The sequence below is a fragment of the Streptosporangium roseum DSM 43021 genome (assembly GCF_000024865.1).
Classification (GTDB): Bacteria; Actinomycetota; Actinomycetes; order Streptosporangiales; family Streptosporangiaceae; genus Streptosporangium; species Streptosporangium roseum.
Genome location: NC_013595.1, coordinates 1,878,731 through 1,936,401, shown reverse-complemented (window position 1 = coordinate 1,936,401; position 57,671 = coordinate 1,878,731). Strand labels below are relative to the sequence as shown.

Sequence of the window (57,671 nt, the reverse complement as noted above, 5' to 3'; positions counted from 1 at the left end):
GCCCGCTGATCCAGCTCGGCCGGTCCATCCCCCCGCCCACGCTGCTGCCGATCTTCCTGCTGCTGTTCGGCGTGGGGTCCCCGATGCAGGTGGCCGCCATCGTGTTCGGCGTCACGTGGCCGGTGCTGATCAACTCGGCGGACGGCGCCCGCTACGTGGACCGCGGATATCTGGAGACCGCCCAGGTCTTCGGGGTGAACCGGGGCCGGCGGCTGCTGCTGGTCGTTCTCCCGGCGGCGGCCCCGAAGATATTCGCGGGCCTGCGGCTCAGCGTCTCGCTCGCCCTGATCATGATGATCGTCTCGGAGCTGGTCGGCAGCACCGAGGGCATCGGCTACCGGATGCTGGTCGCCCAGAGCGAGCTGGACATCCCGTCGATGTGGGCGGCGATCACCCTGATCGGGCTGCTCGGCTACGGCCTGAACACGGCGTTCCTCCGGGTGGAGCGGCGCGTGCTCGCCTGGCACCCGGCCGCCGCCTGATCCGGCCGCCCCCTGCGGAGCCGTTCCGGGGCCGCGTGCCGGCGGCAGGGGCGGTGGCCATGGCGTGGGGCTCACCTGTTGGGGATGAGACCCACGCCACGGCCTCAGACCCGGAGGGTGAGGACGTGCTCGACCAACGTGATCAGGGTCGACTTCACGGCGTCGCGGGACCGGGCGTCGGTCCGGACGACGGGGATGTGCGGGGAGATCGTCAGAGCCTCCCGCACCTCCTCCTCACCGTGGATGTGCGAGCCGCCGAAGCCGTTGAGGGCCACGACGAAAGGCAGTCCGGCCTCCTCGAAGTAGTCGATCGCCGGGAAGCTGTCGGCCAGCCGCCGGGTGTCGACCAGCACGATCGCGCCGATCGCGCCCTTCACGAGGTCGTCCCACATGAACCAGAACCGGTGCTGACCCGGCGTACCGAACAGGTACAGGATCAGGTCCCGGTCCAGCGAAACCCGGCCGAAGTCCATGGCCACCGTGGTGGTCCGCTTGGTCGGGATGTGCGAGAGGTCGTCGACCTCCGCACTGGCCTCTGTCATCACCGCTTCCGTGGTCAGCGGCATGATCTCGGAGACCGCGCCGACGAAGGTCGTCTTGCCGACACCGAATCCTCCGGCGACAACGATCTTCGTCGACGTCATTCCGGCGTCAGAGCCTGCGAAGCCCACTGAGCACCCTTTCAAGCAAGTTGAGATCCGGCTTTCCGGCATCCAGTGACGGCTGGTGGATCTGCACCAGGCCCTCGGCCGCCATGTCCGCGATCAGGACCCGGGTCACGCCCAGCGGCATGCGCAGCAGGGCTGAGAGCTCCGCCACCGAACGCACTTGCTGGGACAACGAGATGATCGCCTGATACTCCGTAGAGAGCGTGCCCGTATCCACGCTCACGAATGTCGCCGAGGAGACCAGCGCCTCGAGTGCGAGCTGCATCCGAGGGGCGGTCCTTCCCCCGGTCACAGCGTACGGGCGAATCAGACGATCTCGCCCGCTCTTGGCCTGAGACGTGTTCGGGGTTTCCTCCCCCGGTCCACGCCAACCTGGTGCGTCCATATCACCCCCCTATCGCTGAGCCGACTGCAGCTCGGCCCGGAGCGCAGGCGTGAGCGCCTGTCCGGCACGCTCAGCCAGCAGTGTCATCTGGTAGGCCACCAGACCCATGTCGCAGTCCGGCGAGGCCAGTACGGCGAGCGCGGAACCGTCGCTGATCGACATCGTCAGCAGAAGGCCCCGCTGCATCTCGATCACGGTCTGGGCGACGGGACCACCCTCGAAGACCCGGGAGGCCCCCTGGGTCAGGCTGATCAGGCCGGCCGTGATCGCGGCGAGCTGGTCGGCGCGGTCCTTCGGGAAGCCCTGCGAGTAGGCCAGTGGAAGACCGTCCGCGGAGACGATCACCGCGTGGGCGACTCCGGGCATCTCCTTGACGAACTCGGTGATCAGCCAATTGAAGCCGCGGGCGGCCTGACTGAGTTGGTGGTTCACTGCTTCTCTCCCTCGACGGCGTTGGACCGCTCGTTCATCTCAGCGCGGCCCTGCCGTACGCCTTGCTGGAAACTGGACAGACGACTGCGCACCCGCTCCGCCGAGATCGGGGGCATCGGGGGCGGCGGCGTCGCCGGCGCCGCGGAGGCGGATCCGGGGACGAGGTTCGCCTTGGGCACCCGCTTGGGCAGACCGGCTCCGGTCGTGCCCCCCTCCACGGGCTTCTTGGCCACCTCGGCGGCGGCCCAGCCCTGGTCGGCGGGAGTGCTCCACGGCTGCCTCTCGACGGGCGGCTGGCTCTGCCTGGGCTGCCGCACCGGCAACGGCTGGGCCTCCTGGACCGGCTGGAGCGGCTGCTCCAGCGGCCGGGGCCTGGCCGTGGGCTCGGGCTCGGACGGGGCCTCGGGCTCGGACTCGGGCGCGAGCTCGGTGGAGGCGCTGCTGCGGAACCAGTCGGACCCCACCGCCGCGAAGATCGGCAGGAACTCCTCCGGCTCCGGCTCCGTCGCCGACACCTCGACCGCGGGCAGGTTCTGGGTGCTCTCCACCATCTCCTGCCGCGTGTCCTGCCGCTGCGGCGTCCACGGGTCGACCGGCGGGACCTCCGGCCAGGACGGCGGGAACGACGGCTGCGCGGCCGGGGCGGGCGGCGCGGCGGGGGGCGGCGACGAGACCGACGTGAACGGCGACGACCACAGGTCCTCCACCGCGGAGGCGGACACCACCGGCGCCGACCAGAGGTCGGCCGTCGCCGGGGGCGGCGGGGCGGAGAAGTCCGGGGCCGCGGGCGGCCGGTTGGCGGCTCCCCGCCCGGGGGCGAGGCCGAACGGGTTCGGGTTCGGCCCGGCCCCGAACGGGTCCGGGTTCGACATGCTGCCGAACGACGGCTGGGACATGCCCTGCCCGGCCATGGCCATCTCCGGCAGCGCGGACTGGGCCACCACCTGCACGGGGAGCAGGACGACGGCGCTCAGGCCGCCGGCCTCCGGACGGCGGAGCTGGACCCGGATGCCGTGGCGCATGGCCAGGCGGCCGACCACGAACAGGCCCATCCGGCGGGAGACCGACAGGTCCACCGCGGGAGGCTCGGCCAGCCGGCGGTTGGCCTCGGCCAGTTCCTCCTCGCTCATGCCGATGCCGGCGTCGGTGACCGCCAGGATGATGGCGCCCGTCTCGTTGCCGTTGCTGCTCACCGTGATCTTGGTGTCCTGCGGCGAGAAGAAGATGGCGTTCTCGACCAGCTCGGCGATCAGGTGGACGATGTCGTTGACGGCCGAACCGATGATCGAGGTGCCGGACTCCACCCGGAGGGACACCCGCTCGTAGTTCTCGACCTCCGACAGCGAGGCGCGCACGACGTCGCTCAGCGGGACCGGCTCACTCCACCGGCGGCTCTGCTCCTGGCCGGCGAGGACCAGGAGGTTCTCGGAGTTACGGCGCATGCGGGTGGCCAGGTGGTCCAGCTTGAAGAGGCTGGCCAGCCGGCTGTCGTCCTGCTCGCCCTGCTCCAGGTCGTCGATGAGGTCGATCTGGCGCTCCACGAGCGACTGGGTGCGCCGGGAGAGGTTGACGAACATCGCGTTGACGTTGTTCCGCAGCCGGGCCTCGTCGCCCGCCAGCCGGATGGCCTCGCGGTGGACCTCGTCGAAGGCCCGGGCCACTTCCCCGATCTCGTCCCGGGAGACCACTCCGATGGAGGGCACCTCGACGTTGGGGGCCAGGTCCCCGGACTCCCGCAGCACGCGGACGGTCTCGGGCAGCCGGGTGTCGGCCACTTCAAGCGCCTCGCTGCGCAGCCTGCGCAGCGGGCGGACCAGCGTTCCGGCCACCCAGGCGGTGATCAGCAGGATCAGGATCAGCAGGACGAGGATCGCGGCACCGGAGATGATGGCGCTGCGCTGCTCGTTGCTCTCCATCTCCTGGCTGCGGGCGACGACCGCGGCGGACAGGCCGCGCTCGACGGCCCGCATGCCGTCCACCGTCGCCGTGGAGGAGCTGAACCAGTTGTTGAGCCCCCTGACGGGCAGCGGCTTGAACTCGCGCATGCGGGATCGGACCAGAGCCGTGATGGAGTCGGCCCGGTCGATCTTCTCCCCGCTGACCGCCTCGTCGAAGCGCTTGATGTCGCCGGAGGCCGCGGTCGCGCGGAAAGCCGCCACCTCGCTGAGCTGGCTCTGGTGGGCACCCAGGAACTGAGCGGGGTCGTCGAAGTCGAACTTGCGCTCCTGCAGGCCGACGAGCAGGATGCCTCGCTGGACGGCGACCTGCTCCTTGGCCCGCGTCAGCGCGCCCAGCGCGAGCGCGTCACCGATCAGGCGCTCGTCGCCGCCGCTGCGGCCGAGGTCGTCGTGGAGGGTGATGAAGTCGGTGATCATCCGCGAGTAGATGCTGAGGGCCGCGCGGGGAAGCACGCTTCCCTCCATCGGCCTGCGCAGACCGGGCAGACCCTTGAGCCAGCGGTTCACCTGGGCGGTCTCGGTGAGGACCCGGGACGCCTGCCCGCGGTCGAGGCTCTCGATCGACTTCTGCACCTGCGCGCTGGCCTGGTTGACCACTTCGCGCTGCTGCTTGACCCTGGTGAGGCGTGCCGGGCGGCGCCTGTCGGCGATGTACCAGGCGGTGAGGTCGCGTTCCTCGGCCATCTCGTGGGAGAGGGTGCCGAGCTGCTCGACGAGCGAGGCGACCTCGGTCATCTTGCGGTACTCCCCGGCGCTGGCCAGCGAGCTGGTGAGCTGGAGCCCGGACAGCACCACTGCCGCCGCGGTGGGGAGCAGGATCAGCGCGACCAGACGGGGACGCACGCGCCAGTTCGATGGCAGGAGTCGGCTGCCCGCCCCTGAGGCACGGTGGCTCCGGCGGTCTTGTGTCATCACTGGCCTACGTAACCCCTCGCCGGGTGCGGATGCGGCGAAAGCAATTTGAGCACATCCTTTATGTCACTTCGAATGGAGTAAGTGTCGACAAATCCCCACAAAAGGGATATTCGCCCCAGAATTTCAGGCGGGCCGGAAGGAATCTCTGGCCTCGGGGGCCTGGTGTTTGATCATCAGATGGCGCGTCACGGAGTACTCCTGGACGGCCTCCTGGCTCATGTCCTTGCCGAAACCACTGCCCTTGACCCCGCCGTGCGGCGCCTCGGAGGCGATCGGCAGGTGGTCGTTTACCCAGGTCACGCCCACGTCGAGGCGGTGCGAGACACGCAGCGCCCTGGCCACGTCGCTGGACCAGACCGAGGAGGCCAGGCCGTAGGGAGTGTCGTTGGCCAGCCGTACCGCCTCGTCCTCACCGTCGAACGGCAGAGCCACCAGCACCGGCCCGAAAAGCTCACCCTGAACGATCTCACTGTCCTGGCGGGCGCCGGCGATCAGCGTGGGCGGGTAGTAGAACCCGGGGCCGTCGAGCGGGACACCGCCGCAGAGCACCGAGGCGCCCGAGGCGGCGGCGCGTTCGACGAAACCGTGCACGCGGGTCCGGTGCGCGGCGGAGATCAGCGGGCCGATGTCGGTCGTCTCGTCCCAGGGGTCGCCCGCCTTGATCTTCTCCAGCGTCGCATGAAGGGCGTCGACGGCCTCGCCGTACACCTCGCGGGAGATGTAGACGCGGGTGGCGGCCGTGCAGTCCTGACCGGTGTTGTAGGTCGCGCCCATGGCCACCCCCCTGGCCATCTCGGCCAGGTCCGCGTCGCCGAAGACCAGCGCCGGGGCCTTGCCGCCGAGCTCCAGGTGGACCCGCTTCAGCGAGCCGGCGGCCCCGCGCATGACGGCGCGGCCGGTCTCGGTGGAGCCGGTGACGCTCACCATGTCCACACCCGGGTCGGTGACCAGGGCCTCGCCCACCTCGGCGTCGCCCAGGACGACCTGGAGCAGCCCCTCGGGCGCCCCCGCCCCGGCGAACAGCTCGGCCAGCCGGAGCGTGGTGCCCGGCGTCTGCGGGGCGGGCTTGACGACCACCGCGTTGCCCGCCGCGAGGGCGGGGCCGATCTTCCAGATGGCCATCACGAGCGGGAAGTTCCACGGCGCGATCGACCCGACGACACCGACCGGGCGGCGGACCAGCACCGAGGTGTAGCCGGAGCTGAGCACCCCGGCCCCGGTGCCGTCCAGCGAGCGGGCCGCCCCGGCGAAGAACCGGAGGTTGTCGGCCGCGAACGGCAGCTCGCCGTCACGGAACACCGCGGCGGGCTTGCCCGTCTCGGCGACCTCCAGCCGGGTGAGCTCCTCGGCGTCGGCCTCGACGAGGTCGGCGAAGCGGAGCATCACCTTGGCCCGCTCGGCCGGGGTTGCCCTGCTCCACTCCTCGTAGGCCGCCCGTGCCCGCCGTACGGCGGCCGCCACCTCGGCGACCGGGGTGTCCGGCACGTCCCTGAGGAGTTCGCCGTCTGCCGGGTTGATCAACTTGCCCATGGAACTTCCCTTGTGATGGTGGTGCTGAGAGCCTTCAGGCGCCGGCCTGCTCGATCAGGTCGGCGGCCTTGCGCAGGCCGTCACGCCGGCGGATCTCCTCGCCGGCCGCGGCCAGGCGCTCACGGAGCCCCGCGTCGCCGAGCAGCCTGTCCAGCGCGCCGGTCAGCTCTTCGTCGGTGAAGGTGTAGGTGGCCAGGCGGACGCCGTAGCCGAGCTCGTGGATCCGCTGCGCGTTGTCGTACTGGTCCCAGAACAGGGGCAGCAGGATCATCGGCTTGCCGAAGTGCAGCGCCTCGGTGGTGGTGTTGTTGCCACCGTGCGTGATCACCAGGTCCGCCATGGGGATGATCTTCGTCTGCGGGACGAACTCGGCTCCCCACATGTTGTCGGCGAGCTTGATCTCCTCGTGCAGCGGGCCCTTGGAGACGATGAACCGGTGCGGGGTGGTGCCGAGCACGTCGATGACCCGCTGCATCAGCGAGACGTCCGCCGAGCCGAGCGAGCCGAGCGAGAAGTAGACCAGCGCGCCGTCCCGGTCGGCCAGCGACGCGGGCAGCTCGAAGCCGCCGTCGGTCTCGCGGACCGAGGAGTCCAGGCGGTGCCAGGAGCCGTCCAGCGGCCGGGCGTCGGTGTAGTCGGCGATCTCCGGGAAGACGTAGAGGTTCAGGTCGCCCTCGTGGATGAAGTCCAGCTCGGGCAGCGGCCGGGCGCCCTGGGCGACGACCCACTCGTTGAAGGCGGTCCAGAGCTCGCGGTGGGTCCGGTCGTACTCGGCGCGGAAGGCGTCCCACTCGGACCGGTCGTCGGCGGGCAGGCCGGAGAAGACCGGGGCGACGCCCTCGCCGCGCACCTCCAGCGGGTTGCAGGAGACGATGCGGACGAACGGCTTACCGGCCGTGAGCAGCGCCGGGAAGGTGATGACATTGTCCTCGACGATCACGTCCGGCTGAACGCGCTCGATAATCGCCTTCAGCTGAGGCTCGCAGTACTTCGCGCCGTCGACGAGCGCCTCCCAGATCGGCTTGGTCACCGTCTCCAGCTGAGCCGAGGTCGACTTGCGATATTCCGGCGCGGTGTCCCGGATGAAGTCCTTCCAGAACTGTCCGGGGTCCTGCTCCTCTTCGGACGGCGGCGCGAGATCCACCAGATCCTCTTCGAATCCAAGAGCCTCCAATTTCCCCTTCCAGGAGGCTTCAGCTGCGAAGACGACGCGGTGGCCGCGCTTGCGGAGAATGTCACCGATGCCGATGCAGTTGTTCGTCGGCCCGTAGGCGCTCTCCGGCATGAACAGGATCGTGAGAGACATCATGCCTCCAAGTGAGAGGGAATTCTGGCTTTGAAGAATGGTTCAATTCTTAGATCTAGCTAAAGCGCCGGAAAGCGGTCACTATGGACCCCGGCACAGAGCGTGGTTTTCGACGAGCGGGGAATTATGACGCGCAAGAGGCGGGCGGATCGTCGCCTGGATCTCATCGCAGCCGCACACCGGGCGATCATCCGGCACGGCACCGAGGGAGTTCACCTCAATCACGTCGCCGAGGAGGCCGGCCTGACCTCCGGAGCCGTCCTCTACCACTACCCCAACCTGGGCGAGCTGCTGGTGGACGCTCACCACGCCGGGATGGAACGTTTCTACGAGCAGCGTCTCAAGCGGATCAGCGGCATGCGCGACCCCGTCGAGAAGCTCGTCGTGACCATCCGCTCGGGCCTGCCGCACGGGCCGGACGACCCGGACGTGCGGCTGCTCAACGAGCTCGGCGGCGCCGCCGCCCGCAACAGGATGTACGCCCTCCTGCTCACCACGCTCTACGACCGCCAGGTCTCCATGTACCAGAGCGTCCTGGAGACCGGCTCCGCGCTGGGGACCTTCACGCTGTCCGGCGACTCCCTGCTCATCGCGCGCAACCTGGTCGCGCTCGAGGATGCGTACGGTTATCGCATAACGGCCCGCCACCCGGTGATCGGCCCGCAGGAGGCGGCGGAGCTGATCCTGACCTACGCCAGGACCGTCACGAACAACCCGCTCAAGACGTCTCATTGAGGGATCAGCACCCCGTCCTCGGGCGCCCAGGTGAGGGCGACCGAGGATCCCGCCTGGACCTGGGTGGCACCTTGCGTGGCCACCAGGACCGGCACCGGGCGTCCGGCCACGAGGACGGAGATGTGCGAGATGCCTCCGTAGAAGCTGACGTCGGCGACCTCTCCCCGCAGCACGCCCTCCCCGGCCACCGGATCCACGGCTTCCACGGCGCCGCCGTCCACCACGCTCCCGGTGTCCCCGGCGTCCTCGGCGCCCGCCACATCCTCGGCGTCCTCGCCGGCCGCAGCGCCGCTCTCGACGTCCTCGCCGGCCCCGGCGCCCTCGGCACTCTCGTCGGCCGTCACTGCCTCAGCGTCCACCGCGTCCTCCGCGGCTGACACGCTATCGGCGTCCTCGGTGTCCTCGTCGGCTGACACGTCCTCGGCGTCCTCGGCATCCTCGCCGGCCACAGCGCTCTCGGCGTCCCCGGCGGCTGACACGCTCTCGGAACCCTCGGAACCCTCGGCGCCCTCGTCGGCGGCCACGTCCTTGGTGTCCTCGGTGGCCTCGGTGCTCTCGGGACGCTCGGAATCCTCGGCGCCCTCGTCGGCGGCCACGTCCTCGGTGTCCTTGGTGTCCTCGTCGGCTGACACGCTCTCGGAACCCTCGGCGTCCTCGCCGGCCGTCTCGACCTCGGCGTCCGCGACGTCCTCACCGGCGGTCACCGCGCTCTCCGCCTCCGCCGGCGCGTGGCCGAGGCTGATCAGTCTCAGCCGCTCCGGCCGTACGGCGAGCAGCGCGGACGTGCCCTCCTCCAGGTCGGACAGGCAGGGCAGGACGCCGAGGCCGTCGCTGGACAGACCGTCCGCGCACGCCGTGCCCTCGAAGAGGTTGTTGGCGCCCACGAAGTCGGCCACGAACGGCGTGCGCGGCCGCTCGTACAGCGTCACCGGCGCGTCCACCTGCTCCACCTTGCCCGCGCTGAAGACCGCGATCCGGTCGGCCAGCGACATGGCCTCCTCCTGGTCGTGGGTGACCACGACGAAGGTGATGCCGACCTCGTTCTGGAGGCGCTTGAGCTCCAGCTGCATCTCCGCGCGCACCTTCTTGTCCAGCGCGGACAGCGGCTCGTCCAGCAGCAGCAGGCGCGGCCGCTTCACGATCGCGCGGGCCAGCGCGACGCGCTGGCGCTGGCCGCCGGAGAGCTGCTGCGGCTTGCGCTTGGCCATCGCGGCCAGGCCGACCTTCTCCAGAACCTCCTCGACCCGCTCACGGATCTCGGCCCTGGGCAGCTTCTCCCGCTCCAGGCCGTAGGCGACGTTCTTCGCCACGGTCATGTGCGGGAACAGCGCGTAGGACTGGAACATGAGGTTGACCGGGCGGCGGTGCGCCGCCTGGCCGAGCAGGTCCTCACCGTCGAGCGTGACGGTGCCCGAGTCGGGGGCCTCGAACCCGGCCAGGATCCGCAGAAGGGTGGTCTTGCCGCAGCCGCTGGGGCCCAGCAGCGCGAAGAACTCCCCCTGCCGGATCTCCAGGGAGACCTCCGACAGCGCCGTGACGTCGCCGAACCGGCGGCTGACACCTGTGATCTGCAGCATTAGGACAGCGACTCCGTCAGTCGGGTCATCCGCTGGGCCACGATCACCACGGTGAAGCTCACGGCCAGCAGCAGTGTCGCCAGCGCGTTGATCTCCGGGGTGACCCCGAAGCGGACCATTGAGTAAATGACGATGGGCAGGGTGGGCGTGGTCGGGGCCGCCGTGAAGAAGGCGATCACGAACTCGTCGATGGAGAGCGTGAACGCCAGCATGGCGCCCGCCGCGATGCCCGGCATGAGCTGGGGCAGCGTGACGCGGACGAACGTGGTGAGCGGGGTCGCGCCGAGGTCCCTGGACGCCTCCTCCAGGGAGGTGTCGCTGTGGGTGAGCCGGGTGCGGACCACCGCGGTCACGAAGGCCATGCCGAACACCGTGTGCGCCAGCAGCACCGAGTGCAGGCCGAGGGTCATCTTGATCATGGCGTAGAACACCAGCAGGCCGATGGCCAGCACCAGGTCCGGCAGTACGGCCGGCAGCACGCCGAGCCCGTCCAGCAGCCGCGACTTGGTGTGGCGGGCCAGGCCCACCGCCAGCAGGGTGCCGAGCACCGTGGCCAGCACCGTGGATCCGGCGGCCACGATCAGCGTGTTGACCAGGCCCTCCGCGACGGTGGCGTTGCCGGCCAGCTTGTCGTACCACTTCAGGCTGAGGCCGTCGAAGGAGTAGGGCGACTTGCCGGCGTTGAACGACATGACGACGAGCACCACGATGGGTGTGTACAGGAATACGTAGGTCGCCCAGAAGGGGACGTACAGCAGGCGTGGTTTACGCACGACGGGCACTCCATGCCTGCAGGAGCAGCAGGACGATCAGTACGGCGAGCAGCGCCAGTGTGAGGGCGGAGCCGAACGGCCAGTCACGCGCCTTGAGGAACTGGTCCCTGATCAGGTTTCCGACCATGATCGAGCGTCCGCCGCCGAGCAGCTCGGGGATGACGAAGTTGCCGAAGCTCGGCACGAAGACGAACATGCAGCCGGTGATGACGCCCGGCAGGGTCAGCGGCAGCGTCACCGAGGCGAACGTGCGGGCGGGCCTGGCGCCGAGGTTGGCCGAGGCCTCACGGAGCTGCGGGTCCAGCTTCTCGATCGCCGCGTACAGCGGGAGCACCATGAGCGGCAGGTAGGAGTAGACGAGACCGGTGACGATCGTGCCCTGGTTGTAGAGGAACTCGAACGGCCCCAGGCCGAGCTTGCCCAGAACCGTGTTTACCAGCCCGGGACCGCTGAGTAGAACGATCCAGGCGTAGATGCGGATCAGGAAGTTCGTCCAGAAGGGCATCACGATCGCGATCAGCGCGACCGTCTTCCACTTCGCGGGGAGCTGGGCGATCAGGTAGGCCGTGGGGTAGCCGACCAGCAGGGCGATCAGCGTGGCGGCCGTGGCCAGCTTCAGCGAGTCGAGCACGACGTCGAGGTAGATGGGGTCGATCAGCCGGGTGAAGTTCTCCCCGGTCAGCTCATAGATGACCCCGCCGAACCGTCCCCTGCGGAAGAACGCGTAGCTGACGATCAGCGCCAGCGGGATCAGCATGAGGACGATCAGGTAGGTCAGGCCGGGGCTGAGGAAGGCCAGCCGTCCGAGCACACGCGACCGGCGCGACCGCTGTTTCGCGGTCGCGCCGGAGACGGTAGAGCTTGTCACTTCGCGGCCTGAACCTCGGTGGCCAGGCGGGTGAACTTGGTGGAGTCCTCGCCGAGGTCGATGATGGACTCGCCCGCGAGGAGCTGCGACGGGCTCATGTTGAGCGGCTTGTTCTTCTCCTTGAGGTCCGCGGGGAGGGCGTCCATGGCGGCCTTGTTCGGGACCTTGTAGAGGATGTTCTGCGCGGCCCAGCCGTGGATCTCCGGGTCCAGGATGAAGTTGACGAACGCGTGCGCGGCTTCCTTGTTCTTGGAGGACTTCAGCACGACCATCGTGTCCACCCAGAGGTCGCTGCCCTCCTTCGGCACCACGAACTCGATGTTCTTCTCGCTGGTCGGGCACCAGCCGTCCCACGCCTCGACCATCACGGCCTCGCCGCTGATGAGGCGCTTGCCGAAGTCGACGTCGTCGTAGCGGAGCAGGTTGGGCTTGGCCTCGATCAGCTTCGCCTTGATCTTGGCCAGATCGTCGTCGCTCTTGGTGTTGACCGACAGGCCGAGCGCCTTGACGGCGGGCAGGGCCAGCCAGCGCTCGGTGGTCATCATGGTGACCTTCTTCTTCGCCTCGGCCGGCGGGTTGAGGATGTCGTTCCAGCTCGTCGGCGGCGTCTTCACCAGGTCGCTGCGGTAGCAGATGCCGGTGGTGCCCCAGGTGTAGGGGACGGAGAAGACGTTACCCTTGTCGTAGGAGAGCTCCTTGGCCTCGGGGTAGAGGTTGGCCAGGTTGGGGATGAGCTCGGGGTGGATCGGCTCCAGCAGCCCGGCCTCGTTGAGGGCCTGGGCGTACTGGCCGGAGACGAAGGCGACGTCGAGACCGGTGTCGGCCCCGGTGGTCAGCTTGCCCATGATGATCTCGTTGGTGTCGTGCAGGGTGACCTTGAGCTCGGTCTTGAGTTTGTCCTTGACCCGCTTGGGAAGGTCTTCGGGGGTGTAACCCGGCCAGACCGAAATGGTGAGGCTCTGCTTGGACAGATCCATGTTCGGGTCGAGCTGGGCGGACGAGGCGCTCGCGGCGGGCGCGGCGGCGGTGTCCGTGGACCCTCCGCCACAGGCCGAAACGGCGAGAGCGAGACCGGCGACCAGGGCGGCGGCCGGAAGACGACGGGTGTACCGGGCACGGGACACGACCGCTACTCCTTCAAATTTCAAGTGTAATTAGGGTAGACCGGCCGTTACGGACACGGCAGACCGAAACAGGAGTGTTGCAGCCAAGAATAACTTGGGCAAGACTTTGCCGGACATCACCCCTGGGAAGTTTGGTCTGTTTGTTGAATCAGCGTTCAATATGGGATCGGCTCGACACCGTGCCGCGCGCCGGCGACGGGCGGACCAGCGAGCTCGTCGCGGCCCTGAGCTGCGATGCCTCCAGCCCGTTCACGGTCCGCCACTTCCACCCGCTGCCAGACCTGTCGGCACCAGGTTTTTCAATCGACGTTCAACTGTTACCGGCTGACGGCCCCTTTCCGGCCACCGAGCGCGGCTTCGACGTGGACCAGACCAACCGCTCGGTTGTCGTCGGCGAGAGCGTGGTCGTCAAGTGGCTCACCCCACCGGCGCCGCTCCCCCAGCCGACCCCGGACGTGTTCGCCCACCTGACCTCGGTCGGCTTCACCGCCACCGCCACGCCGTACGCGGCCGTCTCCCGGCGCGGCGACGACGGCGAGCTGCTGCTCGCCCTGGTCACCGCCTACCTTCCCGACGCCAGGGACGGCTGGGAGTGGTGCGTGGACGAGGCCGTCTCCGGCGGCACGGAGTTCGCCGCCGACCTGGGCGTCCTGGCCGCCGACCTGCACGCCGCGATGGCCACCCCGTCCGCGACCTTCCCCGACCCCGTACGGCAGACGCCCGCCGTCCCGAAGACCGGGACGACCGCCTGGTCCGTCCGTGCCGGAGAGGCCCTGGAGGAGGCGCTCGCGCTGACCGACGGCGAGGACGGCGACTGGCTCGCGGCCCACGCCGACGCGCTCCGCGCCGAGCTGGCCCCCCTGGCCTGGGCGGACGCCACCCCGCTGATCCGCATCCACGGCGACCTGCACGTGGGCCAGACGCTGCGCTGGCGGGACGGCTACGCGGTGATCGACTTCGACGGCAATCCGACGGTCACCGGCGCCGACCCCTTCCAGCCCGCCGCCCGCGACCTCGCCCAGCTCATCACCAGCCTGGAACACGTCGGCCAGGTCGCCGTGAAGCGCCGCGACGCCCACCCCCTCGTGATCTCCGCGTGGGCCGTCGCCGCCCGCGAGGCGCTGGAGACCGCCTACCTCGCCCGCCTCGCCGAGCACGGCCACGCCTCCCTGCTGGACCGTTCCCTGCTGCGCCCATTCGAGATCGAGCAGGAGTGCAGGGAGCTCATCTACGCCGCCCGCCACCTGCCCCGCTGGCGTTACGCCCCCATGGGCGTCCTACGGTCCTGGTACCGGTGACACGACCGTCCTCCGGCGGCAGGACCGTCCTCCGGCAACCGTGACCCCGCCGGATCCGGACCCGGTGTCCGATCGATCCCCGTGCCGGCCGGCGGAATCCGGGCGCCGGCCAACTGAACCCAAGGAGAAAAAGTGAACCCCGAGCTGTACCTCGCCGATCTGGAGGCCAAGCCCGCCGCGCTGGCCGATCTGGCGAGCGCCCTGGAGTCCGGCGACCCGTTCGAGGGGCTCCCGGCCGGGATCCGGCGGGTGCTCTTCCTCGGCATGGGCAGTTCCCGGTATGCCGCCGGGGTCGCCGCGCTGCGCCTGCGCTCCGTGGGCGTCGACGCCGTCGCCGAATACGCCTCGGCCTCCGTCTCCTACCCGGCGACCCCCGACACCCTGGTCGTCGCGGTCTCTGCCACCGGTGGCAGCAGGGAGACCCTCGACGCGGTCGCCCGCTACCGCGGCCGCTCCCCTGTCCTGGCGATGACCAACAGGCCCGGCTCGGCGATCACCGAGGGCGCCGACCTGGTGGTGCCGATGGTCGCGGGCGAGGAGCGCGGCGGCGTGTCCTGCCGGACCTTCCAGCACACCATCGGCCTGCTCATGGCCCTGCAGAACCGCCTCACCGGCGCGTCCGGCGCCGGGGCGGACGTGCCCGGCCTGCTCCGCCGTACGGCCGAGGCCACCGCCGACCTGCTGGAGCGCCGGGGCCAGTGGCTGGATCCGGCGATGACCCTGCTCGACGGCCCGGCCGGGGTCTACACGATCGCCCCAGCCGAGCGGCTGTCCTCGGCCGAGCAGTCCGCCCTGATGTTCCGGGAGGGGCCCCGCCGCGCCTCCGACGCCTGCGAGACCGGCGACTGGTCCCACGTGGACGTCTACCTGACCAAGACCCTCGACTACCGCGCCGTCATGTTCCCCGGCTCCCGCTACGACGAGCAGGCCATGGACTGGATCCGCCGGCGCGGCTCCACCGTGCTCACCGTCGGCGGCGAGCTGCCGGACGCCAGGGCCTCCGTCCGCTACCTCCACGACGACGACGCCGACGTCGCCCTGCTCACCGAGACCCTGGTGGCCGAGCTGGTCGCCGCCCACTGGTGGCTGGCCCAGAGCTGACCTCCGCCCCTCCCGGAGCCCGTACGGCCGCCGCCGTCACAGGCGGTGCAGCCCGCTGAGGACGCGTTCCAGCAGGTGAAGGCCGGGGCCACCCTGGTCGATCTGGGGATGGTGGACGCGGACCAGCCCCTCGGCCTCCATGTCCGAGACCAGGACGCGGGCCACGCCGAGGGGGACCCCGAGGAGGGCGGAGATCTCCGCGACGGACCGGATCTGGCGGCAGAGCTCGCTGATGACCCGGTATTCGCGGATGTAGGACAGGCCGAGCTGGGCGGAGGTCGCGGAGGAGACCAGGGCCTCCATGGCGAGCTGGGTGCGCGGAGCGGTCCGGCCACCGGTGACGGTGTACATCCGGACCAGCGAGCTCTCCTCCTCGGGCGGCTCGCCGTACGGCGAGCCGTCGTACCCGGGAGTCCGCCCCCGTCCCGCGTCATACCCGGGACTCTCCCCCTGCCCCGCACCGTGCACGGGTGCCTGCCCCCGCCCCGCGTCATACCCGGGAGGCTCCCCCCACGGCCCCCCGTACCCCGAGGACTCCTCCCGCGACGGGCCGTAGCCGTCTCCCGGCCCCTGTCCGCCGCTCCCGAATCCGTCCTGCACAGCTCAGCTCTCCCTCTTCGGGAGTTCGTTGCGGGCCTTGCGCACGCCCTGCTGGAAACTCGACATCCGGCTGCGGACCCGCTCCGCCGAGATGGGGACCGCCGGCTGCGGCGGCTGGGGCGGACCGGGGAGCGGGTTCACCGAGCCGGGCACCAGGTTCGCCTTGGGGGTCCGTCTGGGCAGGCCCGACGTGGTCGTCCCGCCGAGCGCGGGCACGCTCGCGGCCTGGGCGGCCTGCCAGCCGGTGTCGGCGGGGGACGACCAGACCGCGGGCTCGGCGGGAGCGGGCTCGGCGGGGTCGGCGGCCTCGGCGGGAGGGTGCTCGCCGGGCTGCCCTGCCCCGTCGGCGGGAGCGGGGGTGACGACGCGGAACCAGCCCGACTCCACCGAGGCGAAGATCGGCAGGAAGTCCTCCTCCTGGTCCAGGGCCGAGATCTCCATCCTGGGCAGCGACCCGGTGACGTCGGCGTCCGGCAGGTCCGGGCGGCCTCCGGGCTGGCGGGACGGCGACTGGAGGGACCGGCCCTCCTCCGGCGGCACGGGATGCGTGCGCGCGGGTGGGTTCCACACGTTCGGCCCGGTCGCCCATCGAGCTCTGGCCTGCGGCGGCACGGCCACCGCGTCCGGCGCGACGGGCGCCGCCAGGAAGGGTGCCGCGGACCCCCCCGGTCCCCGCCGGGGCGGGCATCGCGGGCTGGAGCGGCACGGCCGGCTGGGGCGAGGCGGGCAGGGAGGCCAGGAGCCCTTCCGGTAGAAGGACCATGGCGGTCAGGCCGGTGCCCTGGGGGCGGAGCTGGACGCGGATGCCGTGTTTGAGCGCGAGGCGGCCGACCACGAACAGGCCCATGCGGCGGGCGACCGAGGCGTCGGCGGCCTGGGGGTGGGCCAGGCGCCAGTTCGCCTGCGACAGCTCCTCCTGCACCATGCCGATGCCCTGGTCGGTCACCGAGATCATCACGCCGCCTCCGTCGATCCGGCTGCTGGAGACCACGACCCTGCTGTCCTTCGGCGAGAACGAGACCGCGTTCTCCACCAGCTCGGCGAGCAGGTGCACCACGTCGCTCACCGCGGGCCCCGCCACGGCGGCCTCGGACTGGACCTGGACCGTCACCCGGTCGTAGTTCTCCACCTCCGACAGCGAGGCCCGGACGACGTCCATCAGCTCGACCGGCTGCCGCCAGCGCCGCGCCACCTCCTGGCCGGCGAGGACGAGCAGGTTCTCGCTGTTGCGGCGCATGCGGGTGGCGAGGTGGTCGAGCTTGAACAGGTCGGCCAGGCGCTGGTCGTCGCGCTCCCCGCGTTCCAGCCGCTCGACCAGGGTGAGCTGGCGTTCCACGAGCGTCTGGCTCCGGCGGGAGAGGTTGACGAACATCGCGTTGACCGTGTTGCGCAGCTTGGCCTCCTCGCCCGCCAGCCGTACGGCCTCCCGGTGGACCTCGTCGAACGCCCGGGCGACCTCACCGATCTCGTCGCGGGACATGACCCCGATCGGCGGCACCTCGGCGATGATCTCGCCGTCGCGGGACTCGCGGACCTGCTGGACGTATGCGGGCAGCCGCTCTCCGGCGACCCGCAGCGCCTCCCGGCGCAGCCGCCGCAACGGCCTGACCAGCGAGCGCGCCACCCCGGTGGTGATCAGCAACACCACCAGCAGGAGGCCGGCGACCGATCCGGCGACCAGCAGGGCGCGGCTCTGCTCGGCGCCGCCGAGTTCCTGGCTGCGGGTGACGATGTCCTGGGCGTGGCGCTGCTCGACGTCACGCATCCGGTCGATCGTGACGGTCGCCGCGTCGTACCACTGCCTGGCGTCGTCCTCCTCGGCCAGGTCCAGGCCCTTGAGCGAGGCCCCGGAGGCCGCGCGGAGCAGGACCAGCTCCCGCAGGAACTCGGCCCGGTCGGCGGTCCGGCCGTTGACGGTCTCGTCGAAGAGGCGGCGCCGCTCGCTTCCGGCCTCGGCGGCGAAGGTCCTGCGCTCGTTGCGTTCGGAGGAGAGCGCGCCGAGGAACCTCTCCATCTGCTCCTGCTCGAACCGGCCGGCGACCAGTACCACCGCCAGCAGGGCCCGCTGGAGCGAGGCGGCCTCCTTGGCGCGGGCGAGCGCGTCCAGGGTCAGCGCCTGGCCGAACAGCACGTCGTCGGCGCTGCCCTTGCCGAGCTCGTCGTGGAGGGAGAGCAGGTCGGCGATCACCAGGGAGTAGGCGTCGATGGCGGCGTCGGGCAGCAGCGTCGATTTCAGCGCCTGGTCCCGCAGCGGCCCGAGGTCGTCCAGCCGGGTGATCACGGTGTCGACCTCGTCCCTGGTCCGGCCGGTGACCGCCTTCCGCAGCAGGGTGCCGCTGTCGCGGACGTGTGTCACCGCGGCGTCCACCGCGTTCATCCGGGTGCGTACGGCCTCCGCCTCGCGCGCCGGGCGGCCGAGGGCGATGAACCAGGCCGTGTGGTCGCGCTCCTCGGCCAGCTCGTGGGTGAGCGCGCCGATGTGGTCCGACAGCCTGGCCAGGTCGTTGACCTGCTGGTAGTCGGCGGCGGCACGCATGGAGGCGAAGACCTGGACGCCGCCGAGCAGCACCGCCGCGGCGGTGGGGACCAGGATGAGCGCGACCAGTCTGGAGCGCACCCGCCAGTTCCGCAGGCGCAACCCGCTCCCCGCACCCTCGATGTTGTGTGCACTCACCGAACGCTGCCTCTCGGTGGACGAACCCGCTGGCCGAATTTCCCTTGGTTCCCGGTAATTCGAGCACATCTCAACCTATGGGGCCAATCGAACACAGCTCCACAAATGATTACTTATGAGGCAGCAGGGATGGAATCTGGAGCTCCATTCCAGGCTGGAACCCCAATTACGGACACCCAAATACTCTTATTAAGTATTTCTCGTGCCTATATGGCCGTTTGCACCGTTCCAGAATGGCGGACAGGCGATAACTCGGCAGTCCGCAGAAGATCACATGATTGTGATTCATGATATTTCCCCCATATCTTGACTCCTTACGTCCGTAGCCACCCGAATCCGGGCGTCGAGCTTTGGAGGAGACAGTGGCCCCAACCGCCGGTGCCGCGATCGAGGTCCGCGGGCTGTGGAAGATCTTCGGCCCCCGGGCGGAGCGCGTTCTCGGCGGCCCCGACGCGCTGCTCGACCCGGTCGCGCTCCGCGACAGGACCGGCTGCGTCGCCGCCGTCAGGGACGTCGGCTTCTCGGTACGGCCCGGCGAGGTGTTCGTCGTGATGGGCCTGTCCGGGAGTGGCAAGTCCACCCTGGTCCGCTGCCTGACCCGGCTGGTCGAGCCGACCGCCGGAGAGATCTCGATCGCCGGCCAGGACGTGCGGGCCGCCTCCCCCGCCCAGCTCAGGGACCTGCGCAGGCACCGGGTCAGCATGGTCTTCCAGCACTTCGGCCTCCTGCCGCACCGCAGGGTCCTCGACAACGTCGCCTACGGGCTGGAGGTGCAGGGCGTGCCCCGGGCGCGACGGTACCGGCGGGCCCGGGAGATCCTCTCCATGGTCGGCCTGGAGGGCTCCGACGACGCCCGCCCCGACCAGCTCTCCGGCGGCATGCAGCAGCGCGTCGGCCTGGCCCGGGCACTGGCCGTGGATCCCGAGGTGCTCCTGTTCGACGAGCCGTTCAGCGCGCTGGACCCGCTGATCCGCCGGGACATGCAGGCGGAGGTCGTCCGCCTGCACCGCGAGGTCGGCAAGACCATGCTGTTCATCACCCACGACCTGTCCGAGGCGCTCAAGCTCGGCGAGCGCATCGCGATCATGCGGGCGGGCTCGATCGTCCAGCTCGGCACCCCCGAGGAGCTGGTCGGTGCCCCCGCCGACGACTACGTGGCCGACTTCGTCAGGGACGTGCCCAGAGGCGAGGTGCTCTCGCTGCGCTGGATCTGCCGTCCCCCGCTGCGGGAGGACCACCTCGACGGCCCCGCGCTCGCGGCCTCCACCGTCATCCGCGACGCGGTGCCGGCCGCCATGGAGTCGGCCCGGCCGATCCGCGTCATGCGGGACGGGGAGCTGATCGGCGTGGTCGACCGCCTCGACATCCTCGGGGCCATGGCCGGCGGCCCGGCGCCGGCCGTACCGGGCTCCCACCGGCCGGCGGCCGGAGCATGACCTCGCCACCCGCCGCGCTCTCCCCCGCCCAGGCGGCCCCGCCCGCCCGCCGCTCCCGCGGGCCGCTGCCGCCCTGGCTGGCGCCGCTCGCCGGCGCGGCCGTGGCCGTGGCCGCCTATCTGCTCTTCCGGGGCACCGCGCCGCTGCCCCACGACGACGACGCCGCACAGTTCGGGGCCGTCAACGACGTGCGGGACTGGGTGGACGCCAACCGCAACGAGAGCCCGGTCTTCCTGTTCTTCGTCAACTACGTGCGGCTGTCCGTCGGCGGGCTCTACGACGTCCTCCACCTGGCGCTGGACGGCCTCGGCTGGGCGGGGCTGATCGGGACCGCGGGCGCGCTGGGCCAGCTGGCGGGCGGCTGGCGGATCGCGCTGGTCGCCGTGCTGGGAACCGGCTCGTTCGGGGTGCTGGGACTGTGGGAGGCGAGCGTCGACACGCTCGCGCTCGTGCTCGCGGCGGTCCTGCTCTCGCTGCTGATCGGCCTGCCGCTGGGCGTGGCCGCGGGCCGTTCGGTACGGCTGCGCCGCCTGCTCACCCCGGTCCTCGACGTCATGCAGATCATGCCGACGTTCGCCTACCTGGCGCCGATGGTGCTGTTCTTCCAGATCGGGCCCGCGTCGGCCGCGGTCGCCACGATGATCTACTCGATCCCTCCGGCGATCAGGATCACCGCGCTGGCCGTCGAGCAGGTCTCCCCTGCCGCCGTCGAGGCCTCCGCCTCGCTCGGCGCCACCCGCCGGCAGACGCTGCGCAAGGTCCACCTCCCGATGGCACGGGCCACGATCGCGCTGGCGATCAACCAGACCGTCATGATGGCGCTGTCCATGGTGGTGATCGCGGCGCTGATCGCCGCACCGGGGCTGGGCTCGGACATCATCCGCGGGCTCTCCCGCGCCGACGTGGGCGTCATGCTCCCGGCGGGCATCGCCATCGTGGTGATGGCCGTCGTGCTGGACCGGATCACCATGGCCGCCGCGGCGCGCGAGCCGGTGCCGTCCGACGCCTTCTCCACCCTGCTCCGGCTCTCCGTCCCCGCGGCGATCCTCGTGGTCACCGGGATCGCGGCCCGCTTCCTGCCCGCCGAGTTCCCCCGGGAGTGGGTGCTCCGCTTCGCCGGACCGGTGAACGAGGCGGTGAACTGGGCCAAGTTCTCCTGGTACGGCGCCACCGAGGCGATCAGGAACGGCGTCACCGAAGCGCTCCTCAACCCCCTGCAGACCGTGCTCACCACCGCCCCCTGGTGGCTGGTCGCGGCGGTCGTGCTCGCGGCCGGGTGGCGGGCCGCGGGCGCGCGCCCCGCGGCCGCCGCGGTGGGCTGCCTGCTCGCCACGGCCCTGCTCGGGCTCTGGCAGCACACCATGGAGACGCTCACCACCGTGCTGGCCGGGGTGGTGCCGGCCCTGGTCGCCGGGCTCGCGCTCGGCGTCGCGGCGGCCCGCTCCCCCCGGTTCGCCGCCGTGCAACGGCCGCTGCTCGACACCGCGCAGACCATGCCCGCCTTCGTCTACCTGCTGCCCGCGCTGGCGCTGTTCGGCGCGACCCGGTTCACCGCGATCTTCGCCTCGGTGATCTACGCGGTGCCGCCGGTCGTCCGGCTGGTGGAGGACGGGATCAGGAACGTGTCCCCGGTCGCCGTGGAGGCCGCGCGCTCCTGCGGCTCCACCGACCGGCAGCTGCTGTGGAAGGTGCGGCTGCCGATGGCCCGCCGGGCGATCCTGCTCGCCGCCAACCAGGGCATCGTCATGACGCTCGCCATGGTCGTGGTCGGCGGGCTGGTCGGCGCGGGCGGCCTGGGCTACGACGTCGTCTCCGGATTCTCCCAGCACACCGACTTCGGCATGGGCTTCGCCGCCGGGGTCGCCACGGTGCTGCTCGGGATCATGCTCGACCGGATCACACAGGGCGCCGATGGGTGCCCCTCCCCCCGAAAGTCCCCCCGAAAGAAGAGGATCGCATGAGGATCGGACGCAGGGTCCGCCTGCTCGCCGGTGTCCTGACACTTGGACTGGCCGCCGCGGGCTGCGGTGGCGCCAAGGTGGAGACCGGCACCGGCACGGCGCGGACGTCCGCGGGCGCCGCCGGGTCGTCGACGCCCGCCGCGGGCGGCACCGTGAGGATCGCCATCAACCCGTGGGCCGGCTACGAGGCCAGCGCCGCGGTGCTCTCCTACCTGCTGGAGAAGGAGCTCGGCTACAAGGTCGAGAAGAAGGAGCTCGCCGAGCAGGTCTCCTGGGAGGGGTTCGAGAGCGGCGACGTCGACCTCATCGTGGAGAACTGGGGCCACGACGACCTGAAGAAGACCTTCATCGAGGAGAAGAAGGTCGCCGTCGAGGCGGGCCCCACCGGGAACAAGGGCGTCATCGGCTGGTACATCCCCAAGTGGATGACGGAGAAGTATCCCGGCATCACCGACTACAAGAACCTGAACAAGTACGCCGCCCTGTTCACGACCTCGGAGTCGGGCGGCAAGGGTCAGCTTCTCTTCGGCGACCCGTCCTACGTCAGCAACGAAGAGGCGATCATCAAGAACCTGAAGCTGGACTACAAGGTGGTCGTGGGCGGCAGCGAGGCGGCGCTGATCGAGTCCGCCACCCAGGCCCAGCGGCAGAGGAAGCCGCTGCTCTTCTACTTCTGGGACCCGCACTGGCTGTTCGACCGGGTCGAGCTGGTCCGCGTCAACCTGCCACCCCACACCGACGGCTGTGACGCCGACCCCAAGAAGGTCGCCTGCGACTACGCCGAGCTGGATCTCGACAAGATCGCGAGCAAACGGTTCGCCGACACCGGCGGCAAGGCCTACGAGCTGGTCAAGAACTTCTCCTGGACCAACGAGGCGCAGAACGCGGTGGCCAACGGCATCACCAACGACGGGCTGAGCCCCGAGGACGCGGCCAGGAAGTGGGTCGAGGCCAACCCGGCCGTCTGGGCCCCCTGGATCCCCAAGTAAACGATCGGCCGATTCCGTGAGAAGACAACTCGCCGGGGTCGTCACGGCGCTCCTCCTGCTCACCGCGTGCGGCGGTGAGCGGGAGGCGCCCCCGCCGACCGGCGGCACCGTGAAGATCGCCATCAACGGGTGGGCGGGCTACGAGGCCAGCGCGGCCGTCCTCGGCCGGCTCCTGGAACAGGAGCTCGGCTACGAGGTGCGGAGGGTGGAGCTCAACGAGGCCGAATCGTGGGAGGGGCTCGAAAAGGGCACGGTGGACGTCATCGTCGAGAACTGGGGCCGCGAGGCCGAGAAGAAGACCTACATCGAGGAGAAGAAGGTCGCCGTCTCGGCCGGAAGAAACGGAAACAAAGGGGTGATCGGGTGGTATGTCCCGCAGTGGATGGCCGACCGGTACCCGGACATCACTGACTGGCGGAAGCTCAACAAGTACGCCCACCTATTTAAGACCGATAAATCAGGTAATTTCGGCCAACTCCTCGACGGGGACGCCTCCTACGTCACCAACGACGAGGCGCTGGTCCGCAATCTCGGGCTCGACTACAAGGTCGTCTACGCGGGCAGCGAGAAAGCCCTGATAAAGGCAGCCAAACTGGCCACCCGGAACCGCACGCCACTGCTGATGTATTTCTACGAACCGCAGTGGCTGTTCACCCAGATCAAGCTGGCGAAGATCAACCTCCCTCCCTACGCGATCGGCTGCGACGCCGACGCCGCGAAGGTCGCCTGCGACTACCCGCCCTACCTGCTCGACAAGATCGTGAGCAGAAGGTTCGCCGACACCGGCGGCAGAGCCTACGAGCTGGTGCGCAACTTCACGTGGACGAACGACCAGCAGAACGCGGTCGCGGACGACATGACCGGCGGCCTGAGCGCCGACCAGGCGGCCCGCAAGTGGATCGAGGCGAACAAGATCGTGTGGAAGGACTGGATGCCCGCCTGACCCTCCGGACCTTCACAACAAACATGGGGTTGCTGCAAATTTGCAGCAACCCCAAAAATATCGTCTAGGGTGGTCCGTGACTCCGGCCGCCGCCCCGCACCACTCCTCGGTGACGTTCCCCGGCTCCGCGCGTCCGAGTCCGTCCGCGATCGACCTCCGAAGGAGCACCGGTGAGCCACAGGGACGGCACCCCCGACGGCGACGTGATCACGGTCGTCGGGGCCAGGACCCACAACCTGCGGAACGTCAGCGTCACTTTCCCCAAAAACAGGATCGTCGCCTTCACCGGTGTCAGCGGCAGCGGGAAGACCTCGCTCGCCATCGACACGGTGCACGCCGAGGCCCAGCTGAGGTATCTGAACGGCGTCTCGCCGTTCTTCCGCCAGTTCATCTCGCCCAGAAACCGCCCGCAGGTCGATCGGATCTCCGGACTGGGCGCGACCCTGGCGGTGGACCAGCGCCGGCTGAACCGCAACCCGCGCTCCACCCTCGGCAGCGTCACCGGGGTCGACGACTTCCTCGGCCTGCTGTTCGCCCGTATGCCGGCGCTGGGGCCCGAAGCCCGGGAGTTCCCCGAGCTACGCGGGCTGACCAGTGCTTATTTCGACAGGTACAGCATGGAAGGCCGGTGCAAGGCGTGCGGAGGCAGGGGCGTCGAGGTGCGCCCGGCCGAGGATCGGATCGTGACCCGGCCGGACCTGCCGTTGCTCGCGGGCGCCGGGACGTGGTTCGACCGGGCCAACTCCGGGGAGTTCTGGGCGCTGCCGGCCCTCGCCGAGCGGTACGGCGCGGACCTCGCTCTGCCCTGGCGCGAACTGCCGGAGGAGTTCCGGCGGGCGGTGCTCCACGGCACGGGTGACGGGCCGATCACCTACAAGATCACCACCAAGCAGCGGAAGGCGGGCGCCGATGTCACCGTCGAGCGCAGCGTGCCGTTGAGGGGAGCGGTCTCCGAGGTCTCCAGGCTTCACGACGCCGCGGGCACCGACGCGGCCAGAGAGCACTACGCCCGGTTCATGCGCCGGACCGGGTGCCCCCGCTGCGGCGGCACCGGCTTCGGCGAGGTCGGCCTGACGGTCAGGCTCGCCGGCCTGGCCTATCCCGAGGTGATCAGACTCCCCGTCGAGGATCTGCGCGGGTGGGTGGACACGATCGAACCGACGCTCACCCCGACGCAGCGGAAGGTGGCCGGCGACATCCTGCCCGGCCTGGCCCGCCGCGTGCGGCTGATGGTCGAGCTGGGGCTCGGGCACCTCCAGATCACCCGCAGCGCCCCGTCGATGTCGGGCGGCGAGCTCCAGCGGGCGCGGATCACCGCCCAGCTGAACACGGACCTGACCGGGATCGTCTTCGTCCTCGACGAGCCGGGGGCGGGCCTGCACCCCGCCGACAAGCACCCGCTGCGCGAGATCCTCCACGACCTGCGCGACGCGGGCAACACCGTCCTGCTCGTGGAGCACGACCCCGAGCTCATCGCCCTGGCCGACTGGGTGGTGGACCTCGGCCCCGGAGCCGGGCGCGAGGGCGGCAGGCTCGTCGCGTCCGCTCCGCCGTGGGAGCTGAGCCGCGACGGGCGGTCGATCACCGGCGCCTATCTCGGCGGACGCGGTCCCCGTGTCCGCCGGACCCGGCGCTCCGACCCCGCCACGACGCCCCGGCTCGGCCTGATCGGCGTCCAGGCGCACAACGTCCGCCTGGACCGGGTGGACATCCCCCTCCACGCGCTCACCTGCATCACCGGGGTCAGCGGCAGCGGCAAGAGCAGCCTGCTGCACGAGGCGCTCGGCGCGAGCCTCGACGCCGTGCTCCGCGGCGAGCGCCCGCGGGCCGTCGCCCGGATCGAAGGCGCCGGGCTGCTCGACTGGGTGACGGTCGTGGACCAGAACCCCATCGGCCGCACACCGCGTTCCAGCCCCGCCACCTACACCAAGGCGTTCGACACGATCCGCAGGCTCTACGCCTCCACTCCGGCGGCCAGGAGCCGCGGGCTCGGCGCGGGAGCGTTCTCCTTCAACTCCCGCGGAGGCCGGTGTGAGGCGTGTGCCGGCTACGGCAGGCGCCAGGTGGACATGCACTTCATGCCGGACATGTGGGTCGGGTGCGACGTCTGCGAAGGACGCCGCTTCACCCCCGAGCTGCTCGCCGTCACCTACCGCGGCAAGGCCGTCGACGAGGTGCTGGACATGACCGTGGACGAGGCGGCCGAGTTCTTCGGCGAACGCGCCGACCTCGCCGCGACGCTGCGCGCCGCCCAGCAGGCCGGTCTGGGCTATCTCCGGCTCGGCCAGAGCGCGACCGAGCTCTCCGGAGGCGAGGCGCAGCGCCTGAAGCTGGCCAACGCGATCATGCTGGGCGGCGGGAGCCGCGGCCGGGGCCTGGTGATCCTCGACGAGCCGGTCACCGGCCTGCACCCCTCCGACGTGCAGCGCGTGGTCGACGCGTTCGACACGCTGCTCGCGTGCGGCAACTCGGTCGTCATCGCCGAACACGACCTGCACGTGGCCGCCTGCGCCGACTGGATCGTCGACATGGGACCGGGCGCCGGCGACAGGGGCGGGCGGATCGTCAACGAGGGCCCTCCGGCGACGATCGCGGCGGGGCCCGGTGTGACCGCGGGATACCTGCGGCCCCTCCTCGCGGGCTGAGCGCCGGCGGCACGGCGACGGCCGGGTGAACGGCGCCGGCCACCATCGCGAGGGACGTGCCACGGCCGGATGACCGGCACCGGCTCCTGCCACGAGGAGCGTGCCGGAGCCGGGCGCCCCCGTCCCGGTGAGATCCGGGGGCAGGGGCTCAGGCCGGCATGCCGTAGGCCGCGCGGACCCGCAGGACGTGCTCGACCAGCGTGATGAGCGTGCCCTTGACGGAGTCGCGGGAGCGGGCGTCGGTGCGCACGATGGGAACGTGCGGGGCGAGGGCCAGGGCCTCCCGCACCTCCTCCTCCGTGTGCTGGAACTGCCCGTCCCAGCCGTTGACGCCGACCACGAAGGGGAGCTTGGCCTCCTCGAAGTAGTCGATCGCCGGGAAGCCGTCGGCCAGCCGCCGGGTGTCGATCAGGACGACCGCGCCGAGCGCGCCGCGGACCAGGTCGTCCCACATGAACCAGAACCGGTGCTGGCCGGGCGTGCCGAACAGGTAGAGGATCAGGTCCCGGTCCAGCGAGAGGCGTCCGAAGTCCATCGCGACCGTGGTCGTCGCCTTGTTCGGCGTGAGACCGAGGTCGTCGATGCCGGCGCTGGCGTCGGTCATCACCGCCTCCGTGGTCAGAGGGAGGATCTCCGACACGGCGCCCACGAACGTGGTCTTGCCGACGCCGAACCCGCCCGCCACGACGATCTTCGTCGATGTCAGGCCGCCATGGTTAGAGCCTGCGAAGTCCACTGAGAACCCTTTCAAGCATGTTGAGGTCCGGTTGTCCCTGTTCGAGACGTGGCTGGTGGAGACGGACGAGGCCCTCATCGGCCATGTCCGCCACCAGCACACGGGCCACCCCGAGCGGGACCCTCAGCAGCGCCGAGATCTCGGCGACCGACCGGAACGAACGGCACAGCCTGATGATGGCGTCCTGCTCGGGGGTGAGCAGCGCCAGCTCCTCCTCCATGATGAAGGAGGAGGAGACCAGCGTCTCCATCGCCATGTGATAGCGGGGCTCGGATCGGCCACCGGTGACCGCGTATGGACGGAACAGGGGCTCCTCGTCCCCGGTTCCGTCACTCCCGAGCACGTCCCTCTCCTGTGAAGAGCTCGGCCACTACCGCCCCCTGGAGGACTGCAGCTCGGCCCGGAGGGCCGGGGTGAGCACCTGGCCGGCCCGGTCGACGAGCAGGGTCATCTGGTAGGCCACCAGCCCCATGTCGCACTCGGGAGAGGCCAGTACGGCGAGCACGGAGCCGTCGCTGATCGCCATGACCAGCATCAGACCGCGCTCCATCTCGACCACCGTCTGGGTGACGGCCCCGCCCTCGAACACGCGGGACGCGCCCACGGTCAGGCTGAGCAGGCCCGCGGCGACGGCGGCGAGCTGGTCCGCGCGGTCGTCCGGGAACCCCTCCGAGCTGGCGATCCGCAATCCGTCCGCCGAGACGCACACCGCGTGCGCGACGCCGGGGGTGCCGCGGACGAACTCGGTGATCAGCCAGTCGAACCTACGCGCCTCATGGCTCAGGGTCGTCACGAGCCCTCCTCCCTATCCGCCAGGCTCCTGGCGGTGTCCTCGTTCAGTTCGGCACGGCCCCGCCGTACACCCTGCTGGAAACTCGACAAGCGGCTACGTACCCGTTCGGGCGAGAGAGACGGCATCGGGGTGGACGGCACGCTGGCCGCGGCGCCGGGCACCAGGTTGGCTTTGGGAGTCCGCTTGGGCAGGCCCGCCGAGGTGATCCCGCCGAGGGTGGGATCGCTCGCCGCCTGGGCCGCCTGCCACCCGGCGTCGGCCGGGGTCTGCCAGCCGCCCGCCTCCTGGGCCGCCACCGGCTCACGGACCGGCAGGCCGTCCGGGGGCGTGGGGGCCTCCTCGGCCTCCGAGCCCGGCGGGCCGGCCAGTGGGTCGGTCAACGGGTCGGTCAGCGGGGAGCCCGCGCGCTGCGCGCTCTCCCCCTCCCCGGCGGCGACGGCGTGCTCGCCGGTGTCCTCGGCCCGGCGGAACCAGGCCGACTCGATGGACGCGAAGATCGGCAGGAACTCCTCCTGCTCGGATTCGAGCGGGGAGACCCGTACGGCCGGCATCGACGCGGTCGCCGGGTCGTCCTGGGAGTTCTGTCCCCAGGGGGAGAAACCCGGGCTTGGAACGCTCCCGCCACCGCTCGCCCCGGGGACCGGGCGCTTGGGGAGGGGGAAGTCGCCGGCCGACGCCGGAGCGCCGGGCGGGCTCGCGGGGAGCGGCTGCCGGCGGTCCGGGAGCGGCTGGTCGCCGGGGAACGACGTGGAGCCGGACGGGAAGGCCTGCGGGTCGGGAGTGCGCCCGAACGAGGTCTGCCCGAACGAGGAGGCCGGGGGGATCGAGGCCTGCCCGAACGACGTCTGGCCGAAGGAGGTCTGGCCGAACGGCGTCTGCCCGAAGGGGTTCTGGTCCGGGGAAGGCTGCTGGGCCCGCGACTCGGCGCCCCACGACGGGGTGATGGACGGCGGCTGGATCGCCTCGACGATCAGCTCCGGCGGGAAGAGGACCATCGCGATGAGGCCGCCGACCTCCTGCGGGCGGAGCTGGACGCGGATGCCGTGGCGCAGGGCCAGCCGGCCGACCACGAACAGGCCCATCCGCCGTGACACCGAGACGTCGACGACGGGCGGGTCGGCCAGGCGCCGGTTGGTCTCGATCAGCTCCTCGGTGGTCATGCCGATGCCGGCGTCGCTGACCGCGAGCAGCGCGCCACCGCCCTCGATCATGCTGCTGGAGACCACGACCTGGCTGGCCCGGGGCGAGAACTGGATGGCGTTCTCCACCAGCTCGGCGACCAGGTGGACGATGTCGTTGGCGGCGCTCCCGGCGACCGAGATCGTGCGGTGCACCTTGACCTGGACCCGCTCGTAGTCCTCGACCTCCGACAGCGAGGCGCGCACGACGTCGACGAGCTTGGCCGGCTGGCTGCGCCTGCGGGTGGGCTCGTGACCGGCGAGGACCAGCAGGTTCTCGGAGTTGCGGCGCATGCGGGTGGCGAGGTGGTCGAGCTTGAACAGGTCCGCCAGGCGGCCGCCGTCCTCCTCGCCCTTCTCCAGGCCGTCGATCAGCGAGATCTGCCGCTCGACCAGGGTCTGGGTGCGGCGCGACAGGTTGACGAACATCGCGCTGATGTTGGAGCGGAGCTCGGACTCCTCGGCGGCCAGCCGTACGGCCTGCCGGTGGACCTCGTCGAAGGCCTTGGCGACCTCCCCGATCTCGTCCTTGGTGTCGACCGAGATGGAGGCGATCTCGGGGGTCTGGGAGTCTCCGGAGACCCGGAGCCTGCGCACGACCTCGGGGAGGGTGAATCCGGCGACGTCCAGTGCCTCGGCGCGCAGGCGGCGCAGCGGCAGGACCATCGAGCGGGCGATGACGACGGTGAGACCGAGGACCAGCAGGAGCAGGAGCAGGATGAGCCCGGACGCGATGATCGCGTTGCGCTGCTCGGTCTCCTCCAGCACCCGGGCCCGGGTGATCACGTCACCGGCGACCTTGACCTCGACCTTCCTCATCCGGTCGAGGATCGCGCCGTTGTCCGAGAACCACTGCTTGACCTCGTCGAAGTCGGAGAGCAGGCGCGCCTCGTTCCGCGGGTCGCTGGCCAACACGATCGCCCGGGACTTGGTCAGCTCGGCGCGGTGCACCTTCTCGTCGATCATGGCCTTGACGAGCAGCTGGCCGTTCTCCGGGCTCGCCTCGACGCCGAAGTCCGCCTTGTACTCCTCCATGCGCGACCGGGAGGCGATGAACTTCTCGATCTCCTGGGCGTTGACCAGGGAGGGCGCGTAGTAGCCGGCCAGCAGGCGGGCCCGCTGCTTGGAGACCTCCTCCTTGGCGTAGGCCAGCGCGCTGAGCGCACGGGTGTTGCCGATGATCTCCGGGTCGTCGCTGACCAGCGTGAGCTCCTCGTGGAGCTGGAGCAGCGGGGCGATCATGAGGCCGTACCGTTCCGTACGGTTCGTCCCCGGTATCTGGCGGAGCTCCTTCAGTCCGGAGAGCTGGTAGCCCACGTCCCTGGCGGCCTCGGCCGCCCGGACGCCGTAGGAGTCGTCGATCGCCTGCAGGTCGAGCCGGACCTTGCCGATCAGCGCGTCGACCGTCTTCTTCTGCGCCTCGGCGCTGTCCTTCAGCCCCTTGTTCGACGCCTGGAAGGAGGACCACGCACCCCGGTCACGTTCCAAACCGAGGGCCTGGGCCAGGTCGCGGATGTCTCCGGAGTAGTCGGCCGCCGAGGCGGTCCGCTGGTAGCCCGCCACGCTGTCGACGGAGGCGACCACGCGGGTGCCCGCGAGCACGACGCCCACCGCGGTCGGCACCAGGATCAGAGCCGTGAGGCGCGACCGCACACGCCAGTTCCGCAAGCCGAACCGGGCGGCAGGCCGCTTGCCGCGGTCGCGTGCCGAAGCACCGCCGCTCTCGGATGTCGCCGTCGTCACCGCTCTCGCTACCCCTCACCATCACGACATAAGTGGCCAACATCAGACCACAAGGTCACGGGACATAATCGGCATAACCGACAAACCGGACTTAATCGTTACGAAGGTGACAAGAGAACGATGGTCGATGGTTATCGCAGAGCGGCGAGCACCTGGTCCCGCACCTGTGCCCGCTGGGCCTCGTCGGTCAGAGGACGTCCAGCCCTGTCGACAACGTAGAAGACGTCCACCGCCTCTGCGCCGAGAGTCTCCACACGCGCGGCGCGTACGTCAAGACCACAGTCCCCAAAAGCTCTACCGATCCGCCACAACAGGCCGGGGCGGTCGTGCGCGCGCACCTCCACGACGGTGGCCGTGTTGGACGCGTCGTCCACCAGGGTGACCCGCGGTGGCGCCACCGGCACCCGGGCCGGGCGCAGCGACCGGGTCCTTCTGGCCAGGCGTTGCTCGATGTCGAGCCGGCCGGCCAGGACCAGCCGCAGATCGGCCTCCAGCGTCGCCGGATCGGGCGGCGAACCGTACTCGGGCACGACCGCGAACTCGATGACGGCGGTCGACCCCGCCGAGGCGGCCGAGGCCGCGCGGACCACCATCCGGTGGGCGGCGAGCACCCCGGCCGCGCGCCAGAGCAGCCCCGCCCTGTCGGGCGCGACCACGGTGACCGCTCCCCCGTTGACCCGTATGGCGCCGCCGCCGTGCCGGGCCAGGGACGCCTGCGCCGCCGAGAGCGCCGGCGCGGGCGGCAGCGGGGTGCCGGACAGCACCGAACGCACCCGGCGCACGAGGTCGGTGACCAGAGAGGCCTTCCAGGAGTTCCAGGCGGCCGGCCCGGTCGCGTTGCCGTCGGCCACGGCGAGGGCCGCCAGCAGTTCGAGGACCTCACGCGAGCCGACGGCCTCGGCCACCCGGGAGATCGTCACCGGGTCGTCCAGGTCGCGGCGGGTCGCCGTCTCCGGCAGCAGCAGGTGATGGCGGACCACGGTCTCCAGGATGTCCACGTCCGCCGGGGACAGGCCGATCCGGGTGCCGATGTCGCGGGCCACGACCGCGCCGGTGGTGGAGTGGTCGCCGGGCCAGCCCTTGCCGATGTCGTGCAGGAGCGCGGAGATGAGGAGCAGGTCGGGCCGGGACACCTCGCGGGTGAAGGAGGCGGCTCCGGCGGCGGCCTCGATCAGGTGCCGATCCACGGTGTAGCGGTGCACGGGGTTGCGCTGCGGGCGGTGCCGTACCCGCTCCCAGTCGGGCAGGAGCCGGACCAGCACCCCCGCCTGGTCCAGCTCCTCCCAGACCGGCACCGCCGCGCGTCCCGCGCCGAGCAGGGCGACCAGCGCGTCGCGGGCGTCGTCCGGCCACGGGACCGGGAGCGGCGGCGACTGGGCGGCCAGCGCGTTCACGGTGGCGGGCGCGAGGGGCAGCCCCGCCTCGGCGGCGGCCGCGGCGGCGCGGAGCACGAGCACGGGGTCCTTGCGCGGGTCGGCCCCGCGGGCGAGCACGACCTCGCCGCCGTGCTCGACGACGCCGTCGGCGAGCGGGCGGCGCCCCCTCGGGGCGGGGCCCGACAGCAGCCGGTCGACGGTGCGCCAGGTGGCGTCGAAGGCGTGCGCGACGGTACGGCCCGCCTCGGCGAGCCTGCGCATCAGCGCCTCGGCGTCGAGCAGGCCCAGCGTCCCGGCGACCGCGTCCTGCTCCTGGAGCACCAGCCGGTCGGCCCCCCGGGCGGTCACCAGGTGCAGGCTGTGCCGTATGTCGAGCAGGAGTTCGTAGGCCTCGCGGACCCGGGGGCCCGGGGCCGAGGCGACCCAGGCGGCGGCCACGGCCTGCATCGCCTGCACGTCGCGGATCCCGCCGCGTGAGTCCCTGAGGTCGGGTTCGAGCAGGAAGGCCAGCTCGCCGCTCGCCTCGGCGCGCTTGTCGGTGGCGTCGCGCAGCTCGCCCAGGCGGCGCCTGGAGTCGGCCCGCCATTCGGAGAGCACGCTCTCGCGCGCCGCGCGGGTCAGCTCGGGGTCGCCCGCCACGTGCCGGGCCTGGATCAGCCCGAGCACCGCCTTGAGATCGTCCCTCGCGACCGTGGCGGCCTCTTCCACGGTCCGCACCGAGTGGTCGAGGCCGACGCCGGAGTCCCAGACGGGGTACCAGACGCGGTCGGCGATGCGCGCCACGTCGTCCCGGCCGTTGTGCAGCAGGACCAGGTCCAGATCGCTGCCCGGGGCCAGCTCCGCGCGGCCCAGGCTCCCCACCGCGACGAGCGCGACACCGCTGAGGGCGCCACGCTCGTCGGCGGTCCTGTGCTCCCCGTTCTTCCCCGTGCGCCCGTACGGCGTGCCGCAGGCGGTCCGGAGCAGGTCCGTCAGCCACCGGTCGATGTCCGCGGCCCGTTCCTTGCGGGCCGCGGCGTACGAGCGCGTGTCGCCTCTCACCGGTCAGAGCGCCTCGGGTCCGCGCTCTCCGGTGCGGACCCGGACGACCGTGTCCACCGGAACGGACCAGACCTTGCCGTCGCCGATCTTGCCGGTCTGCGCGGCCTTGACGATGACGTCGATGACGTCCTCGGCGTCGTCCTCCTCGGCGAGCACCTCCAGCCGGACCTTGGGCACCAGGTCCACCTGGTACTCGGCGCCCCGGTAGACCTCGGTGTGACCGCGCTGGCGGCCGTACCCGCTGGCCTCGCTGACCGTCATGCCCTTGACGCCGAACTGCTCCAGGGCTGCCTTCACGTCATCGAGCTTGAAGGGCTTGATGACCGCGGTGATGAGTCTCATGCGCCGACCTTCTTGGACGCCGGGACGGCGGCCGTACCGTTGACGGCGGCCACGCCCGAGGAGTGGATGGTGCCGAGGTCGTAACCGGTCTCGGCGTGGGAGGTGATGTCGATGCCGGTGATCTCTTCCTCGGCTCCGATCCTGAAGCCCATTGTCTTGTCGATGACCTTGGCGATGATCCACGACACGACGAAGGAGTAGAGGCCGACCGCGACCGGCCCCAGCACCTGCACGCCGAGCTGGGAGAGCGGCCCCCCGAGGAGGATCCCCTTCTCCTGGCCGTCGGCGAACGGGTAGGCCGCGACGAAACCGAGCGCCACGGCGCCGACGACACCGCCGACCAGGTGGACGCCGACAACGTCGAGGGAGTCGTCGTAACCGAGCTTGTACTTCAGGCCGACCGCGTAGGCGCAGACGACACCGGCGATCGCGCCGATGACGAACGCCGCCCAGGGGTCGACGAAGCCGCAGGCCGGGGTGATGGCGACCAGACCGGCGACGGCGCCCGAGGCCACGCCGAGGCTGGTGGAGTGGCCGTCACGGAGCTTCTCCACCAGGAGCCAGGCACCGGCGGCGACCGCGGTGGCGATCTGGGTGTTGATGAACGCCAGGCCGGTCGTCCCGTCCACGGCGAGCTCGGAGCCGGCGTTGAAACCGAACCAGCCGAACCACAGCAGGCCGGCACCCAGCAGAACGAGCGTGAGGTTGTGGGGGCGCATCGGGTCCTTGCCCCAGCCGACACGCTTGCCGATCACGAGCGCGACCGCCAGGGCGGCGGCGCCGGCGTTGATGTGGACGACCGTGCCTCCGGCGAAGTCCTCGATGCCGAGGCTGCTCAGCCAGCCACCGCCCCACACCCAGTGGGCCACGGGGAAGTAGACGAGGCTCACCCAGACGATCCCGAAGACCACCCAGGCGCCGAACTTGACGCGGTCGGCGAGCGCGCCACTGATCAGGGCCACTGTGATGATCGCGAAGGTCATCTGGAACATGGAGAAGACCAGGCTCGGCATGCCCGTGCCGTCATCCTTCGTCGCGGTCTCCACCATCCCGGCCAGGCCGAGGTTGTCGAGACCGCCGATGAACTTGTTGACGATGCCCGTGCCGTCGCCGACGGCGTCGAAGGCCAGTGAGTGGCCGTAGAGAACCCAGGTGATCGTCACGACGATGATGCTGACCCACGACATCATCATCATGTTGAGAACGCTCTTGGCCCTGGTCATGCCCCCGTAGAAGAACGCGAGCCCAGGAGTCATCAGCAACACCAGCGCGGTGGCTGTGAGCATCCAAGCAGTGGTGCCGCCATCGATCTTCATTCGACGCGACCCTCCCTTACAAATGGCGTATGGCCGATTTCACGGTCGCAGTGAACGCTTCCTGGGCTCCGTCGACCGGCCGCGCACTGACGTTGCGCCAAAGCGTCTTCTTCCGCCGTTTCAGGTCTCAACCGTGCGTGTTTCGCATCTGTGAATCTCGGCCACGTGGTGTTTCGAGGGTGTTTCGGACGGGGTGGCTCCTGGTCGGAAGTTGACCGTAACTATGCTTAGGTATGCCTTACCTAAACCTCTAAGGGGATTCGATGACCATCCGCCTGGCCAAGGCCGCGGCTGCCGTACTGCTGTCCACCGTCGCCCTCGCGGCCTGCGGCTCCTCCGGCGGTGACCAGGCCGGCGCAGGTCCAACCCGCACGATCAAGCACGCGATGGGCGAGACGAAGGTGCCCGAAGCTCCCAAGCGGGTCATCGTTCTCGACACCGACAAGCTCGACACCATGGCCTCGCTGGGCCTCACGCCGGTCGGCGCGGCACAGGCAGCCGAAAACCAGGCCTGGCCGAAATACCTGGGCTCCGCACTGGACGCCACCAAGCCGGTCGGCACCCTCCAGGCACCCAACCTTGAGGCCATCACCGCGCTCAAGCCGGATCTGATCCTCGGCACGAAGTTCCGGCAGGAGCAGTTCTACGACAAGCTCAGCCGGATCGCGCCCACCGTGTTCACCGAGAAGGTCGGGATCACCTGGAAGGAGAACCTCCTGCTCGACGCCGACGCGCTGGGGAAGAAGGCGCAGGCGGAGAAGCTGCTCGCCGACTACCGGACCCGGGCGGGGTCACTGGGCGGCTCCGACGCGGTCGAGGTCAGCATCGTGCGCTTCATGCCCACCCAGATCCGGATGTACGGCCCCGAGTCGTTCAGCGGCATCGTCGTCGGCGACGCCGGTTTCGGCCGCCCCGAACCCCAGCGGCTGGCGGACGCCCAGGACAGGCGCTTCGACGAGCTGAGCCAGGAGAACCTCTCCCAGGCGGACGGCGACGTGCTCTTCTACAGCGCCTACGGCGACCAGGCGGCGCAGAGCCAGGCCACGGTCACCGGGGGCCCGCTCTGGAAGAACCTGCCGGTGGTCAAGGACGGCAAGGCCCACGGCGTGGACGACGAGACCTGGATGCTCGGCATCGGCGTCACCGCCGCCGGGAAGATCCTCGACGACCTGGAGAAGTTCGCCACGCCGTGACGGCCGGCACGGTCCCGGGCCGCGGGGGGCGGGGACCGGCCGTGGAGACCGCGGACGGCCACGCGGCGGCGACCATCACTAAAGGCAGTCATCTCACTACGATGAGTGACGGCGGCGTGGGCCTCCCACACCGCCGTCCGTGCCCGCGCCCCTGACGACCAGGAAGAGCGATGATCCGTTTCCTGCGTGCCGCCGTGCCGCTCGCCGCCGCCGGCGGCCTTCTGCTGACCGCCGTCCCCGCCCACGCCGGGGCCCTGCCCGCCGGGGAGTTCCAGATCTTCCTGTCGACGGACCCCACCCGCTGCGTGGGCTGGTCCCAGGACAGCCCGGTCACCCCGCTGATCACTCCCAAGAACCGGGCGTGCGACAGCGATCCCACGACCGTGTGGCATTACGACGCCCTCGCCCGGCACCTCGTCACCGGCGACGGGCGGTGCCTGGACGTCTGGGACGGTCCCGGGATCCTGGAGATCAAGCCCTGCGACGCCGGCCGCACCGCCCAGATGTGGGAGGCGAGCCCCACCCGCGTCAGCTGGAACAGCCTCCCCGACGGCTTCAACAGCATCCACCACCCCGGCCTGCCGGGACGCAACCTGCAGCTCTACGCGGGCGAGGGCAACAGCCTGGTGATCAGTGAGGGCGACGCCGGCGCCCCGGGCGAGGGCGACCGGCGTTTCGGATTCCGCGTGCTGCGGTAGGCCCCGGGCCGATGCCCGGTCAGGCCGCCGTGGCCATCTTCCGCAGCCGGGCCAGCGCGTCCCGCTCGATGCGGCGGGCGCGGTCACGGCCGATGCCGTAGCGCTCGCCGACCTCGGTCAGCGTGTGCTCGCGGCCGTCCATCAGGCCGTAGCGCCAGCGGAGCATCTCCCGGGTCTGGCCCTCCAGCCCGGTCAGCCACTGCTCCAGGCGCTCGCGCTCCAGGATGTCCATGGCCTGCTGCTCGGGATCGGCCCACGTCTCGTCGGCGATCATGTCGCCGAGCTCGGTCTCGTCCTCGTCGCCCACGCCGAGCTGGAGGGAGACGGGGTCGGAGGCCCAGCGGCGGAGCTCGCGGACCCGCTCGATCGGCAGCTCCAGCACCGCGGCCAGATCCGCGTCCGTCGGCTCCTGGTCGAACTCGGCCAGCATGTCGCGCCGGACCCGCATCAGCCGGGTCATCTGCTCACCGGCGTGGGTGGGCAGCCGGACCGGCCGGGCCTGCTCGTGGATCGCCCGCCCCACGGACTGGCGGATCCACCAGGTGGCATATGTGGAGAACTTGTAGCCGCGCCGGTAATCGAATTTCTCGACCGCCCGCACCAGGCCCAGGTTTCCCTCCTGGACCAGATCGATCAACGGCATTCCCCTGCCGGAGTATTTGCGCGCGACCGCCACCACAAGACGTAGATTGGCCTGGATGAATTCATCCTTGGCCCGCTGCCCCGAAACAGCAAGCCGTTCGAGCTCCTCGTCGGCGGCGTCCGCGATCCGCGGCTCCGCCAGCCCACCGTCCAGCAACTGCTCCGCGAAGAGACCCGCCTCGATCCGCTTGGCGAGCTCGACCTCCTCCTCCGCGGTGAGCAGGGGGACCCGCCCGATCTCAGCCAGGTAGGTCCCGAGCAGGTCTCGATCCGAGACGTGCTGATCCTGCGTCCGATTCCCCGTCGGCCTTGCCATCCGATGGCACCTCGCTCCGCCTGCTTATGGCATGCCCGCACGCTCGCCCAAAGCCCCGCGCGTGCGGACATGTCGCTTGCCTAATCAACGCTCGGATCAGGGCAAAGATTCCCTAAAAAAGTACGCCCGGAGAACGGTTTTGAATTTCCTCCCTAAGGAGGATGTCTTCGAACGTGACGTCACAGGCATTGCGGCTGCCCCTGCTCGCGGGGTTTCAAACCAGGCGGTGGCCCTCCTTCCACACCTGCGCCGCCAGCGGTACCCCCGGCCGGTAAGCCAGATGGACGTAGGACGGGGCGTCCAGGATCACCAGATCGGCGCGGGCCCCCACCCTCAGCGTGCCGACGTCGTCGCGGCGCAACGCCATGGCTCCGCCGTACGTGGCGGCCCTGACCGCCTCCAGCGGTGTCATCCGCATCTCCCGGACGGCCAGCGCCAGGCAGAACGGCATGGACGAGGTGAAGGAGGAGCCGGGGTTGCAGTCGGTGGCCAGCGCGACGGTCACCCCGGCGTCCAGCAGCCGGCGCGCGTCCGGGTACGGCGAGCGGGTGGAGAACTCCGCGCCGGGCAGCAGGGTGGCCACCACTCCGGCCGAGGACAGCGCGGAGACGTCCTCGTCGGTCAGGTGGGTGCAGTGGTCGGCGGAGGCGGCGCCCATCTCGGCGGCGATCTGCGCGCCCGGCCCGTTGCCCAGCTGGTTGGCGTGGATCCGGGGCAGCAGCCCGGCCTTGGTCCCGGCGAGCAGGATCTCCCTGGTCTGGTCGGCGTCGAACGCCCCGCGCTCGCAGAACACGTCCACCCACCTGGCGTACGGCGCGCAGGCCTCCAGCATCTCCCCGGTGACCATGCGGACGTAGTCGTCGGCGGAGGGGGCGTCCGGCGGGACGACGTGCGCGCCCAGATAAGTGGTCTCCCGGGTGAACCGCCGGGCGATCTCCAGGGACCGGCGCTCGTCCTCGACCGTGAGGCCGTAGCCGCTCTTGATCTCGACGGTGGTGGTCCCCTGGGCGAGCATCTCGGTGACCAGGGCGGCGGTCCGCTCCGCGAGAAGGGCGTCGCCGGCCGCGCGGGTGGCCGCGACCGTGGTGCGGATCCCGCCGGCGGTGTAGGGCTCCCCCGACATGCGGGCGGTGAACTCCGCGGTGCGGTCGCCGGCGAAGACCAGATGGGCGTGGCTGTCCACGAACCCGGGGATCACGCAGCGCCCGCCCACGTCCACGCGCTCGTCGGCGCCGGGGTCGGCACCGGCGGTCCCGGTCCATACCACCCGGCCGTCCTCGACCACGATGGCGGCGTCCTCGATCTCCTCCCGCTCCGGATCACCGGTGTAGAGCAGTCCGATCCGGTCGAGAAGCGTGCTCACCGGTCCCTCACCCCTTCCTGTCCGCTCCGCGCTCACGCGCTCTCCCCCCGCGCCTCGGCGATCGCCTCGCCGAGCAGCGCGCCCACGTCGCCCAGGACGTGCCGGCCCTCGGCGACCACATGGCGTCCGCCCGACACCACCGAGTGCACGTCGGCGGCCGTCGCGGCGAAGACCACCGTCTCCGCGGCGCCGCTCCGGGACGCGCCCGCCGTACGGACCGAGTCCAGGCGCACCGACACCAGGTCGGCCCACGCGCCCGGCACGAGAGTGCCCGCGTCGGGGAAACCCAGGGAGGCGTGCCCCGCCGCGGTGGCGGCCTGGAGCAGCTCGGCGGCCGTCCAGTGGCCACGCCGCTCGGTGGCCAGCCGCTCGTCCAGCTCGACCGCGCGGGCCTCCTCGAACAGGTCGATGACCGCGTGGCTGTCGGAGCCGAGCGTGATCGGCGAGCCCGCCTCGGCCATCGTCCTGGCCGGGCCGATGCCGTCGGCCAGGTCGCGTTCGGTCGTCGGGCACATGCAGACGCGGGTGCCCGACTGGCCGAGCAGCGCGATGTCCACGTCGGACACGTGCGTGGCGTGCACGGCGGTGGAGCGGGGGCCGAGCACGTCGTGCTCGCTCAGCACCTGGACCGGGCTGGCGGCGTACATCTCCACGCAGGCGGCGTTCTCGGCGCGCTGCTCGGACACGTGGACGTGCATCGGGAGCGCGTGCTGATGGGAGAACCTGCTGACCGTCGGCATCTGCTCGGAGGGGACCGCGCGGACCGAGTGGACGGCCACGCCGATCTCCACGTCCTGCGCGCCGCGGTAGGCGGCCGCGAGGGCCTCGACCCGCACGGCCCACCTGTCGGCGTCGCCGTCGCCGAAGCGGAGCTGGGTGCCGGCCAGCGGGGTGCCGAAGCCGCCGCTCAGGTAGCAGGCGTCCAGCAGCGCGATGCGCAGGCCGGCCTCCCGCGCGGCCTGGACGAGCGCGTGCCCCATGACGTTCGGGTCGTCGTACGGCCGGCCTCCCGGGCCGTGGTGAAGGTAGTGGAACTCCCCGACGCTGGTGACCCCGGCCAGCGCCATCTCGGCGAACGTGGCTCTGGCCAGCCTGAGGTAGGAGTCGGGGTCCAGCGTGGCGGCCACGCCGTACATCTGCTCGCGCCAGGTCCAGAAGCTGCCCTTCTCCCGCTGCGTCACCCCGCGCAGGGCGCGGTGGAAGGCGTGGGAGTGCGCGTTGGCCAGTCCGGGGACGGTCAGCCCGCCGAGCCGGACGGCTCCGGCGGGAGGGTCGGCCATGCCCGGGGTTATCTCGGCGATGCGCGAGCCCGAGACCCGGACGAGCACCCCCGCGACGACCTCTCCGGGCGGTAACCAGGCCAGCTCGCACCAGTAGTTCAGCTCCGGCACAGCTCCTCCAGGGCGGTGGCGAGGGCGGCGACCCCCGCGTGGCAGTCGGACATCTCAGCGTGTTCGTCCGGGGAGTGTGAGATTCCCGTTGGATTGCGGACGAACACCATCGCGCTGGGCACACCTGCGGACGCCAGGATCCCGGCGTCGTGGCCGGCCCCCGTCGGCAGGACGGGCGCGCCTCCCAGGACCGCTGCGAGCCGCTCCCGCAGAACCTCGTCGAAGTCGACGACGGGGGTCCACGACTCGGCGCTGACCTCGGCCCCGGAGAACTCGGTCAGCTCTGCGACCAGCGCCCGGACCGCGTGCTCGTCGCCGCCCCGGGCGTCCAGCCAGGCGCTGACCAGGCCGGGGATGGCATTGGCGTTGTTGGGCGACACGCGGAGCCTGCCGAAGGTGGCCACCACGCCGCCCCGCTCGGCGGCCTGGCGGGCGTGCAGCACGGTCCGGGCGAAGGGCAGCATCGGGTCGTCGCGGTCTTCCAGCCGGGTGGTGCCCGCGTGGTTGGCCTGGCCCCGGAAGTCGAACCGCCAGCGGCCGTGCGGCCAGATGGCGGCGGCCACGCCGACCGGGGCGTCCCGGTGGACCAGGTCCTGGCCCTGCTCGACGTGGAGCTCCACGAAGACGCCGACGTGCTTGAGGGTCTCGTCGTCGCGGCCCAGCTCACCGGGGTCGCGTCCGGCCCGGCGCAGCACCTCGGCCATCGAGTCGCCCCCGTCGTCGGTCAGGCCACGGGCCCTGTCGGGGTCGAGCGCGCCGGTGAGCAGCCGGGAGCCCATGCAGGGGACCCCGAACCTGGCGCCCTCCTCGTCGGTGAAACAGGCCACCCCCAGCGGGCGGGGAGGCTCGAAGCCCTTTGCCCGCAGCGCGTCGAGGGCGGCGAAGGCGGACACGACCCCGAGGGGGCCGTCGAAGGCGCCGCCCTGCCGTACCGAGTCCAGATGGCTGCCCGTGACGACGCCCGGCCTGTCCGACGGGTCGCCCCACCAGGCCCACAGGTTGCCGTTCCGGTCTTCGCGCAGGTCGAGGCCCCGTCTGGCGGCCTCCTGGCGGAACCACTGACGGAGCTCCAGATCGGCGGGCGACCACGCGTCGCGCAGGTAGCCCCGGGTCCGGCCGTCACGTCCGAGGTGCGCGATGGCACCCCACATCTCGTCGAACACCCCTCCATTATGTGAATGGAGTCATTCATTGGCGAACCCGCACCACCGTCAGCTCACGGGCCCGCCCACCGGGCGGACGGTGATCTCGGTGACGTGGGCGTCGGGAGAGGCCGTCACGGCCGCCACCACCGCCCGGGCCACCGACTCCGGGGCCAGGTATTTCTCCGGTTCGTAGGAGCCGTTCTCCTGGGCCCGCACCCCGCGCTGCATGTCGGTGTCGACCCGCCCCGGGTAGACCGTGGTCACCCTCAGGTCGGGCTCCTCCAGCCGGAGGGCGTCGGCGAGGGCCCGCAGCGCGAACTTGCTGGCCGCGTAGGAGCCCCAGACCGGGTTGGCCCGCTGCCCCGCCCCCGAGTTGATCATCACTACCTGGCCGCGGGCCGCGCGCAGGGCGGGCAGCAGCAGCCGGGTCAGCTCGGCCGCCGCGATCACGTTGATGTCCATCGTCCGCCGCCAGACCTCGACGGGGGTCACGGCGATCCGCCCCAGGGTCACCGTGCCCGCGCTGTGCACGAGCACGTCGAGCCGGTCGATCCCGGCGACGTCGGCCTCGGTGACGGCGGTGAGCTCCACCGGCCAGGGTCGCGCGCCGGGCAGCCCGGCGGCCACCTTGGCCAGCGCCTCGGCGTCCCGGCCGCCGAGCAGCAGGTCGTGGGTGGGGGCCAGGGCGTGCGCGATGGCGGCTCCGACCCCTCGGGAAGCTCCGGTGACCAGTGCGGTCGGTCGTGCGGACATGCAGGTCACCTTACTCCGGACCGCTCCAGCCGGAACCTGGAGGGCCTGTCCGGGCAGAACGCCGCAGGCGGGCCGCTCCCGCGGCCCCGCCGGGCGGAACGTGGCGGGCCTCGGGGCCCAGGAAGCCCGGCGGGGCGCCGTCGTCACGTCTGACCTCTCACACGATTGACACGATATACAAATTTTAATAAAAATTTGCACATGTCTTCCACGCGTGTTCTGCTTCTCGGCGTGCTGCTCGACGGCCCGCTCCACGGCTACGAGGTACGGCGCCGCCTCGAACTCATGGGCACCCAGCACTGGGCCAACGTGGCCTACGGCTCGATCTACCACGGGCTGGGCAAGATGGCCGACGAGGGCCTGCTGGAACGGATGGAGGAAGGCAAAGGTGGCAAGACCCTCTACGCGATCACCGACGTCGGCCGGGCCGAGTTCGGGCGGCACCTGCTCAGCCACTGGTGGGAGATCAAGCCGATCGTGGACCCGTTCCAGGTGGCGATCACCTTCATGGACCGGCTCTCGGCCGGCGAGCTGGCCTCGGCGATGGAGGCCAGGGCCGCCCAGCTCCAGTTCTCCATCGGGATGACCGAGCGCGCCATCGGCGGCAAGCAGGCCTACGGCGCCCCCCGGCACATCGACGAATGCCTGCGGCTCAACATCCTCCAGCTCAAGGCCCAGCTGGCCTGGGTCGGCGAGGCCGCCGAGAAGGTCAGGAACGGCGACCTTCCCTGAAAACCGGTTGACCTTCTCCCTACGGAAGGGTTCAGTCTCTCCTCCCGGACAGCCCTCTCGGAGCACCCCAAACTCGCCGGACTCCCGGCCCCCGCCCTCGAAACGGAGAATCATGATCATCGAAGCGCACGGGCTGCGCAAGACCTTCACCGCCAAGCGCGGACGGGGCAAGACAGAGGAGGTCGAGGCCGTCCGGGGCATCGACCTGAACGTCGGGGAGGGCGAGATCTTCGCCGTCCTCGGCCCGAACGGCGCGGGCAAGACCACCACCGTCCGGATGCTGGCCACCTTCACCGCCCCCACCTCCGGCACCGCCCGGGTGGCCGGGCACGACGTGGTGAAGGAGGCCGCGAAGGTCCGGGAGAGGATCGGCTACGTCAGCCAGGCCGGAGGCGTGGACGACAACGCCCCCGGCCGCGAGAGCCTGCTGCTGTCGGCGCGCCTGGCCGGGCTCTCCCGGAGCCAGGCGCACACCCGCGCGGACGAGCTGCTGGAGACCTTCAGTCTCACCGAGATCGCCGACCGCCCGGTGAGGTCATTGTCCGGCGGCCAGAAACGGCGCTTCGCGCTGGCCATCGGCCTGGTGAACCGGCCGCCACTGGTCTTCCTGGACGAGCCCACCACCGGCCTGGACCCGCAGAACCGCGCCAACCTCTGGGACGAGGTCCGCAGCCTTCGCGACCAGGGCACCAGCGTGCTGCTGACCACCCACTACCTGGACGAGGCCGACGCGCTCTGCGACCGGCTGGTCATCGTCGACCACGGCCTGATCGTCGCCGAGGGCACCCCCGAGGAGCTCAAGAAGGAGGTCGCGGGCGACGTCGTCACGCTCAGGCTCGACGACCTGGCCGCCGCCGGCGAGCTCCTGAACGCCCAGCCGTACATCAAGGAGACCCGGCCGGAGGACGACTGCCTGCGCGCCTACCTCGACGACGGCGAGCACAACCTGCCCGCGCTGCTCCGCGCCCTGGAGGCCGGCGGCCTGGCGATCCGGTCGATCTCCCTCGACCGGGCCACACTCGACGACGTCTTCCTGCGGCACACCGGCCGCTCCCTCCGCGACGCCGCCTGACCCCTGAGGACCCCCCCATGTTCCGACACACCATGCTGTTTCTCGGCTACGAGCTCGGCAACGTCCGCCGCAACCCGGTCTGGCCGCTGTTCGGCATCCTGCAACCCGTGCTCTACCTGCTGCTGTTCGCCCCGCTGCTGACCGGGATGGTCCCGGGCGGGACACTGGTCGACGCGCTGAGGATCTTCACGCCCGGCGCGATGATGATGATCGCCCTGTTCGGCTCGCTGTTCACCGGCTTCAGCATGATCAACGAGACCCGCAACGGGGTGCTGGAGCGGCTCGCGGTCAGCCAGGCCTGGCGTCCGGCGATCGTCCTCGGCCGCGTGATGAAGGACATGCTCGTCCTCGTCCTGCAGGCGCTCCTGGTGATGGGGGTGGCCGTGCTGATGGGCCTGCGGCTGCCGCTGCCGGCCCTGGGCCTGATGCTGCTGCTCATGGCCGCGACCGGCCTGTTCGCCGCCAGCCTCTCCTACGGCCTGGCGCTGGCGATCCGCGACGAGAACGGCATGTCGCAGCTCGTCCAGTTCTTCGCGCTGCCGCTGACCCTGCTCGCCGGCATGATGCTGCCGGTCTCGCTCGGGCCGGAGTGGCTGCAGACGGCCGCCCGGTTCAACCCGCTCTACTACTCGGTCGAGGCGGGCCGCTCCCTGTTCGCCGGCGACCTGTCCGACGGCACGATCCCGGTGGCCTTCGGCGTCTTCCTCGTGCTCGGCGCGCTCGCCCTGGCCTGGTCGGTCCGCTCGCTGCGCAGGCTCGCCGGCTAGGCCGGCGCGTTCGGCCGGTCGACGAAGACGCCGGCCTGGTCGATCATCCGTTCGTACTCCTCCAGCCGGGCCTGCGTCCGCAGCGGCGCCGCGTCCGCCATGGCCTCCACCAGCACCATGGCCAGGGCGAGCGGCGCCGCGTGCGAGTCGAACACCAGCCGCTCGCCGACCGGGGCGTCCAGGATCACGTCGGCCTCGAACGGCACGTCCGGCCGGTCGGTGATCACCGCGGTCCGCAGGCCCAGCTCCCTGGCGCTCCGCAGGGCCTGCACGGCCTCGGCCGGGTAGCGGGGCAGGATCACCGCGACCAGCCAGCCCGCTCCCGCCCGCCGGGCGGCGTGCAGGCCGTCGGCCAGCTCGGAGCCGCCGTGGGTCAGCAGGCGGACGTCGGGGTGGATCCGGCGCGCGAAGTAGGCGAACGTGGTGGCCAGCCCGCTCGACACCCGCAGCCCGAGCACCGGCAGCGGCTCGCACCCGGCCAGCCTGGCGCCCAGCTCCGCGACGGTCGAGGGGTCGGCCAGGCCGTCGCGGACCTTCCGCAGGTTGTCGACCTCCACGTCGATCGCGGTCTGCAGGTCGTTGGCCCGCGACGGGCTCCGGTCGCCCACGACGAAGGGCCGCAGCGCCTGCCTGAGCTCGGGGTATCCCGCGAAACCGAGCACCATGGCGAACCTGGTCACCGACGGCTGGCTCACCCCGGCCCGGTCGGCCAGCTCCACGCTGGACAGGAAGATGGCCTCGGCGAGGTTGTCGTCGAGGTAACGCGCGATCCGCCGCTGCACAGGCGACAGCCGCCGGCCCTCCAGAAGTCGATCGAGTGCGTCCCCCACGTCACCTCCAACCGCCTGATCGTCCACGGGCATTCCCGCCCCCGCTACCCGGCCCGGCGCACCGTCCGCGTGAGGACGGGCGCACCGGGCCGGGGCAGACGTCTTTCAGGACTCGCGCATCGGGACGCGGACGCCCCGCTCCTCCGCCACGGTGACGGCCCCGTCGTAGCCCGCGTCGACGTGACGGATCACGCCCATGCCCGGGTCGTTGGTGAGGACCCGGTTGAGCTTCTCGGCTCCGAGCCTGGTGCCGTCGGCGACGGTGACCTGGCCGGCGTGGATGGAGCGGCCGATGCCGACGCCGCCGCCGTGGTGGATGGAGACCCAGGCGGCGCCGGAGGCCACGTTGAGCATGGCGTTCAGCAGCGGCCAGTCGGCGATCGCGTCGGAGCCGTCGGCCATGCCCTCGGTCTCCCGGTACGGCGAGGCGACCGAACCGCAGTCGAGGTGGTCGCGGCCGATCACCAGCGGGGCCTCGATCTCGCCGGAGGCCACCATGTCGTTGAACCGCTCACCGGCCAGATGGCGCTCGCCGTACCCGAGCCAGCAGATCCGCGCGGGCAGGCCCTGGAAGTGGACCCGCTCCTCGGCCATCCGGATCCACCGGGCCAGCGGCTCGTTGTCGGGGAACAGCTCCAGGATCGCCCGGTCGGTCTTGGCGATGTCCTGGGCGGATCCGGACAGCGCGGCCCAGCGGAAGGGGCCCTTGCCCTCGCAGAACAGCGGCCGGATGTAGGCGGGCACGAAGCCGGGGAAGTCGAACGCGCGGGCGTAGCCGGCGAGCTGCGCCTCGCCCCGGATGGAGTTGCCGTAGTCGAAGACCTCGGCGCCCGCGTCCTGGAAGCCGACCATAGCCTCGACGTGCGTGGCCATGGCCTCGCGCGCCTTCGTCGTGAACCCGGCCGGGTCCTTCTCCCGCTCGGCGGCCATGTCCTCGAAGGCCACGCCGATCGGCAGGTACATCAGCGGGTCGTGCGCCGACGTCTGGTCGGTGACGATGTCGATCTCGGCACCCCGGCGGAGCAGCTCGGGCAGCACCTCGGCCGCGTTGCCCTCGACACCGATGCTCAGGGGCCTGCGCAGGTCACGGGCCTCGTAGGCCAGGCGCAGCGCCTCGTCGAGGTCCTTGGCCCTGACGTCCAGGTAGCGGTGCTCGATCCGCCGGTCGATCGACCTGGGGTCGCAGTCGACGCAGATCACCACGCCGTCGTTCATGGTGACGGCGAGCGGCTGGGCGCCGCCCATGCCGCCGAGCCCGGCGGTCAGGGTGATCGTCCCGGCCAGGGAGCCGCCGAACCGCTTGGCGGCGACCGCGGCGAAGGTCTCGTAGGTTCCCTGCAGGATGCCCTGGGTGCCGATGTAGATCCAGGACCCGGCCGTCATCTGCCCGTACATGGTCAGGCCCGCGGCCTCCAGGCGGCGGAACTCCTCCCAGTTCGCCCAGTCGGGCACGAGGTTGGAGTTGGCGATGAGCACCCGCGGCGCCCACTCGTGCGTGCGGAAGACCCCCACCGGCCGGCCGGACTGCACCAGCAGCGTCTCGTCGCCCTCCAGCGTGGTCAGGGTGCGGGTGATCGCGTCGAAGGAGCGCCAGTCGCGCGCCGCCCTGCCCGAACCGCCGTAGACGACGAGCTGCTCCGGGTGCTCGGCCACCTCGGGATCCAGATTGTTCTGGATCATGCGGAGCGCGGCCTCCTGCGGCCACCCCTTGGCGGTGAGCGTGGTGCCGCGCGGCGCGCGCACGATCCGGCTGCCGGTCATGACCGAGCCTCCCCATCAAGACTGAATGAATGCATTCATATTTGTCACCTGGAGGCTACCGGTCAACCCGGAGGAGGGGGCATCCCGGACAGTGCACCCGGGATGCCCGTTTTCCAGATGCCGGTCCGACCCTCACCCTGGCCCTCGTCCCGCACGGACTGGACCGGAGATCGGACACGGCGGGCGCCCGATGGACGCCCCCAGACGAAGGAGAGGCTTCGCACAGGCCGGGATGCCCGGTTTCCTGGACGGCCAACCAGCCAGCGGAGCTGGTGTCCGAATTATCCCGTTACGTTCCATGCGAATTTGCGTCCGGAGGCACAGACCGCGAGCTCGGATCTACGTCGGCAGCAGGAACTGGGTGGCGGCCAGCTCACGGTAGAGATCGTCGCCGTCGAGGAGCTCACTGTGGGTCCCGACGGCCCGCACCCGGCCCGCCTCCATCACCACGATCCGGTCGGCGGTGGTCACCGTGGACAGGCGATGGGCGATCACCAGCACGGTCGTCTCCCTGGCCACCTCGGCGATCACCTCGCGGAGCCGCAGCTCGTTGACCGCGTCGAGCTGGGAGGTGGCCTCGTCGAGCAGGAGCAGCCGGGGACGGCGCAGCAGGGCGCGCGCGATGGCGACCCGCTGGCGCTCACCCCCGGAGAGCATGATCCCGCGATGACCGACCTTGGTCTCCAGCCCTTCGGGGAGCCGGGCGACCAGGTCCTCCAGCCGGGTCAGCGCGAGCACCCGCCGGATCTCGGCCTCGCCCACCTCCGGCGCGGCGAAGACGAGGTTCTCCCTGAGCGAGCCGTCCAGCACCGGCGCGTCCTGCTCCACATAGCCCAGGGAGGCGCGCAGCCGGCCCAGCGGCCACTGCCCGATGTCACGGCCGTCGACGGAGATCGTCCCGGACTGCTGCTCGTAGAACCGTTCGAGCAGGGCGAAGACCGTGGACTTGCCCGCCCCGGACGGGCCGACGAGCGCGGTCATGCCGCCCGCCGGGACCGTAAAGGAGACGTCGTGGTGGACGACCGGCCGGTCGTCGCCGTAGCGGAAGGCCACGCCCTCGAAGCTCACCCCCGCCGGAGCCGTGCCGACCGTGCCAGCCGCGTCGGCGGCCTCCTCGGCGGGGAGCTCCTCGATCTCGCGGATCCGCTTCACCGCCGCCAGGCCGTTCTGCATCTGGGTGACGCCCTGGACCATCTGGCCGATCGGGGCCACCAGGTAGAACAGGTACAGCAGGAAGGCGATCAGCGAGGAGACCTCCAGTGCGCCGGAGGCGACCCGGGCGCCGCCCACGCCGAGCACGGCCACGAAGGCGAGCTGCGCGGAGACCCACGCGGAGATGCCGGCGATCGAGGTCCACCAGGCGACCGCGACGCCCCGGTCCCGCGCCTCGCGGGCCGCCGCTCCCACCGTGGCGATCTCGCGGTCCTCGGCGCCGCTGGCCTTGACCGTGCGGAACGCCTGCAGGACCCGGTCGAGCACCGCGCCCATCTCGCCCACCGCGACCTGCGCCTGCGTCGAGGCCCGCCGGATGCGCGGCATGACCAGGCCCACGAGGGAGCCGACCAGGATCAGGACCGTCAGCGTGATGAGCAGCAGCAGCCCATCCATGATCGCCATCATCACCACGGCGCCCACAAGCATGAACACCGCGCTGACCGTCTCGACGACACCGTCGGTGAACACGGCCCGGAGCAGGGTGGTGTCCGAGGTCACCCGCGACAGCAGGTCGCCGGGCTTGAGCCGGTCCACCTCCGAGACCCGCAGCCGCAGCATCCGGTCCACCAGGCTCCGCCGGGCGGAGAACACGACGCCCTCGCCCATACGCTCCAGCACGTATCTGCCGAGCGCGCCGACGGCCGCGCCCAGGAGGACGGCGGCCGTCAGGCCGAGCACCGGCCCGACCAGGGAGCGCTGCTCGCCGAAGGCGTCGATGACCACCTTCGCGAGAAGCGGCATCGCGAGCCCGGCCAGCGAGCCGACGAGGCTGAGGACACCACCGAGGAGCAGGGCCCGTCTGTGCGGGCGGACGTAGGCGAACAGAAGTCGCCAGGAGGCGGTCTCGGGCAATTTCATCTCCTCTGAGCTGACGTGACCGGCCTCCGGCCGCCGTCCTTCCTATCTACCGCGCGCGTGCTCGCGCCGGGCGCTCCGCCTGGATCCGTAGACGAAAGTCGATGACGTCAACATAAGTTGACAGCAAAGCGCCTGTCAACCCAAGTTGACCCCAGAGGGCCCGGCGAGTCCTCCAGAACACGGTCCCACTCCCGCCCCGGTGACCCGCCGGTGCCGATGTGGTCGCCCCGGAGCGGGGACACGTCCGTGGCCGTCAGCCCGGCCGGAACAGTGGCAGGTGAGATCGGACCGGTTGCCCGGAATGTGAAGGGGTTGCTAATCTCGCGACGGCGCGACAGGCGCGTGATCGCCGTATGACGAGGGAGGTTGATGAATATGACTGCCACCGGCTCTGTTCAGCATGCCCTTGTCCGGGTCGCGCGAGGCTAGAACGCGGCCCGGTCGTCCGAACGACCAGGAGCGTCACGTGTCTTCTTTCATCTCACCGATCGATACCGATCTGACCACCGGCCGCCTCATCCTGCGGACCTGGACCACCGACGAGGCCGACGCCGTCCTGAACGGCGCCCGGCCCGCGCACTGGGCCGAGGACTTCCCCGCGGAGGGCGACCACGTCATCGCCGGCCTGTTCGCCGAGCACCCCGCGTGGCTGGGCGAGTACGGCCACCGTCAGATCATCGAGCGCGCCGGCGGCCTGGTCGTCGGCGCGATCGGCCTGTTCTGGCCGCCCGGCGACGGCACCCTCGAAATCGGGTACGGCGTGGTGGCCTCCCGGCGGGGCCGCGGCTACGCTCCCGAGGCCACCCGGGCTCTGACGGAGTTCGCCTTCACCGCCCCGGGCGTCCACACCGTGTACGCCAACGTGGAGCTGTCGAACCCGCCCTCGGTCCGCGTGCTGGAGAAGGCCGGCTTCCAGCGGTGGGACTCCGGGGAGGGCCCCGAGGAGGGCACGGTCCGGTACCGCGTCACGTCACCGGCCCCTGACCGGCGGTGACCCAGGGGATCGGCGGCGGCATGCCGCCGCCGATCCCGCACCGTCGCGGCCGGGACCGCCGTGACGAAGCCCCCTATGCGGGGGTCAGGACCAGGCACGCGTTGCTGCCGCCGAAACCGAAGGAGTTGGACAGGACGGGGGCGGCGGCGATGGAGCGGGGCTCGCCGTGGACGATGTCGACCAGTTCGGCGGCCGGGCCTCCGGTGAAGTTGGCCGTCGGGGGGACGAGGCCCCGGCGGGCCGACAGCAGCGCGATGACCGCCTCCAGCGCCCCCGCGCCGCCGACCAGATGGCCGGTCACGCCCTTGGTGGAGGTCACCGGGGGCGTGCTTCCGCCGAAGCAGTCGTGCAGTGCGATGGCCTCGGCGCTGTCGTTGTGCGGGGTGGAGGTGCCGTGCGCGTTGACGTGGCCGACGTCCCCGGGGGTGAGTCCCGCGTCGAGCAGGGCGGCGCGCATGCAGTCGGCCGCGACGGAGCCGTCCCTGAGCGGCGCCACGATGTGGTTGGCGTCGCAGTTGGCCGCGTAGCCGCTGACCTCGCCGTAGACGCGGGCTCCCCGCGCCTCCGCGAGGTCGGCGCGCTCCATGACGAGGAAGGCGGCGCCCTCTCCCATGACGAAGCCGTCCCGCTCCTCGTCGAAGGGCCGGCACGCCTCCGCGGGCGAGTCCATCCGCTCCGACAGCGCCCCGACCCGGGCGAAGGCGCACATGGCCAGCGGGGAGAGCAGCGCGTCCAGGCCCCCGGCCACCGCGGAGCCGACCACGCCGGAGCGGATCGCGCGCAGCGCCTCCCCGATCGCCGTGGCCCCGCTCGCGCAGGCGGTGTTGAAGGTCAGGCAGGGGCCGCGGCAGCCGTACCGGATGGCGATGCGCGCGGCCGTCGAACTGGACATCAGCGTCGGCACCGCGTGGACAGGCACCTTCTCCCTGCCGAGCGTGTGGCCCACGATCAGGCTCTCCAGCGCGGCGAACCCGCCGCCTCCCGTCCCCACGTAGACGCCGCGGCCCTCCTCCGCGGGCAGGCCGCCCGCGTCGGTGACGGCGTCGGCCGCCGCCGCGAGGCCGATCTGGGAGGTGCGGTCGAGCGTTCTGAGCTCGCGTCCGGTGAAGTAGTCGAGCGGCTCGAACGGGGCCAGCGGGCAGCCGATCGACACCGGTGTCTCCTCCACGGCGAGTGCCGGGATCACGGTCGCGAGCGACTTGCCCGCCAGCACCGTGGCGAACGCGTCCCGGACCGTGTTGCCCGCCGGGCTCTTGACTCCCAGACCGGTGACGACGACGCGCGTCACCGGGTCGCCAGCGCGGCGTGCAGGATGCCCGCCATGTCGGCGACGGTCCGCGCCCCCGCGAAGTCGCTGGGTTCGAGCTGGATGCCCAGCTTCTCCTCGATGATGACGGCGATCTCCACCCATTCCAGGCTGTCGATCTGGTGGTCGGCGATGGTGGCACTGGGCTTCACCTGATCGCTGGGCACGCTGAGCACCTCGGCGATCGCGGACCGGACTACGGATGTGGCTGAATCGAGGGTTGCCATTCGCCCGCCTTTAAAAGTAAAGGGATCGATCCACTCGGGTCCCCGCAATGCCCGGACTATAGCGAAACAGACATAAGTTCTGTCTATGCCCTACCAGGCTAAATTCTCGAAATTTCCACTCATTTAGCGATGGTTCACCGCTCGGAAAAATCCACCAATCCGGAAACAGCCCGGCGGCGAACAGGGGACCGGCGGGTCCGGCCGGATCCTTTTCCTCCCCGGCCCCACCGGGCCGGTCACACCCGTGACCGGCGGACGAAAGGCCCAGCTGACACGTGCCTCCTCCACCCCGTGAACGGGGTGGCTTCTCAGACTGCTTGCGCGTTCCGAAGGGCCGGCCGCCCGGCCCTGAAGAGGTTGATCTCCGCGTTGACGTCGGCGTGCACGGTGTGGGCGCACGCCCTGCAGACGGACCCGGCTTGGGTGGAGCGGTTCTCCCTGGCGCGGTGCCCGCAGCGCGGGCAGGTGCGGGAGGTGTGGGCGGGGTTCACCGGGACCAGCCTCCGCCCGGCTTATCCGGCTTATCCGGCTTATCCGGCTTTGACGGGGAGGATGCCCAGGCCCCCAGCTCGCGTCCAAAATGCTCCGGTTGAGTCCGGACTTGGCGGCTGGGTTGCGAGGGGTGAGTGGAGTGGCCAGGGACCGGCCCATCCGCGCGGCACCGTACGGGGTCGAAGGTCAAAAGCGCAACGAGAGGTGAGCGGACTGGCCCAGGGCCGCCCCTTTCGTGCCACGCCATACGGAATGCTCCCCGCTGCGCGGGCGGAAGAGAGGGCGCCGCGGAGTTTTTCCTTGATCTGCTGGGATTGGACGTCCTATAGCACCGCTAATCCCAACAGATCATGGAAAAATCCTGATCACTACCGCTCCCGGGGCTCATCGGCGCCCGCTCTGCCTCACCCGATCCACCACCGCCCCCTCACCAGGCCTTCCCACCCGCCCACCGGCCGGCTCCTCCTGAGCACCCCCCAGGACCATGAGACACCGGCCCGCACGGATGAAGCGGCCCCCAGCCACCCCACCTGCCCTCGTTGCGCTTTTGACCTTCCACCCCAACACGGCGCCGCGCCGTTTGACGGCGAACGACTCCGACACCACCCCCGCCCCCGGTCCCGGCCTCACCCTCACCCTCGGCCCCGGCCCCGGCCCCGGCACCGGCACCAGCACCAGCACCAGCTACTCGTACATCACGCCACTGGACGTGGCCGGCGGCTGCGCCGTTGGGCAGGCGCTTGCCCGCCCCGTCGAATTGAGGAACGGTCTCCGCCGGGCGCCCCTGTCTCGCGGATCGGCTCGCCGTACATCCGCGAGACACCGGCGCCCGGGAACCTCCGGCCGGGTCAGCCGCGGCGGCGGACGCCGTACTCCCTGCGCATCTCGGCCACGGTGTCCAGGATCTCGTCCTGGGTCCTGAGCAGCTTCGCCTCGGCCTCCTCGGTCCGCCCCTCGGCCACCAGCCGGCGGTTGCCGGTCCGGCTGCCCAGCTTCCGCTTGGCCCTGGCCTTCATCTCACGCAGATTGAGCTTCTCGATGAGACCCACGATCCACACTCCTTCGGCAGGCAGGACCGTCGCCTGCCCGCCAGACCCCCGAATATGCGTCCCAGGACTTTCCCGGTCGCTCTTGAGCCCCTCGCCTCATCACCCGGCCTGACCCCAGCCGCCCAACCCGGCAGCTTGCGGCGTGCACGCGCAGAGACCCTCGAACGGTCCGCTGATGAGGGAGGGTCCGTCCGGGGCTGGAGATGAACGGTCGAGGCAGGGCGGCGTAGAGACTTCCGTACGGCACAAGCCGGAGGCGACGACGCTAGATGGGAACCCACCCCAGCGGAGAGGCGCGCCTGAGCTTGGCGGCCGCGATCAGTTTGGGTACATGTGACGCGTCACTGGAGGTTACCTTCGCGGGTCCGCTTCCGATGGCGGCGGTAGCGACCACGAGAGCGCCGACCACGCATTCATGCCCGTCCAGACCCGCGTCCTCAAGCAGGCGAGCGGCGAGGTCGGCGACCTCCTCGGAGGCGGGGACCACCGTCAGGCACGACCGCTGCCAGGCCAGACGCCTGCCCACCTCACCGGCACGGCGTACCTCCGCAAGGGTCACAGCACTTATCGCGGGGACGAACCCTTCCTGCCGGGCCACCGCGATGCGTGCCACGATCCTGGGATCGTCCTCACCGAGGAGAGAGAACGGCTGAGCGTCGAGGACGAACAGAGGCGTGGGGAACGCGGCCTCCGGTGGCGTGTTCCGCCCCTTTACCCGCCGTGCCACGCGCGCCTGGCTTCTTCCAGATCCGCTCCGGTCAGAGGAGCGACCCTGCTCTCGTGGTCCTCCACGATCTCCTGGGCTTTCAGAAGCGCGAGTCCGTACTCGACCGCCTGATCAACGAAGTGGGAGAACCCGCGAGGGCCTGTCCGGGTCTCGACCTCCTCAGCCACAGATCGGCGCAGAGTCACCGACTTCTTGATCGTTGGATCTGCGGGCTGAGGTATGGCCATGCCCCAACTATGCCACCACCAGTGGCATAGCCGGCGTCTCTTTCCAATCTTCCGTCAGTCGGGGTCGGGGACGTCGTCGTAGTCGGCGCCGTACTCGGCGTCGCCCTCGTCGGCCCGGCGGAGCTTGATGTCCTCCACCCAGGCGTAGGAGAAGCGCCTGATCTCGGCGATCCGAGCCTCGTCCATCCCGTAGGCCTCGAACTCCTCGTCCGCGATCAGGTCGACGAACTCCAGCCGCATCACCAGCTCGGCGAGGGAGAACTCCTCGTTGTGCAGGCGGGCGAGCTGCTCGAACTCGCGGAAGCCGTACAGGTGGGAGACCGAGGCGATGTCGATGACGTCGCGGGCGAGGCTGCGCTCGTGCAGGGCCCGCATCTTGAGTCCCACCGCGTCGTCCAGGGAGACGACGGACAGGTCTCCGACGATCACGGGCTGCTGCTGGAAGGCCTCCCGCAGCAGGTCGAACTCGCAGCTCTGCTCGGTCACCGGATCGCTGACCACCAGGCGGCCCATCCGCGGTGTGACCTCGACCACGGTGACCTCCAGCCCGGCCTCCCCCAGCGCCTCGGCGACCCCCTCGGCGACCTCGGGCAGCGGCAGCTCGGCGGCGGTGGCGAAGTCGAGGTCGTTGCTGGGACGGTCGGTGAAGCCGTGGGCGTTCATGGCGTAGCCGCCGGCCAGGACCAGGCCGAACCGGGCGCAGGCCGGCAGCACGGCCTGGAGCATCCGCTGCTGGAGGGGAGGCAGGAGCATCATTCCCACCCCAGCGCGGCGATCTTGCCCTCCCAGGCTCTGCGGTAACCCGGCCCGAGGCCCCGGCGCAGGGTGGGCCAGTCGGCGACCAGGAGCCCGGCGTTCAGATAGGACTCGGCGTCGCCGCGGCCGCCGCCGGTGATGACCGCGCGGTACAGGCTCATCCGCAGCAGCGGATTCAGCAGGTCGAACTCGGTGAGCCCCGACCAGCCGAGGTGGACCGGCAGGGCGACCACTCCCGTGGCCGGGCCGCGCAGGTCCGCCAGGGAGTCGGGGACCCGTCGCTCGACACCGTCCCAGCGGGATGGAAGGGCACTCACGCCTCCCAGTATGCCCGTCCGCTCACCGCCGGATCCTGCGCCGGGTGGAGGGCAGGTCGTGGCGTCCGGAGACGAACTCCTGGAAGGCGATCTTGGCGCGGATCACCGGGCGGCGCCAGCGCTCCTCGCGGCGCTCGGCCCTGGCCATCTGGCGGGGCCGGGGCCGCCGGGCGCCAGGCGCCATGAACCAGTGGGCCCAGGGCGATCCCGGGCGGGCCAGCCGCAGGGCGCCGGGGATCAGCAGGATCGGGATGAACAGACCCGCCAGGCCGGTCCAGATCTTCCCCTTGAGCAGGGTGACCACCGCGAGCGCGAGGTTGAGCACGATGACCCCGGCAGTGAGCCACGTCCCCTGCGGCGTGCCGTCGGAGCGTTCCCAGCCGAGCGGGCGCAGGCCGAGCAGGAGCAGGCCGGTGATCGCGATCGCGATGAACACCGCGTCGACCGACGTGCGGCCCTCCGCCTCCCAGTAGACGTCGTGCAGGTGCAGGATCAGCGCGAACTCGTCCAGGATCAGGGCGGCGCCGATGCCGAAGACGGCCGCCGTCACCGCGTACCAGGTCTGCGAGATGCCCGACACGATCAGCCCCGACACCCCGCCGAGCATGGTCAGCACCACGCCGAACACCACGTGGTGGATGTGCATCTCACCGACATTGACGTTGCGGAACCAGCCGATCTTGGCCCGGATGAGCCGGACGTTGATCCGGGTGAACACGAAGGCGCCGATCAGCGCGACGAAGAAACAGAACAGCGGCAGCCGCCCTGTGTCCACGATTCTTTGCCGTAACAGATCTCCCACTGGTCCACCAGATTATGCGAGAAACCCTCGCAGCAAGGCTGCTGTCCCCTCAAGATGTTCGGCGACCGCCCGCCGCGCGGCCTCGGGGTCCCCGGCCAGGATGGCCGTGACGATCGCCTCGTGCTGGGCGGCGGCGTGCTCGATGTTGCGCTGAAGGACGGGGATCGCGTTGAGCAGGTCGGTGACCCGGAGTCTGGCGTCGGCGCAGGTCGCGGCGAGCAGCGGGGAGCCGGTCAGCTCGGCGATGGCCAGGTGGAAGGCCGTGTCGAGGCGGCGGTAGTCGTCGGGCCCGGCCGAGTTGACCTCGCGCAGGCGCTGCCGCAGCGCGTCGCGCCGCGCCCCGCTCAGCTCCGCGGTGGCCAGCACCTGGGCGGCGCCGCACTCCACGGCCATCCGGAAGGTGAGCGCGTCGGCCAGGTCGTCGTCGCCCATGTCGGCCACGGCCCTGCGCAGGTCTCCCTGGCCGGGGCGGGGCGGGGCGTAGGTGACGAAGGCGCCGCCGTACCTGCCGCGCCGCACGGTGAGGTAGCCCGCCTCCTGCAGCGCGCGGATGGCCTCGCGCAGGGTGACCCTGCTGATCCCGAGCTGCACCGCCAGCTCCCGCTCCGGCGGCAGCTTCTCGGTCACCACCCCGAGTTTGATCGCCTGGAGCAGGCGTTCCACGGTCTCCTCGAACGCGTTCCCCGCACGCACCGGCCGAAGCACGGTCGTCAGTCGCGGCGACTCGTCCAATCTCACCTCCACCCTTGACAACGGATCCTCACATGGAACTCAATGGTCTGACACTAGCCCAATAAGACTCCGGCGAGGAGGGCGGCGTGGACGTCAGCGAGCTTCGCGACGAGGTGGGGGCGGGACGGATCGACACCGTGCTGCTGACGATCGTCGACATGCAGGGCCGCCTGCAGGGGAAACGGCTGTCCGCGCGCTATTTCCTGGAGGAGGTGGTGCACCACGCCTCCGAGGGGTGCAACTACCTGCTCGCGGTGGACGTCGACATGAACACCGTGGACGGCTACGCGATGTCGTCGTGGGAGCGGGGATACGGCGACTTCGTGATGCGGCCCGACCTGTCCACCCTGCGCCGGGTGCCGTGGCAGGAGGGCACCGCCC

At 70.9% G+C, this 57,671-nt stretch carries 53 protein-coding genes (2 of these 53 running past the window's edge); 16 read left to right on the top strand and 37 right to left on the bottom strand.

What is annotated here, in order from left to right; translation table 11 throughout:
- Window positions 1-482, top strand: partial view of an ABC transporter permease gene (locus SROS_RS08740; protein ID WP_012888546.1) — the 3' portion only. The gene continues 292 nt to the left of window position 1, outside the view; only the last 482 of its 774 coding nucleotides appear in the window; its start codon lies beyond the left edge, outside the window; its stop codon occupies window positions 480-482.
- Window positions 483-586: 104 nt separating this feature from the next.
- Here SROS_RS08740 and SROS_RS08735 read toward each other — a convergent pair whose 3' ends face one another.
- The 6 genes from SROS_RS08735 to SROS_RS08705 all read right to left on the bottom strand — a co-directional run bounded on the left by SROS_RS08735 (window position 587) and on the right by SROS_RS08705 (window position 7,679).
- Complete coding sequence (locus SROS_RS08735; RefSeq protein WP_012888545.1) at window positions 587-1,126, bottom strand: GTP-binding protein; 540 nt, start codon at window positions 1,124-1,126, stop codon at window positions 587-589.
- 7 nt (window positions 1,127-1,133) lie between these two features.
- Window positions 1,134-1,415, bottom strand: a complete 282-nt coding sequence (locus tag SROS_RS08730) for a DUF742 domain-containing protein (protein ID WP_031158898.1) — start codon at window positions 1,413-1,415, stop codon at window positions 1,134-1,136.
- A gap of 129 nt (window positions 1,416-1,544) precedes the next feature.
- Window positions 1,545-1,967: a roadblock/LC7 domain-containing protein gene (locus tag SROS_RS08725; protein ID WP_012888544.1), complete on the bottom strand. Its 423-nt coding sequence runs from the start codon at window positions 1,965-1,967 to the stop codon at window positions 1,545-1,547.
- A complete protein-coding gene (locus SROS_RS08715; RefSeq protein WP_052316897.1) occupies window positions 1,964-4,768 on the bottom strand; it encodes a sensor histidine kinase in 2,805 nt (934 codons plus the stop codon). Before SROS_RS08715 ends, SROS_RS08725 begins: the two co-directional genes overlap by 4 nt.
- A 195-nt stretch (window positions 4,769-4,963) precedes the next feature.
- Window positions 4,964-6,370 (bottom strand): aminobutyraldehyde dehydrogenase, encoded by a 1,407-nt coding sequence (locus tag SROS_RS08710; RefSeq protein ID WP_012888542.1) that lies wholly within the window; start codon window positions 6,368-6,370, stop codon window positions 4,964-4,966.
- 34 nt (window positions 6,371-6,404) lie between these two features.
- Entirely contained in the window at window positions 6,405-7,679 is a 1,275-nt protein-coding gene (locus SROS_RS08705; RefSeq protein WP_245564591.1) for a glycosyltransferase, read from the bottom strand.
- 123 nt (window positions 7,680-7,802) lie between these two features.
- On the opposite strand from SROS_RS08705, the gene SROS_RS08700 reads away from it, so the two are divergent.
- Window positions 7,803-8,411, top strand: a complete 609-nt coding sequence (locus SROS_RS08700) for a TetR/AcrR family transcriptional regulator (RefSeq protein ID WP_012888540.1) — start codon at window positions 7,803-7,805, stop codon at window positions 8,409-8,411.
- Here the strand turns inward: SROS_RS08700 and SROS_RS54380 are convergent.
- From SROS_RS54380 to SROS_RS08680, 4 genes are read right to left on the bottom strand one after another with little or no spacing between them, the layout of a single operon-like run.
- On the bottom strand, window positions 8,405-9,988 hold the full coding sequence (locus tag SROS_RS54380) for an ATP-binding cassette domain-containing protein (protein WP_012888539.1): 1,584 nt from the start codon (window positions 9,986-9,988) through the stop codon (window positions 8,405-8,407). The two genes, SROS_RS08700 and SROS_RS54380, sit on opposite strands and share 7 nt — an antisense overlap.
- Window positions 9,988-10,761, bottom strand: coding sequence for an ABC transporter permease (locus SROS_RS08690; protein ID WP_012888538.1), 774 nt, complete (start codon window positions 10,759-10,761; stop codon window positions 9,988-9,990). The genes SROS_RS54380 and SROS_RS08690 overlap by 1 nt, the downstream gene beginning before the upstream one ends.
- Window positions 10,754-11,629, bottom strand: coding sequence for an ABC transporter permease (locus tag SROS_RS08685; protein WP_012888537.1), 876 nt, complete (start codon window positions 11,627-11,629; stop codon window positions 10,754-10,756). Before SROS_RS08685 ends, SROS_RS08690 begins: the two co-directional genes overlap by 8 nt.
- The gene (locus SROS_RS08680; RefSeq protein ID WP_012888536.1) at window positions 11,626-12,753 is read right to left on the bottom strand and encodes a polyamine ABC transporter substrate-binding protein; all 1,128 of its coding nucleotides are present in this window, start codon (window positions 12,751-12,753) and stop codon (window positions 11,626-11,628) included. Before SROS_RS08680 ends, SROS_RS08685 begins: the two co-directional genes overlap by 4 nt.
- A 143-nt stretch (window positions 12,754-12,896) precedes the next feature.
- On the opposite strand from SROS_RS08680, the gene SROS_RS08675 reads away from it, so the two are divergent.
- Together SROS_RS08675 and SROS_RS08670 are read left to right on the top strand one after the other, a co-directional pair.
- On the top strand, window positions 12,897-14,051 hold the full coding sequence (locus SROS_RS08675; RefSeq protein ID WP_148268995.1) for an aminoglycoside phosphotransferase: 1,155 nt from the start codon (window positions 12,897-12,899) through the stop codon (window positions 14,049-14,051).
- Window positions 14,052-14,183: 132 nt separating this feature from the next.
- Window positions 14,184-15,152, top strand: a complete 969-nt coding sequence (locus SROS_RS08670; RefSeq protein WP_012888534.1) for an SIS domain-containing protein — start codon at window positions 14,184-14,186, stop codon at window positions 15,150-15,152.
- Between the two features lie 36 nt (window positions 15,153-15,188).
- Here SROS_RS08670 and SROS_RS52060 read toward each other — a convergent pair whose 3' ends face one another.
- Both SROS_RS52060 and SROS_RS53805 read right to left on the bottom strand, forming a co-directional pair.
- Window positions 15,189-15,620, bottom strand: a complete 432-nt coding sequence (locus SROS_RS52060; RefSeq protein ID WP_012888533.1) for a DUF742 domain-containing protein — start codon at window positions 15,618-15,620, stop codon at window positions 15,189-15,191.
- A gap of 22 nt (window positions 15,621-15,642) precedes the next feature.
- Complete coding sequence (locus tag SROS_RS53805; RefSeq protein ID WP_169369276.1) at window positions 15,643-18,426, bottom strand: sensor histidine kinase; 2,784 nt, start codon at window positions 18,424-18,426, stop codon at window positions 15,643-15,645.
- Window positions 18,427-18,788: 362 nt separating this feature from the next.
- Between SROS_RS53805 and SROS_RS08655 the strand changes: the two genes are divergently transcribed.
- From SROS_RS08655 to SROS_RS08635, 5 genes are all read left to right on the top strand, one after another.
- Window positions 18,789-19,862 carry a quaternary amine ABC transporter ATP-binding protein gene (locus SROS_RS08655; protein WP_012888531.1) on the top strand — a complete coding sequence of 358 codons (1,074 nt, stop codon included), beginning with the start codon at window positions 18,789-18,791 and terminating at the stop codon, window positions 19,860-19,862.
- Window positions 19,859-21,823 (top strand): ABC transporter permease, encoded by a 1,965-nt coding sequence (locus tag SROS_RS08650; protein ID WP_012888530.1) that lies wholly within the window; start codon window positions 19,859-19,861, stop codon window positions 21,821-21,823. Before SROS_RS08655 ends, SROS_RS08650 begins: the two co-directional genes overlap by 4 nt.
- Window positions 21,820-22,812: an ABC transporter substrate-binding protein gene (locus SROS_RS08645; protein ID WP_012888529.1), complete on the top strand. Its 993-nt coding sequence runs from the start codon at window positions 21,820-21,822 to the stop codon at window positions 22,810-22,812. The genes SROS_RS08650 and SROS_RS08645 overlap by 4 nt, the downstream gene beginning before the upstream one ends.
- A gap of 16 nt (window positions 22,813-22,828) precedes the next feature.
- Window positions 22,829-23,755, top strand: a complete 927-nt coding sequence (locus tag SROS_RS08640; protein WP_012888528.1) for an ABC transporter substrate-binding protein — start codon at window positions 22,829-22,831, stop codon at window positions 23,753-23,755.
- A 170-nt stretch (window positions 23,756-23,925) separates the two neighbouring features.
- A complete protein-coding gene (locus tag SROS_RS08635; RefSeq protein WP_012888527.1) occupies window positions 23,926-26,400 on the top strand; it encodes an excinuclease ABC subunit UvrA in 2,475 nt (824 codons plus the stop codon).
- A 148-nt stretch (window positions 26,401-26,548) separates the two neighbouring features.
- Here SROS_RS08635 and SROS_RS08630 read toward each other — a convergent pair whose 3' ends face one another.
- The 7 genes from SROS_RS08630 to SROS_RS08600 form a co-directional block, all read right to left on the bottom strand.
- Complete coding sequence (locus SROS_RS08630) at window positions 26,549-27,136, bottom strand: GTP-binding protein (RefSeq protein ID WP_012888526.1); 588 nt, start codon at window positions 27,134-27,136, stop codon at window positions 26,549-26,551.
- Window positions 27,117-27,479: a DUF742 domain-containing protein gene (locus SROS_RS08625; protein ID WP_012888525.1), complete on the bottom strand. Its 363-nt coding sequence runs from the start codon at window positions 27,477-27,479 to the stop codon at window positions 27,117-27,119. The genes SROS_RS08630 and SROS_RS08625 overlap by 20 nt, the downstream gene beginning before the upstream one ends.
- 27 nt (window positions 27,480-27,506) lie before the next feature.
- A complete protein-coding gene (locus tag SROS_RS08620) occupies window positions 27,507-27,929 on the bottom strand; it encodes a roadblock/LC7 domain-containing protein (RefSeq protein WP_012888524.1) in 423 nt (140 codons plus the stop codon).
- On the bottom strand, window positions 27,926-30,760 hold the full coding sequence (locus tag SROS_RS08615) for a sensor histidine kinase (protein WP_043651605.1): 2,835 nt from the start codon (window positions 30,758-30,760) through the stop codon (window positions 27,926-27,928). The genes SROS_RS08620 and SROS_RS08615 overlap by 4 nt, the downstream gene beginning before the upstream one ends.
- Window positions 30,761-30,981: 221 nt before the next feature.
- Window positions 30,982-33,267 (bottom strand): [protein-PII] uridylyltransferase, encoded by a 2,286-nt coding sequence (locus SROS_RS08610; RefSeq protein WP_012888522.1) that lies wholly within the window; start codon window positions 33,265-33,267, stop codon window positions 30,982-30,984.
- 3 nt (window positions 33,268-33,270) lie between these two features.
- Window positions 33,271-33,609, bottom strand: a complete 339-nt coding sequence (locus SROS_RS08605) for a P-II family nitrogen regulator (protein WP_012888521.1) — start codon at window positions 33,607-33,609, stop codon at window positions 33,271-33,273.
- Complete coding sequence (locus tag SROS_RS08600) at window positions 33,606-34,925, bottom strand: ammonium transporter (RefSeq protein ID WP_012888520.1); 1,320 nt, start codon at window positions 34,923-34,925, stop codon at window positions 33,606-33,608. The genes SROS_RS08605 and SROS_RS08600 overlap by 4 nt, the downstream gene beginning before the upstream one ends.
- Before the next feature lie 263 nt (window positions 34,926-35,188).
- On the opposite strand from SROS_RS08600, the gene SROS_RS08595 reads away from it, so the two are divergent.
- Together SROS_RS08595 and SROS_RS08590 are read left to right on the top strand one after the other, a co-directional pair.
- Window positions 35,189-36,118 (top strand): ABC transporter substrate-binding protein, encoded by a 930-nt coding sequence (locus SROS_RS08595; protein ID WP_012888519.1) that lies wholly within the window; start codon window positions 35,189-35,191, stop codon window positions 36,116-36,118.
- Between the two features lie 170 nt (window positions 36,119-36,288).
- Window positions 36,289-36,816 (top strand): RICIN domain-containing protein, encoded by a 528-nt coding sequence (locus tag SROS_RS08590; protein WP_012888518.1) that lies wholly within the window; start codon window positions 36,289-36,291, stop codon window positions 36,814-36,816.
- A gap of 19 nt (window positions 36,817-36,835) precedes the next feature.
- Here SROS_RS08590 and SROS_RS08585 read toward each other — a convergent pair whose 3' ends face one another.
- The 5 genes from SROS_RS08585 to SROS_RS08565 form a co-directional block, all read right to left on the bottom strand.
- On the bottom strand, window positions 36,836-37,774 hold the full coding sequence (locus SROS_RS08585; protein WP_012888517.1) for a sigma-70 family RNA polymerase sigma factor: 939 nt from the start codon (window positions 37,772-37,774) through the stop codon (window positions 36,836-36,838).
- A 214-nt stretch (window positions 37,775-37,988) separates the two neighbouring features.
- Window positions 37,989-39,137: an imidazolonepropionase gene (hutI, locus tag SROS_RS08580; protein WP_012888516.1), complete on the bottom strand. Its 1,149-nt coding sequence runs from the start codon at window positions 39,135-39,137 to the stop codon at window positions 37,989-37,991.
- Between the two features lie 32 nt (window positions 39,138-39,169).
- Window positions 39,170-40,528 carry a formimidoylglutamate deiminase gene (locus SROS_RS08575; RefSeq protein WP_012888515.1) on the bottom strand — a complete coding sequence of 453 codons (1,359 nt, stop codon included), beginning with the start codon at window positions 40,526-40,528 and terminating at the stop codon, window positions 39,170-39,172.
- Window positions 40,516-41,679 carry an allantoate amidohydrolase gene (locus SROS_RS08570; protein WP_012888514.1) on the bottom strand — a complete coding sequence of 388 codons (1,164 nt, stop codon included), beginning with the start codon at window positions 41,677-41,679 and terminating at the stop codon, window positions 40,516-40,518. Before SROS_RS08570 ends, SROS_RS08575 begins: the two co-directional genes overlap by 13 nt.
- Window positions 41,680-41,739: 60 nt before the next feature.
- Entirely contained in the window at window positions 41,740-42,426 is a 687-nt protein-coding gene (locus SROS_RS08565; RefSeq protein WP_012888513.1) for an SDR family oxidoreductase, read from the bottom strand.
- A 201-nt stretch (window positions 42,427-42,627) separates the two neighbouring features.
- On the opposite strand from SROS_RS08565, the gene SROS_RS45785 reads away from it, so the two are divergent.
- The 3 genes from SROS_RS45785 (at window position 42,628) to SROS_RS08550 (ending at window position 44,997) form a co-directional block, all read left to right on the top strand.
- A complete protein-coding gene (locus tag SROS_RS45785) occupies window positions 42,628-43,158 on the top strand; it encodes a PadR family transcriptional regulator (protein ID WP_012888512.1) in 531 nt (176 codons plus the stop codon).
- 112 nt (window positions 43,159-43,270) lie between these two features.
- On the top strand, window positions 43,271-44,230 hold the full coding sequence (locus tag SROS_RS08555) for an ATP-binding cassette domain-containing protein (RefSeq protein WP_012888511.1): 960 nt from the start codon (window positions 43,271-43,273) through the stop codon (window positions 44,228-44,230).
- Between the two features lie 17 nt (window positions 44,231-44,247).
- Entirely contained in the window at window positions 44,248-44,997 is a 750-nt protein-coding gene (locus SROS_RS08550) for an ABC transporter permease (protein ID WP_012888510.1), read from the top strand.
- Here the strand turns inward: SROS_RS08550 and SROS_RS08545 are convergent.
- The 3 genes from SROS_RS08545 to SROS_RS08535 form a co-directional block, all read right to left on the bottom strand.
- On the bottom strand, window positions 44,994-45,827 hold the full coding sequence (locus tag SROS_RS08545; protein WP_245564590.1) for a MurR/RpiR family transcriptional regulator: 834 nt from the start codon (window positions 45,825-45,827) through the stop codon (window positions 44,994-44,996). The two genes, SROS_RS08550 and SROS_RS08545, sit on opposite strands and share 4 nt — an antisense overlap.
- A 105-nt stretch (window positions 45,828-45,932) precedes the next feature.
- The gene (hutU, locus tag SROS_RS08540; protein ID WP_012888508.1) at window positions 45,933-47,588 is read right to left on the bottom strand and encodes a urocanate hydratase; all 1,656 of its coding nucleotides are present in this window, start codon (window positions 47,586-47,588) and stop codon (window positions 45,933-45,935) included.
- A 339-nt stretch (window positions 47,589-47,927) separates the two neighbouring features.
- On the bottom strand, window positions 47,928-49,661 hold the full coding sequence (locus SROS_RS08535) for an ABC transporter ATP-binding protein (protein ID WP_043651598.1): 1,734 nt from the start codon (window positions 49,659-49,661) through the stop codon (window positions 47,928-47,930).
- A 466-nt stretch (window positions 49,662-50,127) separates the two neighbouring features.
- On the opposite strand from SROS_RS08535, the gene SROS_RS08530 reads away from it, so the two are divergent.
- Complete coding sequence (locus SROS_RS08530) at window positions 50,128-50,655, top strand: GNAT family N-acetyltransferase (RefSeq protein WP_012888506.1); 528 nt, start codon at window positions 50,128-50,130, stop codon at window positions 50,653-50,655.
- 73 nt (window positions 50,656-50,728) lie between these two features.
- On the opposite strand, the gene SROS_RS08525 is transcribed toward SROS_RS08530, so the two are convergent.
- The 10 genes from SROS_RS08525 to SROS_RS08485 form a co-directional block, all read right to left on the bottom strand.
- On the bottom strand, window positions 50,729-51,943 hold the full coding sequence (locus tag SROS_RS08525; RefSeq protein ID WP_012888505.1) for a beta-ketoacyl-[acyl-carrier-protein] synthase family protein: 1,215 nt from the start codon (window positions 51,941-51,943) through the stop codon (window positions 50,729-50,731).
- Entirely contained in the window at window positions 51,940-52,128 is a 189-nt protein-coding gene (locus SROS_RS52755) for an acyl carrier protein (protein WP_245564589.1), read from the bottom strand. The genes SROS_RS08525 and SROS_RS52755 overlap by 4 nt, the downstream gene beginning before the upstream one ends.
- A 368-nt stretch (window positions 52,129-52,496) precedes the next feature.
- Window positions 52,497-52,679 carry a zinc ribbon domain-containing protein gene (locus SROS_RS47270; protein WP_169369274.1) on the bottom strand — a complete coding sequence of 61 codons (183 nt, stop codon included), beginning with the start codon at window positions 52,677-52,679 and terminating at the stop codon, window positions 52,497-52,499.
- An 849-nt stretch (window positions 52,680-53,528) separates the two neighbouring features.
- Window positions 53,529-53,729 (bottom strand): CsbD family protein, encoded by a 201-nt coding sequence (locus SROS_RS50820; protein ID WP_012888503.1) that lies wholly within the window; start codon window positions 53,727-53,729, stop codon window positions 53,529-53,531.
- 265 nt (window positions 53,730-53,994) lie between these two features.
- Window positions 53,995-54,456 (bottom strand): PIN domain-containing protein, encoded by a 462-nt coding sequence (locus SROS_RS08510; RefSeq protein ID WP_012888502.1) that lies wholly within the window; start codon window positions 54,454-54,456, stop codon window positions 53,995-53,997.
- Complete coding sequence (locus SROS_RS08505) at window positions 54,441-54,683, bottom strand: hypothetical protein (RefSeq protein WP_012888501.1); 243 nt, start codon at window positions 54,681-54,683, stop codon at window positions 54,441-54,443. Before SROS_RS08505 ends, SROS_RS08510 begins: the two co-directional genes overlap by 16 nt.
- A 54-nt stretch (window positions 54,684-54,737) precedes the next feature.
- A complete protein-coding gene (locus tag SROS_RS08500) occupies window positions 54,738-55,436 on the bottom strand; it encodes a nucleotidyl transferase AbiEii/AbiGii toxin family protein (protein WP_043655049.1) in 699 nt (232 codons plus the stop codon).
- Window positions 55,436-55,756 carry a hypothetical protein gene (locus SROS_RS08495; protein ID WP_012888499.1) on the bottom strand — a complete coding sequence of 107 codons (321 nt, stop codon included), beginning with the start codon at window positions 55,754-55,756 and terminating at the stop codon, window positions 55,436-55,438. Before SROS_RS08495 ends, SROS_RS08500 begins: the two co-directional genes overlap by 1 nt.
- Before the next feature lie 22 nt (window positions 55,757-55,778).
- On the bottom strand, window positions 55,779-56,531 hold the full coding sequence (locus SROS_RS08490) for a hypothetical protein (RefSeq protein WP_245564588.1): 753 nt from the start codon (window positions 56,529-56,531) through the stop codon (window positions 55,779-55,781).
- 39 nt (window positions 56,532-56,570) lie between these two features.
- Window positions 56,571-57,251: a FadR/GntR family transcriptional regulator gene (locus tag SROS_RS08485; RefSeq protein WP_425358631.1), complete on the bottom strand. Its 681-nt coding sequence runs from the start codon at window positions 57,249-57,251 to the stop codon at window positions 56,571-56,573.
- A gap of 125 nt (window positions 57,252-57,376) precedes the next feature.
- Here SROS_RS08485 and SROS_RS08480 point away from each other — a divergent pair, with 125 nt between their 5' ends.
- Window positions 57,377-57,671 carry the 5' portion of a glutamine synthetase family protein gene (locus SROS_RS08480; protein ID WP_012888496.1) on the top strand. The gene runs 1,049 nt beyond the window's last position, so the window shows 295 of its 1,344 coding nt (coding positions 1-295); its start codon is at window positions 57,377-57,379; its stop codon lies beyond the right edge, outside the window.

Coding starts and splice junctions, on each gene's coding strand:
- SROS_RS08735 (WP_012888545.1), bottom strand. CDS start 1,126: ATGACGTCGACGAAGATCGTTGTCGCCGGAGGATTCGGTGTCGGCAAG.
- SROS_RS08730 (WP_031158898.1), bottom strand. CDS start 1,415: ATGCAGCTCGCACTCGAGGCGCTGGTCTCCTCGGCGACATTCGTGAGC.
- SROS_RS08710 (WP_012888542.1), bottom strand. CDS start 6,370: ATGGGCAAGTTGATCAACCCGGCAGACGGCGAACTCCTCAGGGACGTG.
- SROS_RS08705 (WP_245564591.1), bottom strand. CDS start 7,679: ATGATGTCTCTCACGATCCTGTTCATGCCGGAGAGCGCCTACGGGCCG.
- SROS_RS08700 (WP_012888540.1), top strand. CDS start 7,803: ATGACGCGCAAGAGGCGGGCGGATCGTCGCCTGGATCTCATCGCAGCC.
- SROS_RS54380 (WP_012888539.1), bottom strand. CDS start 9,988: ATGCTGCAGATCACAGGTGTCAGCCGCCGGTTCGGCGACGTCACGGCG.
- SROS_RS08650 (WP_012888530.1), top strand. CDS start 19,859: ATGACCTCGCCACCCGCCGCGCTCTCCCCCGCCCAGGCGGCCCCGCCC.
- SROS_RS08645 (WP_012888529.1), top strand. CDS start 21,820: ATGAGGATCGGACGCAGGGTCCGCCTGCTCGCCGGTGTCCTGACACTT.
- SROS_RS08605 (WP_012888521.1), bottom strand. CDS start 33,609: ATGAGACTCATCACCGCGGTCATCAAGCCCTTCAAGCTCGATGACGTG.
- SROS_RS08600 (WP_012888520.1), bottom strand. CDS start 34,925: ATGAAGATCGATGGCGGCACCACTGCTTGGATGCTCACAGCCACCGCG.
- SROS_RS08595 (WP_012888519.1), top strand. CDS start 35,189: ATGACCATCCGCCTGGCCAAGGCCGCGGCTGCCGTACTGCTGTCCACC.
- SROS_RS08590 (WP_012888518.1), top strand. CDS start 36,289: ATGATCCGTTTCCTGCGTGCCGCCGTGCCGCTCGCCGCCGCCGGCGGC.
- SROS_RS08585 (WP_012888517.1), bottom strand. CDS start 37,774: ATGGCAAGGCCGACGGGGAATCGGACGCAGGATCAGCACGTCTCGGAT.
- SROS_RS08570 (WP_012888514.1), bottom strand. CDS start 41,679: ATGTGGGGTGCCATCGCGCACCTCGGACGTGACGGCCGGACCCGGGGC.
- SROS_RS08565 (WP_012888513.1), bottom strand. CDS start 42,426: ATGTCCGCACGACCGACCGCACTGGTCACCGGAGCTTCCCGAGGGGTC.
- SROS_RS45785 (WP_012888512.1), top strand. CDS start 42,628: ATGTCTTCCACGCGTGTTCTGCTTCTCGGCGTGCTGCTCGACGGCCCG.
- SROS_RS08555 (WP_012888511.1), top strand. CDS start 43,271: ATGATCATCGAAGCGCACGGGCTGCGCAAGACCTTCACCGCCAAGCGC.
- SROS_RS08550 (WP_012888510.1), top strand. CDS start 44,248: ATGTTCCGACACACCATGCTGTTTCTCGGCTACGAGCTCGGCAACGTC.
- hutU (WP_012888508.1), bottom strand. CDS start 47,588: ATGACCGGCAGCCGGATCGTGCGCGCGCCGCGCGGCACCACGCTCACC.
- SROS_RS08535 (WP_043651598.1), bottom strand. CDS start 49,661: ATGAAATTGCCCGAGACCGCCTCCTGGCGACTTCTGTTCGCCTACGTC.
- SROS_RS08505 (WP_012888501.1), bottom strand. CDS start 54,683: ATGGCCATACCTCAGCCCGCAGATCCAACGATCAAGAAGTCGGTGACT.
- SROS_RS08500 (WP_043655049.1), bottom strand. CDS start 55,436: ATGCTCCTGCCTCCCCTCCAGCAGCGGATGCTCCAGGCCGTGCTGCCG.